Below are 57671 nucleotides of genomic sequence, written 5' to 3' on the forward strand. Positions count from 1 at the left end.
GCCGCGCAGCTCATCCTGCGCGGCGTTTATTCGTTCAAACAACAAAATAACATCAACAAAAAAACAAAAAATAGGCGCAAATTGTATCCAAATGCGAACCGCGGCAACGGCTCCATCTGTGCAGATCTCAGATCCATAGACACGAAACATAACTTCAATCGCCTGCGCTATGCGGCAATCGAACTCAGCATGGGCCACCTTACTTTCCAGCAAGGTAGGGGGAATTAGCCCAACCAATGTTGAATGAGTCCCATGGCCGCGCAGGGATTATGTAATCCAATCCCAGGTCAATGCTTCCTTAAACGTGCCCCCATTTGGTCAATATTACGTCATTCGATGGTACTGATTTAGATTCTATACTCACTAAATGATTGCTGAATTTGTAGAACTTTCTCTCTGGCAATGACCTACGTAACTTGAATGGTGTGAGTACCGACAAATGGCTAATTTCATCAAAAACGGCACATTTGAAATCAACACACCCGGAAGCACCGGACAGATTCCACAGGGTTGGTCCGTCACTTCAGGTTCTCCCGACCATCAGAATGATGATACCTTTGAATGGTCTTCATACTTAGAGCGTTACTTACCTACGGATTTGGATGCCGCGTCTGGCAGAGGCTATTTTGCATTAAGTAGTGGCGAAGAAGGCAGTGGAGCCCCGTACTCTGAGGCAGCAAAAACAACGTTGAACACGCAGATTCAAGCGGGTGAAACCTATACGTTCACATTCGATTTCTTTGTGAACAGCAACGTTGATGGGACAGAACCCCAGCCATCGTCGACTGAGTTGATTGTCACAATCGGGTCGCAACAAATTTCTGTGCCGCTCGACAGTACTGGTGTTGAAGCCCCGTATTGGCAAAGCATCAGTTTTGACTTTGTTGCTAAAGAAACAACAAATACCTTTAGCATCGGGACAGATGGCGTTTTGGACCCGTCAACAGGCCAGCCCTATATGGTTGTTGTGGATAACCTCGTGCTGGATGTTGCGAGTGAGATCGTTGATGGGACCGCGGGAGGGGACAATATCACCCTTGGCTATGTCGATCCGGAAAACGATCAAATCGACAATGCAGACAATGCGGCCGGTACTAATGATGACTCGGTTCGCGCCGGAGATGGTGACGACACAATCCACAGCTTTGAGGGTAACGACACAATTGATGCTGGTGCGGGCAGTGATTGGGCCGCTGGATATGGTGGTGATGATTACATCGATGGCGGTTTTGGTGACGACACACTTTATGGCGGCATTGGTCAGGATACTCTGCTTGGTAGCTATGGCAGCGACGAGCTACATGGCAATGACGGCGACGATTTTGTCGACGGCGGCGCGGGCAACGATTTGATCACGGGTGACTTGGGGCACGATACGCTTCTGGGGAACACGGGAAATGACACGATATACGGCGCGACCGGCAATGACAGTGTCCTTGGCGGTTCTGGCGATGACTTGCTTTATGGCGAAGGCGGTAAAGATACGGTTTCCGCAGGCGAAGGTGCAGACACCGTTTACGGCGGATCGGAAGACGATCTGATAGATGGGGGTGCTGGAAACGACCTTCTGCTGGGTAATGAGGGTAACGATACCATTTATGGGCGCGCAGGTCGCGACACCCTAAATGGGGGAGCCGACAACGATGTCCTTCGGGGCGGCGAAGGAGATGACATCGTTTCGGGCGGTAGCGGTAATGACGTTTTACACGGGGATGATGGTAATGACACTCTAACTGGAGGCAGCGGCGACGACATAATTGTTGGCGGCGCGGATGCGGACACGATCATCACCGGTAATGACTATGGCGACGATACTGTTGATGGTGGCGAAGGCCGTGAGACGGTTGATGGCTCTGATATCCCGTCTGACTATGCGCAGTTAAGTGGCGTTATCATATCTGATCAACTCAACAATAGTATGGGCGTTGTGAACAGCTTTGCAACGGGCGAACTGGGTTATATGACCAGTAATGTGTACGCCGAGTTGTCAGATGTTAATGGTCAAACGCTTGTTCCGGATAGCAATGGTTTGGGGCAGCAAACGGTAGGTATTCTGGAGGTTGGTAACGAAGTCTATGTGAACGGTGTCCGCTACACTGTTACCGACGAAACAGGCTCCTATGCTGACGTAAGCTACAATACCGGAGGTTCTTCACAGGTCGCAACTGGTGCGAGCATATCTGTCTTTACGCTGTCTAACGGTACCAACACGATCTATGCACAGCTCATCAGCCAGATGGGTGATGATGTTCCAACCGGTGCAGAAATTGAAAGTTTTGAGTTCACCGAAACTTTTGACGGCGGTCCCGCTGTCTTGGGCATTGGCTACAATGAAGCAGGGACTGAAGAATTCACTGCGGTCAACATGGACGAAGCCGTGGCTGGATATGGCGGCGACATTCTTGACGCTAGCGAAGAGGATGCCGATCAGGAACTTGTTTTCTCGGGAGATGAAGCAGGCACACTATCCAATGTCAATGATACCATCGACTTTACTAACATGGAAAAATTCACGTTGGGTGATGGGGATGACACCGCTAATGCTGCGGCTACCACTCTTGGCACCGATATTGATGCAGGTGCAGGCAACGACACCCTTTATGGGGGCACTGGTGACGATACTTTAGACGGTGGTGTGGGCGACGATCGCTTTGTCCTCGGCGACGGTTATGGCAATGATGTTATTAATGGCGGCGATGAACGCGAGACCGTTGATGGCTCAACAATTCCGTCTGATTACGTGCAGCTGTCTGGCATCATCATTTCTGATCAGCTGAACAACGGTCTGGAAACAGATTATAGCTTTGCCAACGGCGCGCTGGACTACATGACCGGCAATGTTTTTGCTGAATTGGACACCGATCTGGCCAACGTTCCGGGAAAGGCCGGCGTCGAATTTTCAAGTCTGCCAGGCGTCATAGGTGTGCTGCAGGTCGGCAATGAAGTTTACGTGAACGGCCAACCATTTACTGTTACCGCCCAAGCGGGAAGCTGGGCAAAGGTCACCTTTGATGCGGGCAATGGGCCGATTGTAGATGAGTATGGCATGGTGTCCATCTTCACCTTGTCGAATGGCTCAGACACAATTTATGCACAGATGATTGCACAGACAGGCAATGATATTCCGGCTGGTGCCGAAATTCTGGGTTTTGAGTTTACCACCCTTGACCCGCTGGGCTCTGATGCACCACAAGGCATCGGCTATAATGAAGCTGGCACCGAAGATTTCACCGCCGCGACTGTGAATGAAATCCCCTACAGCGCTCCGCTTTCGACCAGCGATGGCGGTGCCGACTATCTTGATGCTTCGGGTGAAGATGATGACCAAACGCTGACTTTCACGACTAACGGGGCGGGGACACTGAGCAACGGTGCGGATACCGTTACGTTTACTGGCATCGATGAGGTAGAACTTGGCGATGGGGCAGATATTGTAAATGCCTCTGCAACCGACAAGGGCATTCATGTTCAAACGGGCGCGGGCGACGATACCATCACTGGCGGCGCTGGTGCAGATTTCATTTCTTCAGAAGAAGGCAGCGACGTCATAGAAGGCGGCGCAGGGGATGATGTTCTTTTCCTTGGGGCCACAGACGGGGCGGTTGATACTGTTATCTTCTCTGATGGGGATGGTGAGGACCTTGTTCACGAATTCGAAATCCCTACCATTGACGGCGCGACGGGTGACATCACAAGCCACGACCAGATTGATGTATCAGACCTGACAGATACAAATGGCGATCCGGTTAACGTCCATGATGTCACTGTCAGCGAAAATGCTGATGGCAATGCTGTTCTGGGGTTCCCGAATGGAGAAAGCATCACCCTTGTAGGTATCAGTCAAGCGGATGTGGACAGCCACGAAATGCTGATCGCTATGGGTATTCCGGGCTCGGATTTTATCGTAAGCGGGACCAATGGCGATGACACGATAGATGTCGCCTATACAGGCGACCCTGATGGCGACATGGTTGATGCTTTTGATAATATGCCTGAAGATAATAATGACGTTATCGAAGCAGGCGCTGGTGACGATACTATCATCAGCGGTGCTGGCAATGACAGTATTGATGGTGGTGACGATCAAGATGAGATCGTTCTGAAAAACGGATTCGGCGAAGATACCATCAACGGCGGCGAAGGCGGCATCGATTATGACATTCTGGACGCAGGCGATGTGACCGGTAATCTTATAGTCGATCTAAGTGCCAACGGTGCGAATGACCCTGAATCCGGGACAATCTCTTATGAGGGTGCGCCTGCAGGTTTCCACTACATTCGGGTATTTGAGCCGAATGATCCGAGTATAATCGACTCGAGAGGTGTATACCCTAAAGGGAATATCGATTTTAATGATGGCGTTTTCCACATGTTGTTGGTCGAAGACAACGACACTATGCTTGGCGACACTCAAGGCGGATCGCGGATAGTAGACCATACGCAAGCGGCTGCAAGGGATCTTGGTGGGCTTGATATATCAGGATTTAATGTCGGGTCTCCGGGGAAATCGACCTTTGTCGATGCAAATGGTGACAGGTTTGAAGTCGGGTGGCTCCAATCTTATGGTAGTGGGGGAACAACCACAGTACCCAATGGTACCTTCTTAATCGTTACTGACACGTCAGCTGGCGGAGCCCCGGTTGGCACGAGCACGAGCACTGGCTACGAGAACGCAATTGCTGACTTTCGATATAGTAGCTTTACAGGGGGCCAAACAACCAGTGAGTTTACCGAAATCGAGGAAGTGATCCTCGGCAGCGGCGACGATGTGGTCATCGGATCAAGTGGCGGTGATAAGGTTTTGACTGGTGCAGGTGCTGATACCGTTTACGGTGGTGCTGGTGATGATGAAATATACGGCGATGCTGGCGATGACGTCATCAAGGGCGGCACTGGTAATGACACCATTTCAGGCGGTGACGGCAACGATACGTTTGTCTATTCTGCCGGTGATGGCGCGGATACGATTACCGATTTTGGAACGGATGACAGTGGTTCCATCAACGATGGCGACAATTCGAACAACGATTTTGTCGACCTCTCGGGGTTTTATAACACAACTACCCTTGCCGCTGTAAACGGATCAGATTCTGATCCAAGCAATGACATCAAAACGGCACTGCATATGCTGCGTGCGGATGCGGCGGACGGTGCGATTGACGGGATCATTGATGGTGTAGATCACAGCGCCAGCATTGGTGACATCGATCTGACGTTGCTATCTGCTGGATCGGCTGTTGTAGGGGATGATCTGACCTTTGATAACACTGGTGTGCCTTGTTTCGTGTCTGGTACATTGATCACCACGGCGCGTGGCCTTGTACCTGTGGAAGAATTGCAGGCAGGTGACCGCGTTCAAACCCGCGATAACGGCTTTCGCAAAATCGTTTGGGTTGGCTCCAAGAAAGCCGCCGCAACGGGCAAGCTGGCACCGATCCGGATTGAAAAAGGTCTTTTACAGAATGACCGTGCGCTTTGGCTTTCGCCGAACCACCGCATTTTGCATGTAAACTGGCAGGCGGAGTTGATGTTTGGTGAAACCGAAGTGCTGCATTCGGCCAAAACACTGCTGGGCACCTCGGGTGTACGGCAGGTTGAAGGAGGATCGGTCTCGTATTTTCACATCTTGTTTGAGCAGCATGAGATCATTCGCTCTGAGGGGACATGGACAGAAAGCTTCCATCCCGGACAGGTCGGGCTGGGTGCGCTTTCGAACGAAACCCGCGATGAAATTCTGGAACTGTTCCCCGAATTGCAATCTACAACTGCGTCCTACGGGGGGACCGCGCGGGTTTCACTGCATACCTATGAGGCAAAATTGCTTTTGGCGGCTTGATAGCCAGCCTCTAGCGGGGTGCACAGTTTAATCCCGTAGGGCAGGCAGGCCCACGCCGGTGCTTTCAAAACCGCCATCAGCTGCGATGACTTGGCCTGTCACATAGCTGGCTTTGTCAGAGCATAGAAATGTAATGACCTCGGCCAGTTCATTTTCGGTCCCATAGCGGTTCAGCGGAATTGAATCGTGGTAGGCTGCTATGATCTCGGGTGAATGAACCGCCATTGCCAGTTTGGTCCGCACGGGCCCAGGGCAAACGCAATTTGCACGTATGCCGTATTCGCCCAGTTCGGCGGCCTGTTGTTTAGTGAGGTGGATAACCGCAGCCTTGGATGTGCCATAGGCCACCCGCAAAGTTGACGCCCGCAGACCACTGATAGACGCGATGTTGACGAAAGCGCCTTTCGTTTTTTTCAATGCTGGTATTGTCGCTAGCGACACCAAAAACACGCCGTCCAAATTGGTGTCCATGACGCGCCGCCAATCGGCAAAGGTGGTTTCCTCAAGAGGGCGGAAATCAGCAACGCCAGCATTGTTTACAACGGCATCAATACGCCCGAAGGACGCCAAAACCTCTGAAACCATTTCGATGACATCATCGCTGCGCGACACGTCACAAGAAAATGCACGTGCCTCGTTGAACTGTTTGGCGGCTGCATTCAATTCGTCTGTATCACGGTCCACCATGGCAACCTGCCAGCCTTGTTCGATGAATAGCTTCGCTGTCGCCAGTCCAATTCCCCGCGCTGCGCCTGTCACTAATGCTACTTTGTCCGTCATCATCTTCACTCCTGATCCGTCATATTGCGCTACAAAAGGGTTACTTCATCCATATCAGTAAATATGTCGTCAGCTCGGGCCAGAGGGCGATAATGGCAAGGCCGATGGTGCTGGTGATCAGGAAAGGCACAGCGGCAACCGCAATTTTCTCTAGCGATATTTTCGCCACGTTTGCCGCAACAAAAAGATTGATGCCCACGGGTGGTGTGAAAAGACCGATCGCGAGGTTGATCATCAAAAATACACCGAACCACACAGGATCCCATTCAAGGGCGCGCACGACGGGCAAGAAGATGGGCAACGATATAAACATAATCGTTACGGCATCCATAAACATGCCAGTAATCAGCAAGATTACGGCCATGACGACCATAATGGTCCATTCGGACTCGCTCAGCGCAAGTAATCCTTCGGAGTAGCGCCCGACGACGTCATCAACCGTAACAACCCACCCAAACAGGCTGGCGAAGGTAACGACCAACATGACCACTGCCGAAGATGAGGATGCATCACCGAGTGCATCAAAAAGGGTAGAGAGCGTAAGTGTACGGTAGATAAAGAAACCCACGAAAAGAGCGTAAACCACTGCCACGATTGCGGCCTCTGTAGGGGTGAAGATGCCAGTATAAATACCGCCAAGGATGACAACGGGTGTCATGAGCCCCCAAATGGCATCTGTGAAGCTGAGAAACACTCGTTTCGGGAATGCAAATTCGCTATATGGCATCGGAGCAAGCTCGGCGATCTTGGATGCTTTAGCATCTGCGCGTTGGCGGCTCACAAACGGCAATGCGGCCAGCATCAATGCGCCCATCACGGCACCGGGTAAAATCGCAGCGATGAACAGATCACCGATAGAGACTTCTGCAATCACGCCATAGATCACAAGTCCGATGGAGGGCGGGATGACAATAGACAAGGCCGCACCAGTACAGACCATCGCTGCGGCAAATGCCTTTGGGTACCCGTCTTCGACCATGCCGCGGATCACCATCGGGCCAATCGCAGCAACCGAGGCAGGGCCAGACCCTGAAACCGCGCCCCAGAACAGGCTTACCACAACACCCACAAGGCCCATGCCACCGGGTAGGCTGCCCATGAGAACGCGGAAAAAGCGGATCATTCTATCTGCCATGCCTGCGGTGCCCATCAAGATGCCTGCAAGAATGAAAAACGGGATCGCGAGAAGCGAGAACTTTGTAATGCCGCTGGCAAGCAGATCGCCCACTAAATCCAGACCAAAGCCCATCTGCCACATGGCAAACATGGACGACAGTCCCAGTGAAAACGCCACGGGAACGCGAATGATCAAAAGGGCCGCAAACAAGAGCAACATCTGTGTGCCTGTATCAAGATCAAACATAGCTACCCGCCTTTTGTGCGGCGACTGCAGCTTGAACAAGACGCAGGGCGATTAGAAAAAATCCCAAAGGCAATGCCAGTGAATAATACCACGAGGGTATCTGAAGTCCGGCAGAAACAATGCCGCTGGCTCTCTGGTTCATCACCATTTCAATACAAAACCATGCGGATAGCAGTAATAGCACGACGCTAAGCACTACGGCGAGCCAACATACGAAGGGCCGTATGGCTGCGGGTAGTAGGTCGGTGAAAAGCGATACGGCGAGATGCTGGCCTCTGCGCGCTGCAATTGCACCACCAAAAACAGTCAGCAACAAGAAACCGTTCAACAGAATTTCTTGGGTTGCTGCAAAAGAATAGTTAGAAAGGTAACGGACCAACACGTTTGCAAAACCGATAAGCGTCATCACTAAGAAGATGACGCTGCAAATATACTCTTCCAGCCTGTCGGCTACTTTAAGTATCGGATTTTTCACGGGGCATACCTTTGTTAGAAAAATCGCCACACCAACCTTGCACAATCGTCATAGGGCGGGGGCGTAGCGTACCCCGCCTGTGCGGGATACGCTGGTTTAGAGTGGTTTAATTTACAGAATCGATAGACGTCTGGAACAGAGCAACCAATTCGGGGCTAACCTTGGCGGCCCACTTGTCAAACGGCTCTTTGGTGGCGTCACGGAAGGCCTGTAGTTCTTCGGCAGTTGGTTCATAGACTTCCATGCCTTCGGCTCTCAATTTATCCAGACCCGCGGCAGTACCTTCACGGGTTACTTTGATTTGGAATGCCATTGCTTCTGTTGCGGCGGCTTGAACCTTGGCTTGGGTGTCAGCATCCCAGCCTTCCCATTTCTCTTTGCTTACGCCAAGGAAAATGGGGTCGTATGAATAGTGCCATGGCGTGATGTACTTTTGAACTTCGTAAACGCGCTGGGGTACAATAACCGCACCGATAGGGTTTTCCTGCCCGTCGACAACACCTTGCTGAAGTGCGCTGAATGTTTCCGCCCACTGCATTTGCTGCGGGTTTGCGCCCAATGCAGTCATCACATCAATATACATCGGGCCCGCAACGCGCATTTTCAGGCCTTTCAAATCATCAGGTGACTTGATCGGGTGAACGTTGTTGGTGACTTCGCGGAAACCGTTTTCACCCCATGCAAGCACGATAATGCCGTGCTCGGCCATGATTTCGGCCATCTTTGCACCTGGGGCGCCGGATGTTGTTGCGTCTACGGCTTCATAGCTGGAATAAAGATAGGGCAGTGAAAAAACAGCCATTTCAGGAACAATTGGCGTCACGTTGATCGCGGAAGTCACAACAAAATCTAACGCGCCACGGCCAACCATTTCGGCTTGTTTCATTTGGTCACCACCAGCCAGTTGCGCGTTTGCAAAAACACGAACGCTCAGATCACCGCCAGTTGATTCTTTCAACAGCTCCGAGAATTTTTCGGAGCCCTGATGCCAGGACGTTGTATCGCTGGTATTATGCGAAAGGCGCAATGTTTCAGCAACTGCAGCCGTGCCGAATGCCGTGGCCGCCGAAATTGCCGCAGCAAAAACGAATTTCATTTTAGACATATTAATTCCTCCAATTTTCGAACCTCCTGTCAGAAGGCCTCCCTGCGCCAAGGGTCCATATTTTGGATGTCGTTGCAAGTTAAAAGTCGAACCTAGTTTCATATTATTTCAAAATTGCCCTTGAAACATATGATATATTGCTCAACACTTGGGGAAATGGCGTGGTTGCGTGATATCCGCGCTAGATTCCCGCTTTGCATCAAGTCCATATTGTGGACATATAGGACGCCTTGACCAAGTGAATGTTGATACCCCCCCTGTAGAGAGTATTGGCGCGCAAAGCGTTGACCGCGCTCTTGGTCTGTTGTCGCTGATTGGGCGCAATGCTAGCGAAGGTGTGAACCTATCTGTGATTGTCGCGGATACGGGGCTTAGCCGTCCAACAGCGCGCCGCTTGTTACTGGCCTTGATGCGGGCGCGGATGGTTGAGCAGGATGCGAAAAATAGGCGTTATTTTTTGGGTCAGGAAACCTATGTGCTGGGTGTCTTGGCGGCGCAGCGTTTTGATTTGATGGACTTGACCCGCGACAGTTTGCTGAGATTGGCAGAGTTGAGCGGTGATACGGTATTCCTATCCGTGCGCCGAGATGCATATTCCGTATGCTTGCATAAAGAAGAAGGCACATTTCCGATCCGTACCAATGCATTGCAAGTGGGGCATCGGCATCCTTTGGGGGTCGGTGCAGGCTCTCTTGCGATGCTCGCCGCCTTGCCGGCGGCTGAGCGTGCAGAGGTTTTGGGCCGCAATGCCGATGTGCTGGGCGACGGGTTTCCTGATTGTACCCCCGAGGCGCTGGCCCCTCATATTGATGAGGCTGCCGTGCGGGGATACGCGTTGAACCCTGGATTGGTTCTCACGAATTCTTGGGCGGTAGGGGCTGCATTTCGGACGCCGGATGGAAACGTCGCAGGGGCCATTAGTATCGCCGCGATTGACAGCCGCATGGGACCAGATCGACAATTGGAATTGGGCGCGGCACTTCGCCTTGAGATGGAAAAAATCGAAAAACGAATAGAGCAGACCTTTGCCTTGCCTGCATCAGCAGGTCTGGCCCAAGGCCGCCGTCGTAAGACGGGCAAAGGCCCATCAGATAATGAGAAATAGAGAAGGATTTAGAACATGACAAAAGCACAGATCGTTGGATGGGCGCATAGCAAGTTTGGGAAATCCTCTGCTCCTGATACAGAAACCTTGATGGCAGAAGTCGTCGCCCCAGCCTTGGAACATGCAGGTGTTGGAGCAGCAGACATCGACGGCATTTTTGTGGGCGTTATGAACAACGGCTTTTCTAAGCAAGATTTCCAAGGTGCTTTGGTTGGCATGGCCATGCCTGAACTGGGTAAAACACCTGCCGTGCGTATGGAGAACGCCTGCGCAACAGGGTCTGCTGCGCTCTATTCGGCGCTTGATTTCATTGAATCTGGGCGCGGAAAAATTGCTCTGGTTGTCGGTGCAGAGAAAATGTCAGCCCTGCCTACCGCTGAGGTGGGTGATATCCTTTTAGGTGCCAGCTATCGTAGTGAAGAGGCGCAGGTGACGGGGGGGTTTGCGGGCCTGTTCGGGCAAATTGCCCAGCAATATTTTGACAAATATGGCGAATGCTCTGATGCGCTTGCGATGATCGCGTCCAAGAACCACCAGAACGGTGTACACAACCCATATGCCCACATGCAAAAGGCGTTCACCTTTGAACAATGTAACGATGTAAGTGACCGCAATCCCTATGTCGCGCCACCACTGCGCCGTACGGATTGTTCGCTTGTTTCGGATGGTGCGGCTGCCATGATTGTTGCAGCACCCGAAGTGGCCGCTGGTCTACAGCGTGCCATTGCGTTTCGCGCACGCACGCATACCAACGATATTCTGGCCCTATCGCAGCGCGATATCACGCAATTTGACGGGGCGCGGCGTGCGTGGGCAGCCTCGCTTGAGGCCGCAAACCTTGGTCTTTATGATCTGGATTTGGTTGAAACGCATGATTGTTTCACCGTAGCCGAGCTGTTGGAATATGAGGCGATGGGCCTTGCCGAGCCGGGCAAAGGCGCGGATGTGATCCGTGAGGGGATCACACACAAAGACGGGCGTCTTCCTGTAAATCTATCAGGTGGTCTTAAATCAAAAGGCCACCCGATTGGCGCAACAGGTGTTTCCATGCACATCATGGCGGCGATGCAATTGGCGGGTGAAGCGCCTGAAGGCATGCAGGCAAGTAATGCGCAACTGGCAGGTGTTTTCAACATGGGTGGTGCTGCGGTCGCCAATTACATGTCTGTTCTGGAGCGCGTAAAATGAGCAGTTGGGCGTCTTCTTTGGCTGATCCAAAGGGGGGCGTTGCGCCCTCCACCACACGTGTTTCGAACCTTGCTAACCATCTCACGCGCAACGCGCGGCAACTGGGGGATGAGCCTGCGTTGATCTGGGGTGACGCACAGTGGACATGGTCGCAAATGGATGCCCGTGTGAATGCTCTTGCTGCGGGTATGCGTGATCGCTTCGGCGTTGCCAAAGGTGATCGTATTCTGATCCAGTCCCAAAACTGCAATCAGATGTTTGAATCCATGTTGGCGTGTTTCCGTCTGGGGGCTGTCTGGGTGCCTGCCAACTTCCGCCAAACGCCTGAAGAGGTTGCGTGGCTGGCGCAATCGTCGGGGGCGTCGGGTATGATCTGGGGTGCTGAATTTCCTGACCACGCTGCGGCCTGTGACACGCCAGAGCGTAATTTTACCTTGGTGATTGGCGGCACAGCGGGTGACGACAATGATTTTGACACGCTGGTGCAGGCCCATATGGGTCAAACTGTCCCAAATGCTCCGGTAGACCGCGATGACCCTTGCTGGTTTTTCTTTACGTCTGGCACTACGGGACGGCCCAAAGCATCTGTTTTGACACATGGTCAAATGGCTTTTGTCTTGTTGAACCACCTGAATGACCTGATGCCCGGCACGACACATACCGCACGCTCGCTTTGCCTTGCGCCGCTCAGCCATGGGGCGGGTGTGCATCAAATGACCCAAGTTGCAGCAGGCGCGGCAACGGTGCTGTTTCCCTCTGGGCGGTTTGATCCTGCGGTTGCATGGAAAATTGTGCAGGATCACAAAATCAGCAACATGTTTACAGTTCCGACAATCGTAAAGATGCTGGTCGAGCATGAGAGCGTAGGCCAATATGATACATCTTCGCTCAAGCACATGATTTACGCGGGCGCACCGATGTACCGTGCAGACCAGAAATATGCGTTGTCTGTTCTAGGCAAGGTACTGGTGCAGTATTTCGGTCTTGGCGAAGTTACGGGCAACATCACTGTGCTGCCCCCGAATGAGCATTTTGAAGACGATGACGAAATGCGCATTGGCAGCTGTGGGCACCCTCGCACGGGGATTGAAATTTCAATCCAAGGAAATGATGGGACGGAAATGCCAACAGGACAACAAGGCGAGATCTGCGTCATCGGTCCTGCGGTATTTGCTGGCTATTACAACAATCCAGAAGCTAACACTAAATCCTTCCGCGATGGATGGTTCCGCACGGGTGATTTGGGATATGTGGATGAGCAAGGCTATCTGTTCATCACGGGTCGGGAATCCGACATGTATATTTCTGGTGGGTCCAACATTTATCCGCGTGAGATAGAAGAAAAAATCCTGACCCACGATGATGTCAGTGAAACCGCCGTTCTGGGCGTGCCTGATCCAGTCTGGGGGGAGGTTGGCATCGCCGTCTGTGTTCTGCGCGACAATGCTGGTGTCTCGGCCGAGACTTTGCAAACATGGCTTAAACCAAAGATTTCCAGCTATAAAATGCCCAAACGGTTTATCATTCTGGATGAGATGCCCAAATCTGCCTACGGTAAAATCACCAAAAAGATTATCCGCGAAACATTGGAAGAACGCGGGTTGCTGGAGCAGGAAGTCACCTCGTGACGACGTTGGCATCTTCTCGAACGCCCAACCAACCGATGGTTCATCCCGGACCTGTTGCCGCCCGCCGGGTCGATGCGGTGGGGGTTATGGCATCCGATCTCGTTATCACGCTGGAGCCGGGGCAGGAGGTGGAAGCAACTCTTTGTGCGGCGGTGGCTGCTGCAGGGTATGATGGGGCATGGGTGGATGTGTCGGGACTGCACGCAGACCCGTTCGCTTTTGTGATGCCTGCGGCCTCGCCGGATGGCACACGGGTTGCATGGTACAGCGATACCTATGCGCCTGAGGGCGAAACCCATGTTGATGCGGGCGGTATCACTGTCGGACATTACAACGGGGGCAGTTTCACACATTGCCACGGGCTTTGGACTTCGCAAAGCGGGACAACATTGGGTCATATGCTGGCACCGGTCTGCACTGTTTCGCGCGCCGTATCTGTCAAAGCAACAGGGTTTAATGGCGGACGTTTTGAAAGGCTTCCCGATCCTGAAACCTGTTTTGAGTTGTTTCGAGCATGCCCTACGGAAACAGAGGTAGATGCGCCCGACGCTGTTATCATGACGTTACGCCCGAACACGGATCTATGCGGATCAATTGAAGAAGTGGCTGCGTCTTATGGCATATCTAACGGAGAGATTTTCGGGCTTGGCAGTGTGAATGGCGCATTGTTCCGCGATGCGGCGCCGATGAACAGCGCCATTACCGAGTTTATTATCACGACTGGCACGTTGACCGATGGCAAAGCCAGCATCACCCTATCTGCGGTGGACGTCCAGCAAGACATATTCACGGGCAGAATTGAGAAGGGGGACGCGGCGGTCTCCATCACCGCCGAAATCATATTGCGTGGCCACAGCCCTGAGTAATGGTGAAGGGGGCGTTAGATTTCCATCTCGCCCCCGCCGGCCTTAGCGCAATGATATCAGGTAGATCGCAGGGCTGTCGCCTCGACTTCGACCAGAAACTCTTCGCGTGTAAAGCCCGATACAATCATTAATGTCGAGGCTGGCTTAACATCCAAATCTGCGACCATGGCATCGCGGACTTTCATATAATCCGCCATATGTTCGCGTGACGTGACATAGGCGTTAAAGCGAAGGACATGTGAAAAATCCAAGCCCTCACAGGCGAGGATTGCGCGGATGTTCTCAAAACAAATCTCGGCTTGCTCTTTGACGGTATTAGGCACTGTTCCGTCCGCAGATAGCCCCAGTTGGCCAGATGTCACAACTATTTCGCCGCCTGCCAAGCCGTGGGAATAGCCGCCAAAAGGGGCTGCAATGGTTTCAGGGTTGAGCGATTTCATGATGCGTCCTCATATGTATGTTCCGTACTTGGGCTTTTACATTTCTTTGAGGCAAGAGAACCAACGAAATGTTCAAAATCTGAGCAACTATGTTGCGCCGATACTCGCAACTATAGGCAAGGCGGAACTTTGAAGGCTGGTTTAGGCTTCTTTAAAACATCGGGGCATTGTGCGACCCAAACTGGCACATCGCCCCAGTTAACCGGGGCGATGATTCTTGTTTTAGATAGTCGTCTCAATCTCCGTCTGCGACACCTTTCATGCGAAGCCGCGCGCGCCGTGCACGGTAGCTGGGCAGCACAATCAAGGTTGCAGCGATGATCAACAGCCCAAGTGTCATGGGGCGTTCCCAAATGAAGGACACGCCATCATATAGCTGCATGGAACGCGCAAAGTTGTTCTCCAAAATCCCGCCTAAGATGAATCCGATCAGCAGCGGGGCCAAAGGATAGTCGGCAAATTTCAAGGCCGTCGCGCAGACACCAAAGGCAACAAGAATAAGAAGCTCGGTCGCGTTATTCTGGCCGATGTAGGCGCCCATCAACGTAAAGAAGAAGATGAACGGGATCAAGAAATTGCGCGGGATCGACAGAACTTTGGCGATGTAGGGGATCAAGGGTAAATTCAGGATCAGAAGCACCAAGTTGCCAATGAACATGGACATGATCACAGCCCAGAAAATCTGAGGCTCATCAATCATCAAGCGCGGCCCGGGCGAGACGTTCAGAGCAAGCAATGCACCAAGCAAGATCGCGGTGGTTCCCGAACCGGGAATACCCAGTGTCAGCAGCGGTACAAAGGAGCCTGTGCAAGCTGCGTTATTGGCTGTTTCAGGTGCGGCCAGCCCTTTGATTGACCCTTTGCCAAATTCTGCCTGCTCTTCTTTGCTGGCGAGGCTGCGTTCAACGGCATAGCCCAGAAAACTGGCGATTGTTGCACCTGCACCGGGAAGAACGCCAATGAAAAAACCCTGTATGGATTGACGCCCGATCACGGGCGCAATGGCACGTGCCTCAGCCCGCGTGATACGCAAGTCTTTGATTTCACCATCAGCGCTTTGTGCTTCTTTGGGTTTGAGGACAAGAAACAAGGCCTCTGGAAGGGCAAACATCGCCATGGCCAGTGTGATAAAGCCAAAGCCGGTTTGCAAATCCATATAACCGCCCGTGAAACGGGGTAGGCTGAACAACGATCCCTCGCCAACGGTTGCCATGATCAGGCCAAGGACCGTCATAAGCATCGCTTTGGCGACCTGCCCTGTACCTGCAAAGGCGGCAATGGCGGATAGGCCCACAACCATAAGCGCGAAATACTCGGACGAATGGAACAGCAATGCCACCGAGGACAGCATCGGCGCAAAGATCATCAACAAGATCGCACCAATTGTACCGCCCGCAAAACTGCAAACCGCAGCAATGGTCAGCGCTTTGCCTGCTTTGCCTTGCTGGGCCATGGGATAACCATCAAAGCTGGAGGCAACAGTACCCGCCACGCCCGGCGCGTTGAGCAATATTGAAGAGGTAGAGCCGCCAAAAATGGCCCCATAATAGACACCCGCAAGCAGGATCAGGGCGGCGGATGGATCACCCATCGAGATGGCGATGGGGATCATGATTGCGATGATCGACATTGGCCCGAGGCCCGGAAGCATGCCGATAAATGTGCCGATCAGACAGCCTGCGATAACCATCAGCAGGTTTTGTAAGGACATGGCGGTCTGAAGACCGATGAGAAGACCCTCTAGCATATCAACCTCCCAACATGCCGGGCAATGGGCGCATATAGATGCCCAAAACCTCTTGAACCAGAAACCAAACGACAACCGTCGCTATGACGGCAACGCTGATCATCAAAATCCATTTCCGCTCGCCCAATATGAAAGAGCCGAGGAATAGAAACGCGGTTGTGGAAAAAAGAAAGCCTGCTGGACGCAAGCACAGCGCATAAGTGACCATCAAACACAGCAGCATGATGGCTTGGCCCAGCTTGTATTCATGCAGGCGGCGGTAATCGATTTCCGCTGGCTTGATTTCTGATTTCTCAAGTCCAAAAAGGATCACGAGGCAGGCGGTGATGGCAAGAACAGACAGCCCCTTGGGAAAGGTGCTTGGCCAGATCGGGTTTCGCTTCATGAAGGGGGCAAGGCCCGCATCCATCGTGAACCAAGCCGTGTAGCCGTAAGCTAAACAAATGCCGAGTAATATCAGTGCAATCCAGCGATCAAGCGCCATGGTCATCTCCCTGTGGTTCATGGGCAGAGCGGGGGTGCCGCCCTGCCAGATTGGATTTCCTTAGAGGAAGCCCATCTTTTTCATCAAATCGCCGATGGTTTTTTCTTGGTCTTCAAGGAAGGCTTTGAAATCATCGCCAGAGTTGTGGATGTTCACCCAACCATTGCGCGCGCGTACTTCTTCCCACTCGGGCGTGTCGTACATTTTGGCAATTGCTTCTTGGTACTTTGCTGTTTGTTCGGCTGGCATGCCGGGTGCACCGAAAAAGCCACGCCAGTTCACAAAGCCTGCGTCGATGCCTTGCTCTTTCATGGTCATTGCATCAGGCGCCGCTGGCACCCGCGCGTCAGAGGTCACGCCGATGATCTTCACTTCGCCTGCTTCGGCCAGATCGATGGCTTCGGATAGGCCGGTGGACAGGGCCGCAATTTCACCAGACAGCAATGCTGCCATTGCCTTGCCGCCTGCGTCATATGGGATGTATTTCACCTCAAGCGCGTCTTTGCCCGCCGCTTCCATCACCAAGGCCGCGACCAAGTGGTCCATACCACCCGGCACAGACCCGCCACCGATCGCGGTGCCTGACGGGTTCGCATCATAAGCAGCAAGTAGATCGGTCATGTTGTTGACGGGGCTGTCCTTGCCAACGACGATTGCCGCATAGTCACCCACAGTGCCTGCAACCAATGTCAGATCGCGGAAACTGTGCGGGAAAAGACCCGTTAAGGATCGGATGACGATGGGCGTGGAGTTCACCAGCAATGTGCCATAGTTGCTCTCGGCATTTTCAATTAGATATCCGATGGCTTTGCCGCTGCCGCCGCCTGACATGTTTTCATAAGACGCCTTGCCGACGATGCCCGATTTGGTCAGCGCTTCGCCTGTGCCACGTGCCGTGCCATCCCAGCCGCCACCAGCGCCGCCGGGGATCAGAAAGTGGATGCTGTCCAGAATTTGGGTTTCTTGCGCTTGCGCAGCGGAGCCAAAACTCGCTGCTGCCATAGCTGCTGCAATCAGGGCCCTGCGGCCCAGTTTAAAAGTCGTCATAGTATCCTCCCATTTGACAACTGTCCGTTCTACGGCTCAGTTGGGCGCACTTAAGCACGGCAACCTGACACCGACCTGACACCGGTCAAAATGGCTTTTGCGGATCATGAAATTCTTACTCGTCGAAGACAATCTGGAGCTGGCGAATGCGATTACGTCGCGGATGCGGCTGGATGGGCATGTCGTTGAACATGCTGAAAATTTAGCGGATGCGACGGCCTTCACACTGACCAGTGAATTTGACCTGATCTTGCTTGATATTATGTTGCCCGATGGCGATGGACGCACCTTTTTGAAAGAGCATCGTGCCAGCCGATTGGATACTCCGGTGATCATTTTGACCGCGCGTAGTCAGGTATCAGACCGAATCGGTTCTCTTGATTTAGGGGCCGATGACTATATCACGAAACCCTTTGATCACGCGGAACTTGGCGCACGCTGTAGGGCGGTTTTGCGGCGAAAGGCGGGTACCTCCCAATCCGTTATTGAAGTCGGAGGTATCGTGTTTGACGCGGTTGCGGGTAAAATGGCGGTGCGGGGGAAACCCGTGACTTTGCGCAACCGTGAACTGCGCCTTCTGGAACTTTTGCTCAATGCGAGGGGCCAGGTATTCTCCAAACAAAAGCTGTCTGATCGCCTGTTCTCGTACGATGAGGATGTGTCTGAAAATGCCATTGAGGTTTACATCGGGCGGTTGCGCAAACATCTTGAGCCATCAGACCTAAGCATCACAACGCTGCGTGGGCTGGGATATCGGCTTGATCATGACGCATAGCTTGTCCATCTCGGGATCGCTTAGAAACCGGTTGGTGCTGACGTTGACGGGAGGGGCCGCAGTTCTTGCGCTTGTGCTCTTCTTTGCAATCCGAAACTACACTACGCAGATCGCACAACAGGGACAAGACAGCATCTTGAACGCGGCTGTGACCTCGATACTGGATGCGGCGAGCATAAGAGATAACATCATCGAAGTGGATATCCCTTACGCTTCGTTTTCAATGCTCAGCACGCAATCGGATGATCTGGTTTTCTACGCCATTTATCAGGACGACACGTTTTTGTCGGGCTACCCTGAGCTGCCTTTGACAAACGTTACTGGACGCGCGAGCATTTTCCAAACGGCCCTGTATCGAGGTGAAACCGTTCGGTTGGTGACGGCAGGCCGTGTCTTGATCGGGACGCAAAAACGCACCCAAATTCGTGTGGTCCTTGCGCAGAGCCAAGGGGAACTGGCTGATACGCTTCGACAGATTTCGCGTACCGCTGCCCTTTTTGGCGCAGCCTTTTTTGCGCTTCTGGTGGCTTTGTCTTACTGGGCCACATCGACTACCATTGGGCAATTGAAACGGCTGACCACATCTGTCACCCGACGTGGGCCCCAAGACCTGAGACCTTTTGTGAAGCCGGTGCCAACTGAAATGGCGCCGTTGGTCACTTCGTTGAATTCACTGATGGGGCGTTTGGATCATTCCTTGAGCCAGTCAGAGGATTTCATTGCCGAAGCAGCACACCGTGTCCGCACGCCGCTTGCCACTGTCAGGTCCTATGCCGAGGTGACATTGCAGCGCGTAGACAAGGAGGAAAACCGACAATCTCTGAGGGCCATGATCCGCGCCATTGATGAGAGCTCCCGCGCAGCGGGGCAGCTTTTGGATCACGCGATGATCACGCTTCGTTCAGACCATCTTGAACGACAAGACATCGATCTTGTCACATTGGTTCATGAAATAGTGCTCCGCCTCACGCCGATTGCAGAAATGAAAGACCTAGAACTTTGCCTGCATGGCGATAGCAATGTCGCTTATTCCGGTGATCCGGTACTTATTCAAAATGCAGTACGCAACCTTATAGATAACGCCATAAAATACGCGCCCAGCGAGGGCCGCGTGGACATAGCGATCTCTGCCAGCCCCCGCATCGGAATTAGCGTTTGTGACAGTGGTCACGGGTTCCCCAGTGCCGAAGTTGACACGCTGGCGGTGCGTTTCAAACGTGGTACAAATGCTGACGGAACAGTTGGGTCGGGCCTTGGCCTGACCATCGCAATTGACGTGGCCAAGGCACATGGTGGTGATCTGGTGCTATCAAATAGACCGGAGGGCGGGGCATGCGCATTATTGTTGCTTTAGTTTTGTGGTTGTTGCCGCAGGTCTTGGTTGCGCAAGAATGGCAGGAGCAGCAAGTTTTTGGTGCGCCTGAAACGCAACAAAAGCTGAGGATCATTTCTAGCACGGATACGTTTTTGTTCGCGCCTTTTGTCGAGAGCTTTGTTTCTCGATACCCCGAGATCTCGGTTGAATATCTGGTTTCTGAGACCGCTGACATTGATCACATATTCAGGAATGACCCCGGTGTTTTTGACATCGTTATTTCCAGCGCGATGGACTTACAGCTCAAGATCGTTAACGACGGGCTGGCGCAACCTGTTGCAAATGTGGCCATCCCACCGTGGGCACAGTGGCGGCAAAGCCTTTTTGCTTTTACGGCAGAACCTGCGGCTATTTTGATCAATCGAAAGGCATTTGCAGGAGTTTCTAGCCCGCAAACCCGTCAGGAATTGATAGAAGCATTGCGCGCCCGCCCCGAAGTTTTTCAGGGCCGGATAGGCACCTATGACGTGCGTCAGTCCGGCGTGGGGTATTTGTTTGCCACACAAGACGCCCGTGCCTCTGAAACCTATTGGCGTTTGATGGAGGTTATGGGGGCGTTGGATGTGCAATTGTATTGCTGTTCAGGAGAGATGATTGATGATCTGTCCGATGGCACGATTGCTGTCGCCTACAATGTACTGGCAAGTTACGCGGCCGCGCAGGTTGAGGTGAAAGACGCCATAGAAATCATCCTGCCTTCGGATTTTCCAACCACAATAATGCGCACGGCAATGGTATCTATTGATGCGCCCAATCCCGAAGCGGCGGCGACGTTTATTCGCCATTTGGTGAAGGTTCAATCAGACCCGCAACAAAGTGATTATCCTTTGCCGCCTTTGAACGGGCAGGGGAGTACTCGAGATCGGGCAACGATCACAATGGGGCCTGCTCTCATGACCTTTTTGGATACACTGAAACGGCGGCGCTTCCTTTTGGAATGGGAAAACGCCGTCATTCAGAACTAGCTTATCTGGGGGCACTGTGTCGCGGACAAGCGCCTCATAGGGCAAGCTGTTGCACAATCGTGCCGACTTCCCTTTCGAACATCGCTGCGACATCCAATGCAAAATAATCTTGGTGCAGGGGGGCGACAAGTTGAACGCCGATAGGTACGCCGTGATCCAGATGCGTGGGCACCGCGACGGCAGGTAATCCCAAGAGGTTTACCGCACAAAGAAATTTTTGGGCATTGAGGATTTCTGGAATACTCTCGGGCGTGTTGAAGTCGAGGTCGTTAGCAAAGGGGCGTTTGCCAGAGGTGGGCAAAAGCAAAATATCCACATCTGCGAACATTACCGCCCATGCGCGTTGAATCGTGCGACGTTCGGCAAGGCCGTTGAGCAGCCCGCTCACGCCAAGATCTTGGTATATGGATAGATTTGCGTCTAACAGCACATTCATTTCTTTTGAGCCTAAGTCGCGTATCGTTGATAGGGATGTGTGGCTCACTTCCGTGTGAAGCAGGTCGCCCCAGAGCTCTCCGGTTCTATTGGCATGAGGTGGCGTTACCTCAACCAATGTACAGCCCGCGTCTTTTAGCGCCTGTATCGCTATGTTCATTCCGTCTTCGACGGCCTGATCGACACCATCGCCGAACATATCAATGCAATAGCCAATCCGTAGTGCAGCATCGCCCAGCGGTTTCTGGGCGGGGGCAGGCACCCACAAAGGATCGCGGTTATCACCGCGTGCCATGGCGTGAAGGCCCAGCCGCACATCTTCGACACTGCGGGCGATGGGGCCTTGGACAGACATAAGGCCCGAAATCATCGGCCGCTCGGCTGTGGCGCTGGGGTTGAACGCGGGGACGCGGCCTAGCGAAGGGCGAATGGAAACAACGCCACAACACGCAGCAGGATAGCGCAGCGAACCGCCCAGATCATTGCCATGGGCTATCGCCCCGATGCCAGCCGCAATCGCAGCAGCAGCACCGCCTGAGGAGCCACCGGGGGTCACGGCATTATCCCAAGGGTTCAACGTGACACCGTGCAAGGGATTTGAGGTACACCAACGCATAGAAAATTCCGGCGTGTTGGTACGGGCAATGATGACGCCTCCAGCCGCTTTCATATTGGCAACAACAGGGCTGTCTTGATCGCAGATATTATCTTTGAATGCAGGTATGCCGTTTGAATTGACGAATCCCTTTTGATCGACATTGATCTTTGTTGTCATGGGGACGCCAAACAAAGGCGGCAAGATATCTGGGCGCTGGGCATCTAACTGTTTTGCCGTCGCCAATGCTTCTTCCGACAAGGTTTCAGTAAGCGCATTGATCTTAGGGTTCACCGCAGCAGCGCGCGCCAGATGTATCTCAGTCACTTCAACGACGCTGATTTTACGATCTGCGATGTTTTCAGCTGTTTGTTTTGCGGACCAGTTAAAAACCTCGCTCATTTTGTGGTTTCTTTGGTTGTGCCTGCTGGAAGTAGATCAAATGTTTGCTGCGTGGCGGCGTCAACGGCCTCAGTGCTATAGAGCATTGGTACATACTGTCCCTCGGCCCAAAGGGCGGCTAGGTCCTGATAGTGGGGATCAGTGGGAATACCTGACTGGCCCGGCGCATTGATCCAGACGCTGTTGTCCCATGCACCCACATCCACCACCATGCGAACGGAGGCACCGATGCGGACGCGGTAATCGCTGGCGTCATAATAGGCCAGCATCACCGAAGAGTTGCTGCCGCCTTTGTCCAACGGGCCTACGTCAAACCCTGCTTTGACGGGGGTCATTGCATGGTCAAACCAGCCTTTGTGCAAATCACCCCAACGCCAGTTATCGGGGGCGTCGCCATATTGCGCGCGTGTGGCATCCCATGCTTGGGTCAATGTCTGGATCAAAAACATATCCCTCGCGGCATCTTCCGCAAGGCCCGCACGTGCAGAAAGGCCCGCGTGCTCGCCCTCCAGCAGGCGTACTACGGTGGTGATGTTTCCGGGAACCAGATATTTGCGCAACTCAGGATCAGGCGCGATTTTGTTCAGCAGCGCGGGGCGAAGATGGCTGGATAGCCATAGTTCAAACAGCAACGCGGCGCTTGACCCTGTTTCCGCATATCCGTCCCAGTTGCGCAGCAGAGAGACCGCAGGCGTCGAGCCATCATCTGGCAGCAAGGCGATCAGCCTGAGGGCCAGCGCAGAGAAACTGTCGGTCTGCAAGGCGCAGCTTGCTGCGATGTCACCCGCATCTCCTGCGGCGATCACTTGGGCCACGCGGTCCGCCCGTCCGTCCACAAACCATTCATAACCCACTGGAGATTTGTCATGGTCCCATGTGTCGGGGAGGTTCATTTCATTGGCAGAATGCACAAAGCCTTGAGCCGGATTTTCAAGATAAGGAAGGTCAGCCGCTGTCAAATACCCGTCCCATTCAAAATGTCCATCGCCGTTCACGGGGGTTAAACCGCGCCAGCCTGTTCTGCGCGGCACATAAGCTGCCGATTGCCAGCAGATATCACCGTTCACGTCCGCATAGTTTAGGTTAACCGAAGGTGCCCCCCATGTTTCAGCCGCTTTGCGGAAGGTGGAGACACTATTGGTGCGCATGGTTTTGAGCGTCCCCATATAGGGGGCCGAACCTGCATCGGTGAAGACGGTACGCACGGATAGGGCGATGTTACTTGCCTTGTCGCGGTAGATGACGGGGCCGTATTGCGTAAACAGTAACGGCAATGTCTGATCAGATTCACCTTTCACGGCAAAAGTTTCGTCAATTTGCATCATCGGGACAAAGGCGTCGCCGTGACGGTAGGCGGCGGCATCATCAGGCGCGGTTTCATGAACCATCAGGTCTTCTTGGTCCGCGCAAAAGATCGTCAGGCTGAAAGCAGCATGGCCGTTATGGCCTGCCATCACACCGGGCGAACTCGGCTCGCCTGCGCCGATCAGGTCTAAATCGGGGGCGGTTAGATGTACCATATAGCGTAATGAGGGCGCAGCATGGGCGCGGTGGGGATCGCTGGCCATGATAGCACGCCCTGATTTGGTCAGGGCAGGGGCGATAACCCAGTTGTTCGACCCTTCCATGGCTTCTTCGACACGGCGCACAGTTTTTGCGGCGTCTATGCCTGTCCACAAAGGCGCTTCGTCCAATGTGGCCGCCAGACGTTCGGGTGAAAACGTGACGGGCGCGGTGGCCAGCTCATAAACGGCAAGCGCGGATTCAGGCAGATCAACGGGGCTGGTCACATCCCATTCGCTGTCTGGAACGGCAGGCGTCAACGGCCAGCGCAGCAGATCAACTTCGGGGTCTGATAGGTTTTGCACCTTGGTGCGCACAAGCTCGGACGCGGCGTTGCGTGACAGGCAATGTGTACGGATGCGGACAACGTCTTCTGGGTGCCAATGGGAAGGGCTATTGCCCAGCTCTGAGAACTCGGGCGGCAGCGGCATATTGCCTGCAAGAACTTGATCAATGCCAGCGTTGATACCTGCTGCAAAAGCTGTGCAAATCTCTTGGGCATCTTCGCCATAAGCGGCCCATTCTACATCCATCGCTCCACGGTACAAAAACAGCCGCGCGGCGCGGTCTTGCATCAAATACCCCGGACCAAAATCCGCCGCCAAAAGCCCCAAACCCCGTTTGCGCCAAAGGTCGATCTGCCAAAGGCGGTCACGGGCAGCGTTAAACCCCTGCACAAAGAAGGCGTCTTGGGTTGTCTCAGCGCGAATATGGGCCATGCCCCATGTGTCGACAGAGATGCTGGCAGGATGTTTGAGGCCGGAAAGAGTGAATGTAGCCATTTGATTTTCCTTAATAATAGCTGATGGCGCGGGCGGCTTCGAGGCCCAGTGGCACCACATGGTTTATGTAGTCATCCGAACTCCATTCGGACATTGATCCCGCGATGTGAATTGCGCCCACGGGCTCGCCCTGCGCATTTAGAACCGGAAAGCCTGCAACGATCTCACCTGATAGAATCTGGCCCAGCACAAGCGAATATCCTTTCTCTCGTGTTTCTTCGACGTTTTGTAAAATCTCGTCGATGTCTGTCATGGTATGGGGCGTAAAAGGCGCGCGATCTGATCGCTCAAGGATATCGCGGACCTGCTCATCAGGGAGCTTGGACATGATCGCCCAGCCACCTGAACTGCAAAAGGTGGGAACGCTGTGGCCGACAAGAGTAGCGTAAAAATTCTCGCGTTTGGTTTGCAGGCGCAGGGCATACAGGACCCGCAAATCGTCAAACAAAGACAGGTCAACACGTTCACGCACAGATTTGCGAAGTTCAAGCAACACAGGCGTCGCAAAGCGTACCAGTGGGTTCAGCCGGAGCGCGTCAAGCGTGTGGTCAAGGATGCGTATACCGGGGAGAAAGCCGTTTCCCTGTGGGTCGCGCTCGATATACCCTAAGGTGCGCAGGGTATGTACCATCCGCTGCGCCGCGCTGCGATCAGTACCTGTGCGTTGCGCGATTTCGCCCAAAGAAAGCGGACCATCAGCATGATGGAACGCGGCAAGCACCGACATGGCCTTTTCGACGGATCTTACAAACAATGTGTCGGATTTTTGGGCATCCGTTACCTCACGTAATCCTGACTCCGCCCGAGTTGTTGTTCTTAGCATGTGTACCTCTTGACATGAATTGCAGCATCACCTTTAGTGTATTGTAATGCAAGTGTATTGTAATGCAATACGCCGAGGGTGAAAGCTAATATAAAGCTAATATCATGCCTCTGGTGGGGCTTAGGGAGGGATCAGCACGTTATGTCAGTACGAATCGCACTCGCCGGCTTTCTGCACGAGACAAATACATTCGCTCCGACCAAGGCGGCGCTGTGCGATTTTCAGCATGGCGGCGGCTATATGCCGATGGTGCGCGGTGCTGAGTTGATTAAGCGTAGCCGTGGAATCAACTTGGGGATCAGCGGTGCCGTCGGCCATGGTGAGGCCACGGGGTGGGATATGGTGCCAGTGCTCTGGACGGGCGCTATTCCTTCCGCGCATGTCGTGCAAAGTGCTTACGATCAGATCGCAGATGAGATCATCACTGGTATCGTTGCCGCAGGGCCGCTGGACGGAATTTTTTTGGATTTGCACGGGGCTATGGTGGCCGAACAGGTGGAGGATGGCGAAGGCCAGCTTCTGGCGCGGCTGCGTGCGGCTGTTGGTCCTGATGTGCCCATCGCTGTGGCGTTGGACCTGCATGGCAATATCACGCAGACAATGGTTGATGCGGCGGATGTGATGGTCGGTTTTCGTACCTATCCGCATGTGGATATGGCCGAAACAGGCCGTCGTGCGGCGGTGCAGTTGGACAGATTGATTGCGCAAGGCAAACCATTGGCGAAAGCCTTTCGGCGGTTGCCTTTTCTGGTGCCGATTGCGTGGCAATGCACACAAGAGGTTCCCGCAAAGGGTCTATATGAATTGGTCGCTGAGGTAGACGGAGGGGATGTGGCAAGCACATCGTTTTTCTTCGGCTTTCCTGCCGCTGATTTTCTGGGCTGTGGACCCACTGTGATTTGCTATGGCGATACGCAAGTGGCGGCAGATGCTGCCGCTGACCGTATCGAACAAGCGGTGCTGGAGGCGGAGCCAGCCCTTGCGGGCAAAACCTATGATCCTGATGAGGGCGTCATTGAGGCGATGCGTTTGGCGCAGACTGCTAGCCGTCCCGTTGTGATTGCGGATACCCAAGATAACCCCGGGGCCGGGGGCGATTCCAACACCACGGGCATGCTACGCGCACTTGTACGGCAGAACGCGCAGGCTGCGGCTTTTGGCAATATGTGTGATCCAAAGGCAGCTTTGGCGGCGCATGTAGCTGGGGTGGGCGCAGTGATTGATATTGCACTCGGGGGCTACTCCAATGTGGTTGGGGACAGCCCGTTTGAGGGGCAATTTACCGTAGAGGCTCTGAGCGATGGCCAGCTGGTGGCAAACGGCGGTTACTATGGCGGTGCCTCGATTGATCTGGGGCCTTCTGCCTGCTTGCGCATCGGCGATGTGCGGGTTGTTGTGACCAGTCACAAAACTCATATGGCGGATCAAGAGATGTACCGCTTTGTGGGAATTGAACCAACTGAACAGAAAATTCTGGTGAACAAAAGCTCGGTCCATTTCCGCGCAGATTTTGACCCGATTGCCGAAACAATCCTGACCTGCACAGCACCGGGTCCAATGCCTGTCAGCCCCGCCAGCCTGCCGTTCCGTAATCTGGCACCCGGTATCCGTCTGGAACCGATGGGACAGGCGTTTGTGCGACCAGAACGACAAGACACTTAAGCGAAGGGATTGTGCAGCTGTGATGTTGGCTGCGCACCAATGACAACCCGCGTCACGACAAGAGGACGTGTAAATAACCAACTAAGGGAGATATATATGAACTTTACTACCCCCCTGAAATCCAAACCGGCTGGCAAGCGCGGCGCGCTGAAAAGTACCCTTTTGAGTGCTACAATCGCGGGTATGGCTCTGATCGCCGGTCCGGGATTCGCACAAACAGTCACCAGCGTCATGCATTCGTCCTTGCGTGTTCTCGATCCAATCATGACGACAGCTTACATGAGCCGTAACCACGGCTACATGATTTTTGACACGCTGTTCGCGCTGGATGCCGATCTAAAGCCACAGCCGCAGATGGTCGACACTTGGACAGTTTCCGAGGATAAGCTGACGTATAAATTCACCCTGCGCGACGGGTTGAAATTCCACGATGGCGCGGCTGTCACAGGCGAAGACGTCGCCGCATCCATCGCCCGCTGGGGTGAACGTGACGCGATGGGTCAGGTTTTGATGACTTTTGTGGAGAGCTTGTCTGCAGAAGGCGACAACGTTTTTGTCATGACTCTGAAAGAGCCGTATGGCCTTGTGATTGACAGCCTTGCCAAACCGTCTTCGAACGTGGCGTTCATCATGCCCAAGCGTCTGGCCGAAACCCCTTCAACAGATCCTATTCCAGAGCAAATCGGGTCTGGCCCCTTCACATGGGTTGCTGATGAGTTCCAGCCGGGTGTGAAAGCCGTCTACGCCAAAAACGAAGACTATGTGCCGCGTGACGAGCCGCCAAGCTCGGCTTCGGGTGGTAAAGTTGTCAATGTGGACCGTGTTGAATGGGTGGTTATGCCCGATGCTTTGACCACAATGAACGCAATGCAATCCGGCGAGATTGATTATTGGGAAAGCCCTCCCTCCGATCTGTTGCCGATCTTGCAAGCGAACCCTGATCTGGTGGTCAAGAACCTGAATGCGATGGGTATGCAAACGATCTTGCGTCCTAACGCGTTGGTGCCGCCCATGGATGATCCACGCATTCGGCGTGCGGCAATTGCGGCGGTCAATCAGCAAAACGTTCTGGACGCGCTGGTAGGCAACCCCGAATATTATGCGCTCTGTGGTGCGATGTTTGTTTGCGGCACGCCGCTAGCCACTGATGTCGGCTCCGAAACCTTGATCAAAGGCAACGGCATGGAGCAAGCCAAAGCCTTGCTGGCCGAAGCTGGATACGACGGCACGCCTATTGTGATCATGCAGCCGACGGACGTGAGCATTCTGGCACCACAGCCGATTGTTGTTGCACAGGCCATGCGTGACGCAGGCTTTGTTGTCGATCTGCAAGCGATGGATTGGCAGACACTTGTTGGCCGCAGAGCCAACCAAGGTGCCATTGCTGACGGTGGGTGGCACTTGTTTGTGACCAACTGGGTGGGCGCAGATGTGTTTAACCCGTTGGTCAACAACATGGTAAACGGCAAAGGCGCCAATGGCGGCTGGTTTGGCTGGCCTGATGTGCCAAAGCTGGAAGAGCTGCGGATGTCATATGCCACTGCACAGTCTTTGGAAGAACAGCAGGGCTTGGCCGCTGAAATCCAGAAGGTTGCTTACGAAGAAGGCGTCTATGCACCTATTGGTCAGTACTTTGTACCTACGGCTTGGGCCTCCAATCTGGACGGTGTCTTAGAGGGCCCTGTGCCGTTCTTCTGGAACATCACCAAGAACTAAGACCAAACCAGCCTCACGCAGCACTGCGTGGGGCTGGATCAATCTTTTTCCCGCTGCGGCCACGTTTGGCTGCACGCAATTCCGAGAGGCCCGCCTGATGCTTGGCTATATCTTGCAACGCATTCTTTCCGCCATTCCCGTGATGCTCTTTGTCGCATTGTTCGTTTTCTTGCTGCTGCGCCTGACCCCGGGTGACCCTGCGGCGATCATTGCAGGCGATAGCGCCACGCCGGAACAGCTGGAAGCCATTCGCACATCGCTGGGCCTGAATGATCCATTGTTGACGCAGTTCTTTAGCTGGATTGGTAATATGTTCCAAGGCGACTTTGGGACGTCCATCTTGTCTGGCAAGCCTGTGATCGAATTGATTGCAGCGCGGATGGAGCCGACAATCAGTTTGGCCCTCACCACCATCACACTGTCTGTTGTGATTGCCGTGCCTTTGGGTGTCATCGCTGCATGGAAACATGACACGCTGATTGACCGTATCGTTATGCTGATTTCTGTGCTGGGCTTTTCGGTGCCTGTCTTTGTGATCGGCTATATGATGATCTCACTGTTTTCGATGAAATTAGGGTGGTTCCCTGTTCAGGGTTTCAAGCCGATTGGTGATGGCATTGGGCCGTTCCTACACCGCATTGCCTTGCCGACGTTTACATTGACCTTGCTATATATCGCGTTGATTGCGCGGATCACGCGTACTTCAATGCTTGAAATTCTGGGCGATGATTATGTGCGGACGGCCCGCGCCAAAGGATTGCCAGAACGCTATGTGCTGATGCGCCACGCACTGCGCAACTGCTCTGTGCCTATCATTACGGTGATCGGTATTGGCCTTGCCCTCATCATTTCTGGCGTGGTGGTGACTGAAAGCGTGTTCAACCTACCCGGATTGGGGCGTCTGACCGTGGATGCGGTGCTGGCCCGTGATTACCCTGTTATTCAGGCGGTAATCCTGTTGGCGTCTTTGGTTTACGTGGTGATCAACCTGCTTATCGACATTGCTTATGTGCTGCTAGACCCGAGGATCCGTTTGTCATGACCCAACCCACACCAACCGTCGCGCCCCGTGATCATATCTCGGCTTTCAAACGCGCCCGTATGATCGCTACCTCCAGCCCTGTGGTTTTTGTTGCGAGCATCATCCTTATGCTGGTGGTTTTAAGTGCGATTTTCGCGCCGTGGATTGTGCCGCATGATCCCATCCGTCTGTCGCCTGCTGTCCGTCTCAAGCCGCCGTCGGATGTTTATTGGCTTGGCACTGATGCGTATGGCCGTGATCTTTTGTCGCGTATCATCTTGGGTGGACGTGTTTCGCTGGTGGTGGGCGTCGCGTCTGCGATCTTTGCGGTGGCTGTGGGACTGGGCTTGGGGTTGCTGGCGGGCTATATCCGTTGGCTTGATGCCGTGCTGATGCGCATGGTGGATGGGCTGATGGCAATTCCCAGTATCCTTCTGGCGATTGCGATTGTGTCGCTTTGGGGGGCCAGCCTGTGGACAGTTCTGGTTGCCATCACAATCCCTGAAGTACCACGTGTGGTGCGTCTTGTACGGTCGCTGGTTTTGTCAGCGCGTGAAGAACCCTATGTGGAGGCGGCGATTGCGGCAGGTACATCTACGGCGCGGATTATGCGCCGCCACCTCGTGCCAAACACCATCGCACCTTTGATCATCCAAGGCACATACATCTGTGCCTCTGCAATCCTGACCGAAGCGATCCTGTCGTTTCTGGGTGCAGGCATTAACCCGGAGACACCGACATGGGGGAATATCATGGCCGAAGGCCGTGTCTATTTCCAGATCAACCCCGGCATTGTGATGTGGCCCGGATTGGTTGTGTCGGTCACAATTCTGTCGATCAACCTATTGGGAGACGCGGTGCGTGACGCACTTGATCCGCGCATGGCAAAACGAGGTATTGAGAGATGAGCAACAATATTCTGGACATCAATAATCTTCGCATCGCGCTGAACGGGGATGAAGACAAACAGGTTGTCAAAGGGCTGAATCTGTCGATTGAGGTTGGCCAGACGATGTGTCTGGTCGGTGAAAGTGGTTCGGGGAAATCCCTGAGTGCTTTGGCAACGATGGGGCTGTTGCCTTCGGTCTTGTCGCCCATTGCGGGTTCAATCGAATTGAAGGGCGAAGAGTTGCTGGGGGCAGCCCCTGCGCGGATGCGCGCTTTGCGGGCAACTGGCGTGTCGATGATTTTCCAAGAGCCGATGACCGCGCTTAACCCCGTTGTGCGTGTGGGTCAGCAGATTGAAGAAGTGTTGGAATTTCACTCCAACCTGTCAAAGTCCGAACGCCGCAAGCGGGTGTTGGAGATGATGGAGCACGTGCATCTGCCCGATATTGAAAAGATGTACCGCAGCTTCCCGCATCAACTGTCAGGGGGCCAACGCCAGCGGATCATGATCGCGATGGCGCTGGTCATGCGCCCACAACTGTTGATCGCTGACGAACCCACCACCGCGCTGGACGTCACCACGCAGGCGCAAATTCTCAAGCTGATCCGCGAATTGCGCGAAGAGCAGGGGGCCGCGGTATTGTTCATCACCCATGATATGGGCGTAGTTTCCGAGATCGCTGATGATGTGACGGTTCTGAAGCTGGGCGAGGTGATGGAAACCCAAAAGGTCGAGGCGCTGCTGCGCAATCCTCAAACTGAATATACCCGTGGCTTGCTGCGTTCGGTCCCCAGTCAGGTGCCGCGTATGGCGCGTGAATTAGGGTCACAAGAAATCGTGCTGGGCACAGATAATCTGTGCAAGACCTATGGCGGTAAAGGGTTCATCAAAAAATCACGTGAAGTGAAAGCAGCGCAGGACATCAGCATCAAGCTGATGAAAGGGCGCACGCTGGGCATTGTGGGTGAAAGTGGATCGGGCAAATCAACTGTGGCACGCTGCATTATGCGTCTGGTTGATCCCACGTCGGGCAGTATTACGATTGGTGGCAAGGATATTGCCAATCTGAGCCAAAAAGAACTTAAGCCCGAGCGCAAGAACTTTCAGATTGTGTTTCAAGACCCCATGCGCTCGCTCAACCCGCGCATTGAAGTGGGGCAATCCATCATTGAGGGCCCATTGAACTTTGGTGTGCCGTACAATGAAGCCATGGACCGTGCGCGTGAGTTGCTGGAACTGGTCGGCCTTCCCGGCAGTGCGGTAGACCGTTTTCCGCATCAGTTCTCTGGTGGGCAACGCCAGCGGATCGCGATTGCGCGTGCATTGGCCATGGACCCTGATGTCTTGGTCGCGGATGAGGCTGTCTCGGCCTTGGATGTGTCGGTGCAGGCGCAGGTGCTAGAGCTGCTGGCAGAATTGCAAGAACGCTTGGGGCTGGGCATTTTATTCATTACCCATGACCTAGGTGTGGCGGCGCAAATTTGTGATGAAGTCATCGTGATGCAGCGCGGCCAGATTGTTGAGTATGGGCCTGCAGCCCAAGTGTTGGGGGAACCGCAACAAGATTATACCAAAGCACTGATTGCTGCGGCGCCCGGAAAACACTGGGATTTTGCAAATTTCCGCCCCTTTTCCGAAGCGCCCTGACCACGCCACGACCCAACCTAGGAGACACCCCATGGCCGTATTACCCATTATCGAAAATAGTACAGACGAACTCACCGCGATTTTCAAAGACTTGCACACCCACCCCGAGTTGGGCTTTGAGGAGGTGCGGACATCTGGGATCGTCGCTGAAAAGCTAAAGGAATACGGTGTTGATGAAATCCACACGGGCATTGGGAAAACGGGTGTCGTAGGGATCATTAAAGGCAACCGCGAGGGCGCACGCCGTATTGGTCTGCGGGCCGATATGGATGCCCTGCCGATCAACGAAGAAACCAACCTTTCCTATGCTTCTAAAACGCCGGGCGTGATGCATGCCTGCGGGCATGACAGCCACACAACAATGTTGTTGGGCGCAGCAAAACATCTGGCCCAGACGCGCGATTTTGCAGGCACCGCCGTACTGATTTTCCAACCCGCCGAAGAAGGTTTGGGCGGTGCGCGTGAGATGCTCAAGGATGACTTGTTTGGTCGTTTCCCCTGTGACGAAGTTTACGGTATGCATAACTCACCCAATGGCGAACAAGGTTCTGTGGGCATCTGTAAAGGTGCAGCCATGGCGGGGGCATCGTTTTTCGATATCACAGTGCAGGGCAAAGGCAGTCACGCAGCCATGCCGCATCAATCACGTGACCCTCTTGTCATCGCTTCGGCACTGGTAGGCAGTTTGCAAACGATCCTGTCACGTAACTTGCCACCGCTAGAGACCTGCGTTTTGTCTGTCACACAGATTCATGCGGGCTCTGCCTATAATGTGGTTCCCGACACCGCAGCGCTGGCAGGCACTATTCGTTACTTCAAAGATGAAGTGATCGAGCTGGCCGAGCGGCGGATGAGAGAACTCTGCGCAGGGTTTGAGTTGTCCTATGGCGTGACTATCAATGTAGATCTGCGCAATGTGTTTGATGTGCTGATGAACGATGGCGATTTGTCGGACGCCTATATGGAAGCTGCCGCTGACATCGTGGGCAAGGAGAACATCTCTGGCACGGATCAGCCCGCAACGGGTTCGGAAGATTTCGCAGATATGCTTAAGGTTGTTCCCGGGGCTTATTGTCGGGTTGGCCACTCTGGCACGACAGGTTTGCACAATCCCAGCTTTTTCCTTGATCCAGAAATTCTGCCCGTCGGGGCCTCCATCATGGCGCGTATCGTCGAGCGCCGCCTGTCATAACGGCCATCCTTCATAACAGCCACCTTTCATCATAACGGAGCTTCCCATGAACCCTCTTGCTTTACCTTTTGACACGGATGAAATGCTTGCAGGGTTAAAGCCGTGGATTGAATGCGAAAGCCCGACACATGATGCGGCGGCTGTGGATCGGATGATGGATATGGCGGCCTTTGCGCTGGCCGAAGGAGCTACGGTTGAACGTATTCCGGGACGTATGGGGTTTGGGGGCAGCGTACGTGCACGTTTCCCTCATCCTGATATGGGCAAAAAACCGGGTATCCTGATTGTTGGACATATGGACACAGTGCATCCGATTGGCACATTGGACGTTCTGCCTTTCAAGCGGGAGGGGGACATATGTTATGGCCCCGGCATCATGGACATGAAGGGCGGCAATTATGTTAGCGTCGAGGCGATCCGCCAGTTGATCCGCGCAGGGCTTCAGACACCGCTGCCCGTGACGGTGCTGTTTACACCTGATGAAGAGGTCGGTACCCCGTCCACCCGCAGCTTGATCGAGGCAGAAGCCGCCCGTAATAAATATGTGTTGGTCCCCGAACCCGCAGATCAGGATGGCGGTGCAGTTATTGGGCGCTATGCGATTGCGCGGTTCGACTTGCGCACTGTTGGTCAACCCAGTCATGCAGGTGCGCGGCTTGCGGATGGTAAATCCGCCATTGCTGCCATGGCGCGCAAAATCATCGAAATCGAAGACATGACCGGCCCTGATTGCACCTTTAGCGTTGGGGTGATCCATGCGGGGCAATGGGTGAATTGCGTGTCGTCCACCTGCGATGCAGAAGCATTGACAATGGCCAAGACCCAAGAAGATCTGGACAGGGGTGTGGCGCGCATGATGGCGTTGCAAGGTGTGGCGAATGGTGTGGAATTCCAAGTCACCCGTGGCGTGACCCGCCCCGTGTGGGAGCCGAACCAATCGGGCACAATGGCAATATTCGACGTTGCGCGCAGCATCGCTAAAGAGATCGGCTTTGACATGAAAGGCCGCAGTCAGGGCGGGGGGTCTGACGGGAACTTCACGGGCTATATGGGAATTCCGACGCTGGACTCACTGGGGGTGCGCGGCAATGGGTTGCATACATTGACCGAACATATCGAAGTGTCCAGTCTGGTGGAGCGCGCTCAGTTGATGGCAGGGCTGCTGATGCGGTTGGACTAGCCATTTGTTTCAACGGCAAAGACATGATTGAATGTTGTTTGGGCCTTGTATCGACATTTCGCCAGCCAAATTTAGTGCAGAGACCTGATTAGACCTGTCTGACCTCAGCACCTGCGGGACAGATTTGAGGATTTGAATAAGGGAGGATTTCTGGTTCATCTGATGGATCAGGAGTTCGAGGTGACGAAGAAACCCCAGACACCGAAAGATTCTGCCGACAAGGTGGTCAAGAACATCCGCATAGTTTTGGTGGGCCTGCGCGGCGAGGATAGCATTACTGAAAGTCTCTATTGCAGTTGGTCAAAGGAATTCCTTGAAGCTGCAAACGCCGAGTATCGGACGACGCGGCACGTCCGGCAACGTCGCCTGAGGTGAAAAATTGTGCTCTGCTAGAATATTACTACCTATCCGGCGACGTCTACTTCGGATGGGACAAATCTGCCGACAGGGAATAGTGCGTGCCGCTTCCGTGATGAACTTGTCCCTTAATGCCTCCTTCTATTTCTGAGAAAGGATCGCACCATCAAACTGTGAGATAAAACACCTAATCTTTGCGCGCGCAGTAGAGGGCGTGCAGAGTTTCCAGTACGGAGGCAGCCTCATGCCCCTTAACGCTGTAAAAAATCGTTTGTCCGACGCGCCGCCCCTCAACCAGCCCGGCTTCTTTCAGCTTCTTGAGCTGCTGCGACATGGTGGATTGCGAGACCCCGCATACATGGGCGAGATCGCCAACCGATCTTTCGCCGTCCAGCAGACGGCAGAGGATCTGCAGTCTGGCCTCGGACGCCAGCATTGTCATCAGTGCTGCAGCCCCCGCAATGTCGCCTTCGAGAAAGTTGTCCGCGGTTTTCATATTACGCCTATTGAATATTAGGTATTTGTAATATACCTTGGTGAAGGGATGGATGCAAGGCCCGTCCGACTGCAACCGCTGGCGCATTACGGAGATGAAATATGGAAACCGAATTTACCCCATGGTTGTCGCTTGGAGGCGGCATGATGATTGGGGCTTCAGCGGTTCTGCTGATGGCCACTAACGGGCGCATTGCGGGCATCAGTGGTCTGACCTCGAGGGTGTTTGCGCGCAGCAGTGACGCTGAGGCGCGGGGCGTCTCAGCGCTCTTCGTGCTGGGCTTGCTTTTGGCTGCACCGCTGTGGCAGCTGATCTCGGGGGATTGGCCGCAACAATGGGTGCCGTCGAGTCCGGTTCTCATGGCCTTCGCCGGTCTGCTGGTCGGTTTTGGCGCGACCTACGGCAATGGCTGCACCTCGGGCCATGGGGTCTGCGGCATCAGCCGGGGCTCCACGCGCTCAATTGTTGCGACGCTTACCTTCATGGCGACGGCCTTTGCTACCGTTTTCGTCATGCGTCATCTGATCGGAGCGTGATATGAAACAGATTTTTGCACTTCTTTCCGGCCTTGTCTTTGGCTTCGGGTTGATCATCTCCGGCATGGCAAACCCCGCCAAGGTGTTGAACTTCCTTGATGTCTTTGGCATCTGGGACCCAAGCCTTGCCTTTGTGATGGGCGGTGCCATCGCTGTGACCGCGCTGGGTTTCGCTTTAATGTTTCGCAATTGGCGGACCCCCTATTTCGGGAGCACCTTTCATGTGCCCACACGCAATGATCTGGAGCCAAAATTGCTGATCGGTGCAGCGATATTTGGCGTCGGTTGGGGGATGGGCGGCTTCTGCCCTGGCCCCGCGTTGACCGCATTGCCCATTGCAGCCGCCGGAACGCTGATATTTGTCCCCTTTATGCTGATCGGCATGTGGATCGCCCGACACACTCCTGATCTTTCATCAAAACGCACAGAAGGAGCCGCGTGATGAGCGCCCCACTTAACACCTCCCTTGTACGCCATTCCCCATCGAACGGCGCCGGGAGCCCGGATGTCTGGGGCATCTATGAACCTGACACCGGTTCGATCCAATACATCTGCGCTGATCCAGCAACTAAAAAGGCCGCGCTTATTGATGTGGTCTGGAATCTTAACCCCAAGAACTATCGCTTCTCGAATGAAAGCATGGATCAGGTGCTGGGTATCGTGAAGGAGGAAGGATTGAGCGTGGAATGGGTGCTCGATACGCACCCACATGCTGATCACGTTATGGCATCGGCGCATCTGAAGGAACGCACAGGCGCACCTAATGCCATCGGGGTGCTGGTACCTGAGATCGCCAAGATTTGGGCCGTCCTCTACAACTTGCCCGACGCCTTTGATCCGAAACGCGATTTCGACCACTTGTTCGAAGAGGGTGAAACTTTCAAGATCGGCGGGCTGGACGCGAAAGTAATGCTGTCGCCCGGTCACACGCTGGGGTCGATAAGCTACGTCTGTGGCGATGCGGCTTTTGTGCATGACACGCTGATGCAGCCGGATGTTGGCACCTCGCGCTCGGATTTCCCAGGTGGCAATACAATGGAACTCTGGGACTCGATCCAGGATATCCTCGCACTGCCTGGCAGTACGCGGCTTTATGTTGGTCATGACTATGGCACGAAAGAGCGCAAAGAGCCGATGTGGGAAGCCACCGTCGAAGACCACAAGGCCAATAATATCCACGTCAAAGATGGCACCAAGCGACAGGACTACATCGAGCGCCGTCAGACCCGCGACGCGACATTGTCGTTGCCAGATCGCATCCTTGCCGCTCTGCAGATCAACTTGCGCGGCGGACGGATTCCTTCGGCTGAGGATGATGGCAACCATTATCTCAAGCTGCCAGTCAACCGCTTCGACTGAGCCTGACCAGGCGGTTCTTCGGGGCCGTCGCTTTCTCTTGATGGACAACTTACATGACCCTTCCCCCGTTTGCGCGATACCTGCCGATCCTCGACTGGGGCCGACGCTACGACCGTGATCAGCTCACTGGTGACATGGTGGCCGCCGTGATCGTTACGATCATGCTTATCCCGCAGTCGCTGGCCTATGCGCTGCTGGCTGGCATGCCGCCTGAGGCGGGGATCTATGCCTCCATCGCGCCCATCGTGCTTTATGCGATCTTCGGTACCAGTCGGGCGCTGGCGGTGGGGCCTGTGGCAGTGGTGTCGTTGATGACAGCGGCGGCGGTGGGCAATATCGTTGAAGGCGGCACGGCAGACTATGTGACGGCGGCGCTGACGCTGGCTTTCTTGTCGGGGGCCATGTTGTTGGCACTCGGGCTGTTCCGGTTGGGATTTCTGGCCAATTTCCTGTCGCATCCGGTGATCGCGGGGTTCATTACCGCCTCTGGCATCCTGATTGCGGCGAGCCAGTTGCGGCATATTCTGGGGATCGGGGGCGGAGGTCATACGCTTGTAGATATCCTTGGCAGCCTCTGGGCGCATCTGGGGGAAGTTAATTTCGCAACCGTTGTGCTTGGTGTTGCCACAACTGCCTTCTTGTTCTGGGTGCGGGGTGGTCTGAAGCCGATGCTCAGGCGCATGGGAGTCGGGCCACGCATGGCGGACATCGGGGCGAAGATGGGACCGGTGCTGGCCATTGTCGGGACCACGCTGGCGGTCTGGGCCTTTGATCTGGGCGCGAAAGGCGTGGCGGTTGTCGGCGAGGTGCCGCAGAGCCTGCCGTCGCTCACCTTGCCGTCCTTTTCGATTGACCTGATGTCGCAGCTTTTCGTGCCTGCGCTACTGATCTCCATCATTGGTTTCGTTGAAAGCATCTCTGTCGCGCAGACTCTGGCTGCCAAGAAGCGCCAGCGTATCGACCCGGATCAGGAGTTGATCGGGCTGGGCAGCGCCAACCTCGGTGCGGCCTTTACTGGCGGCTTTCCAGTCACGGGGGGCTTCTCGCGCTCGGTCGTGAATTTCGACGCGGGCGCCGAGACACCTGCCGCAGGGGCCTATACTGCCGTCGGGCTGGCCCTAGCCGGACTATTCCTAACGCCGCTGATCTATTTCCTACCCAAAGCTACGCTGGCCGCCACGATCATCGTCGCGGTGCTGAGCCTGGTCGACTTTTCAATACTCAAACGCGCATGGGTTTTCAGTCATGCAGATTTCGCAGCGGTCAGCGTGACGATCTTTATGACGCTGATCTTCGGTGTAGAAATTGGGGTTGGGGCAGGCGTCTTCACTTCTATTCTCGTGCATCTTTACAAGACTTCGCAGCCGCATATGGCTGTGGTGGGCCGGGTCCCGGGGACCGAGCATTTCCGCAATGTGCTGCGCCATGAGGTCGAGACCCAGCCGCATGTGCTGTCGCTACGGGTGGATGAGAGTCTGTATTTTCCCAACGCCCGCTATCTCGAAGATCAACTGGCCGCTTATGCCGCCGACAAGCCCGAACTGACCGATGTGGTGCTGATGTTCTCGGCGGTAAATGAGATCGACCTCTCGGCTCTGGAGTCACTGGAAGCGATCAACTCCCGATTGAAGGATGCCTACATCCGCCTGCACTTGAGTGAGGTGAAAGGTCCGGTGATGGATAGGTTGAAGCGCAGCCACTTCTTGGATGAGTTGACCGGCGAGGTCTTCCTAAGCCAGCACGCAGCAATCTGCCAACTTGCCTCGACCAAGTAAGCCAAAGAAATTGACGGGTCTCTCCCAGCATAGCCAAGCATAACAGATTGAACCGCCCTAGGTTTACCGGAGAGCAAAACTCTCAGTGAATTGCCCATTTTAGAGCAGACACACAGCTAGAAGACCTCGAAGCTGTATTCACCCGTTGCCTCACAGCCTTCGCGTTTGGATCGGGCAGGCCCAGCGTGATGCTGGCAAACGTCTAGGCCTGACCAGTGCGGAGCAGGCAAGAAGCTACAGAACGCGTAGCGCTCTCAGTCTGGTCGACACTCGGACGATTAAAGTTAGGCGAAGAATACGAGTTCGAAAGGGTAAGCCACTTGTCAATTGCAGTGTAAGAAGGGACCAGATCGCGACGAAAGACGCGTATGCTTAATCTCGACTGCCACCAGATTTTTTCCGTTGGAAACCTAACCGCCGGCTGCTTTCGCAGGTCGCAGCGCCTTTATAGCGAAGTTCGTACATTTGTCGGACCAAGCAGTTATGGCAGAGGCCGTGCCATCATAACTGGGGTTGAGCACGGCTTCTCTTTGCGCGCCGTTAATCATGCTGCGCAGCAGGGTTGCTGCCTCGTAAAGATTAACATCATCCGGAAACGTGCAGTCAGTAAGGATCGCAATGAAACGGCGGTCAAATGCCTCGGCCACTGTGTCGATCGAAGACAGGTAGTTATCGCGGAACTCCGGGAATTGCGATTGTTCTGCAAGCACGGCTCGCGCATTCAAAACGCCCCTGTTACCGAGAACGAGGTGGGCATAAGCACGTGCCAGCGCCAAAACAGCGCCTTCAACTGTTTTCACATCAGACGGCGTATCGAGATGCGCAATTCCTGTCTCGATAGCGTCGTCTGCGACCAATCGAAACAAGTTCGCCTTGTTTGAAACTGTTTTGTAGATCGTTCTGGTCGACATGCCCGCCTTACGGGCGACGGCTTCAATACTGGTTCCTGCATATCCTTCGCTAAGGAACACTTCGGTCGCCGCCTGAATCAAGAGCACACGCGTTTCTTGCTCCGTACGCACAGAGGGACGGCCGCGGGGCCGTTTCACTTTGGCGTTTATTTGTTCTGTCATCGCTTCTCCTCTTTCTCTTTATAAAAACGGAAATTTTCATAAATCAAGGGCGAAACATTGTGTTTCCTCTGTACGTGCATCACGGGTTTTTGAGCCGTAGATTTCGCGATTGACATTGGGCTGTCAATAATTTTAGAAAACCGTGATTTTCCTAATAACCTTCACGCCAAGGATTCCCGATGAAACTGAACAAAACCGTGGCGGTCTCAGTGATCGCTGTTGCAGCGGCGGCAGGCTATCTGGTTTGGACATTGAGCCAAGCCGCGACCTACCTTGTGCAAGGCGAAGTAGAAGCGACACGCATAGACTTGTCAGCGATGATTTCGGCGCGTGTTTCTGAAACGCCCGTCAATATCGGGGACCGTGTCGTCGCCGAAGATGTTGTTGTGCGGATGGAAAGTGCGATACTGGATGCGCAGCTTGCCGCAGCACGCGCGGCGCTTGACGTTGCACGGGCTAACCGCGACCTTACTTACTCCACCCGCCCGGAAACGATTGCCGCCGCTGAAGCCCAGTTAGAATCGGCGCGTTCAAGCGTTACGCTGGCGCAAAGCAACTTTGATCGGGTCAACCAACTGCAAGGCGACTCGGTTGTGTCGCAAGCATCACTTGATCAGGCGGCCAATAATTTGACGGCGGCAATTCAAGCTCAAGCAGCCGCGCAGGCCAGCCTTGATCAGGCGCGTAATGGCGCGAGCCCAGAACAAAGAGCTGTGGCTGATGCCCAGGTAAGGCAAGCTGAAGCATCTGTTTTACAGACCACAGCCAGCGTGGATGAAATGATCGTGGCATCCCCCATCGACGGCGAGGTGACGACACGTACTGCAGAATTGGGCAAGCTGTTTAGTGCAGGTGCACCCTTGATTTCCATCGTCGATGTGGACCACGCATGGTTTACATTTAACTTGCGCGAAGACTTTTTGGAGGGACTGGAGATTGGCCAACCCCTGCAAGTCCGTATTCCTGCTTTGGGCGATGATGCTGCCCTGATCGATGCGACGATCACATCGATAAATGTCCAAGGTAGTTATGCCAATTGGCGCGCCACCAAAGCGACGGGGGATTTTGATCTGCGGACTTTTTCTTTGCGAGCTGACCCTGTGGCGGCAGTTGCGGGAATACGCCCCGGGATGAGCGTTTTGGTGGATTGGCCCGCTACAGTGCGTAACGGTCGATAATCCTGTGACTCCCTCGCATCTTCCCCCCGGTTTTCGACGGATTTGGCGTCGCGAGTTGCGCCAGATTGCGACGCGGCCTTCGCTTGCCTTTACGTTGGTGCCGCTGCCACTGATCCTGTTTCTTATGCTGGCTGTGATTTTTGCACCGGGTTTGCCGCGCGATCTTCCCGTGGCTGTTGTTGATCTGGATGGGTCGACGATGTCGCGCCAGATCGTGCGTATGGCTGACGCGGCAGCTGATGTTGAGGTTGTCGAGCAGCTTGCATCGCTTAGCGAGGCGCGGCAGGCGCTTGTGGCGCAACGTGCCTATGCGGTTCTGATGATCCCTGCTGGTCTGGAGCATGATATCTTGTTGGGGCAAAGGCCAGAAGTTGTGGTGTTTTCCAACAGCCAGTTCTTGACGGCGGGTGGTATTGTCGGGCGTAGCCTAAGTACGACAGTTTCTACCTTTTCATCGGGTGTTTCGTTGCGTCTGCTTGAGGCCCAAGGAGTCGGTTCCGATCGGGCGCTGGATTTGATCACGCCAATTCCCGTACAGCAAAGCCCGTTGTTCAACCCCTCACTCGATTACATCCAGTTTCTGCTTTCGGCGATCATGCCGACCGTCATGCAGATATTCATCTGTGCCACTGCGGTTCTGTCGTTTTCACGCGAACACCATTCCCCAAACGGCATGCCACGCCTTCAACGCATTGCGTTATCGCCAACCCGCGCGATATTAGGAAAACTGCTACCCTACACCCTTGTGGGCACCTTCGTTTTGCTGCTTGGGGATGTGTTGTTGTTTAACGTCTTCGATGCCAGCTTTCGTGGCAACGTTTTTGTGTTTTTCCTCAATGGGCTCGTGTTTATCCTGACGTGTCAGGCCATGGGGGCGCTTATCGCGCTGATTGCCAAGGACACCACGGGTGCTCTTGGAATGATGGGGCTAATCGTGGCACCGTCTTTCGGGTTTGCTGGTGTTAGCTTTCCCCGTTTCGGGATGACGCTCTTTTCGCAGATTTGGGGTGCGATCATACCGCTGACGCCATACCTGCAATTGCGGACAGATCAAACGCTGCGTGGGGCGCCCTTAGAGTATTCTCTGCCGACAATGGGCTGGCTTTTCGCCCAACTTTTGATTTTCTCAGCCCTGCTGTGGGTCATGACGCGCAAGACAATGGCGCAAACACCGGTTTCTGAAAACACGATCTCCGACACGCAAGAGAGCACGTCATGAAAAAGCTGCGCCAATTCATTGCCGAGATACTCGGGGTCATTGGTCGTCTCTTTGCCGATGACAGTGCCAAGTCTACGATGATTGTGGGCATTCTGATTTACAGCGTTCTTTACCCGCAACCTTATGTGGGCGAGGTGCTGCGCGATGTGCCTGTGGTGGTCATTGATCAAGACAACTCGACCGCCAGTCGGACCCTCGTGCGTGAAATTGACGTGACGGACTTGGTCGATGTGACCATGTCAGCCCCTGATATGGAAACCGCAAGGGATGCCTTTTACCGGCGCGATGTTTACGGGATCTTCGTTATTCCGGCGGGCTTCGAGGCTGACATTCTTGCCAGTCGTCCCGCGCCCGTGGCCGCCTATAGTGACGGTAGCTATTTATTGATCTACTCGAATGTAATGCGGGCCGTTGCCACGGTTGCAGGGACAATGGGCGCACAGGTCAATTATGCGCGTCTCACCGCATTGGGCGTCGACGATGGCGTCGCGCGTACGATGCTATCGCCTGTGGCTGTAACCAATGTGGCTGTTTTCAATCCACAAGGCGGCTATGCTAGCTATGTGATACCCGCCGCCTTTGTCTTGATCTTACAGCAGACGTTATTGATGGGGATCGGACTGCTGCATGCGGGGCGCAGGCCACCAACAGGCCAGCGTTTGTGGGCCACGATTACTGCCTACTTTACCCTTTATATGGTCTGGGTTGCCTTCACGCAGATGTTGATCCCTTATCTCTACGGTATTCCGCGCACGGGTGATCTGGCAACGCTGCTGTTGATCTCCGTGCCGTTTATCTGTGCCTGTATCGCAATGGGATTTGCCATCGCGATGGCCATTCCTTGGCGCGAAGGGGTTGTGTTTTTACTTGTGGTGATCGGGATGCCACTGTTCTTTCTTTCGGGCATCTCTTGGCCAGTCGAAATGATACCTGACCATCTGCGGAGCTTATCGCTGCTTGTTCCATCATCGACGGCCATTTCCGCTTTTGTCGCGGTCGATCAAATGGGCGCTTCGGCGCGGGATGTGGCCAGCGCGATTGAAACCCAATTAGTTCTTGTGGTTGTCTATTCGGCATTGGCAGTCGCCCTTTCGCGACTGCCCCGCAATAGGCGATAGCCGCTGATTGCCAGACGAAAGAATGAGAGCACAAGTCGATCTAGCTGTCACCGAGCTTTAAAAGCCGCCGATTTCGAGAATATGACGCAGCACCTCGTCAGTTCCGTCATTCCGCCGCAGTGTGCAGAATACATATGGCCGACCATCCCGCATTTTTTCGCAATCCCGTTTCATCACATCCAACGATACACCCACATGGGGCGCCAAGTCCGTTTTGTTTATGACCAGAACGTCTGACTTTGTGAGTGCAGGCCCGCCTTTGCGCGGGATATCCTCGCCTGCCGCGACGTCGATCACGTAGATCGTCACATCTGCTAACTCGGGGCTGAATGTCGCGGAGAGATTGTCGCCACCACTTTCAATCATCACAATATCAAGATCATTATGGCGTGCGCGCATCTGCGCGATAGCGGCCAGATTGATCGAGGCGTCCTCGCGGATTGCAGTATGCGGACATCCTCCGGTCTCAACACCAATAATGCGGTCTTGGGGCAAGATTTGCATCCGCATCAGGGCTTCTGCGTCCTCTTGTGTATAGATGTCGTTAGTTATTACGCCGATTGAGAAGTTCTGCTGCAAAACACGGGCAAGGCAGGCGGTCAGTGTAGTTTTACCCGCGCCTACAGGGCCACCGATGCCAATGCGCAGAGGTCCATTGAGAGATGTCATGAGCGGAATATCCTTGGTTGTAGTGTTTCGTGTTGCATGGCGGCAATGTCCGAGAGGAAAGCCGTGCTGCTTAAATCGTCCAGCGTGGTGCCGACGGTGCGCTGAACAATCTGTTCGCAAACTGGGATAAGAGCGGCAAGGACACGCTGGCCTTCGGTTTGCCCCAAAGGCACGGCGCGCACAGCGGCTGAGACGAGATTACTGGCGAAAGCGTGAAGATACATTGTAGCGGTGAGATCAACGTCGAACTGCGCGCGTGTGGCGGCATATCCGACCGCAACAGGGTAGCAAAGGGCGGCTGAATTTGCGTCCTGCATCTCACCTCCGCCCCAGATCGAAGCGACGGTTTGTGCAAACGCGGTTCCTTGCTGCTGGGTTTCGAAAACCCGCTCGCGGGAGGCCGAAACCGCAATGGCTGTTTGGTTGACCTCTTCGATCTGTGCAGGTGATGTGCAGGCATAAGCGGCACGCAGCAAGATGCTATCGTTGCGCCCGCTACCGTATTCCAGCACATCACATAGCCAGTCTTGTAAGTCGCCAACGCGGCTGATTGTTCCGCCTTGGATGGCTGTTTCCAGCCCATGCGAATAGGCAAACCCGCCCACAGGAAATGCAGGAGAGAGCCATTGCGCAAGGTTGACGATATCGCCGTTAGTGGTCATGTGCCGTTGCGACATGTTCGTGTGAATGGGTGCGTCCGTGGCCGTATGCGCCACCCTCGGGTGTAAACGCTGCAGTGATCGGCTCAACCACAGCGCCTAAATGTTCAAGCATGTGGCCTATGACGGGATCTGCTTGAATTAGCAGGTGGTCCTCTCCGATTTGACAGGGCGTATGGCGGTTACCAATATGCCACGCCAGCCGCACAAGATGCGGTCCCGACACTTTGTACAAGGCCTCAACGCCTGCCGTGATCTGGACCAGCGCACCATTATCAAGCACAAGTGCATCGCCGTCATCCAGCGAAGTAGTCTGTGCCAGATCAACGATAAACGTCTCGCCGGTCGTCGTGGTCAGACGCTTGCGCCGCAAGAAGCGCTCGGTGTAGTCGAGTTCACAGCAGGCTGCGGGGCCGCTCCAGTCCCCTTTGCGGTGCACTGCTTGAGCGATGGGTGTTGTTGTCATAGCGTCCTCTCAGAACATGAAATAGCGCTGTGCCATGGGCAGCACTTCGGCAGGTTGGCACGTCAGCAGGACACCGTCCGCGCGCACCTCATAGGTTTCGGGATGAACTTCGATCATCGGCAATGCGTCATTGAGGATCATGTCCGCTTTGCCGATGGTGCGGGTGTTTTTCACGGCAACCGTTTGCTTGGCGAGACCAAGTGTAACTCCGATGCCCGCATCATGCGCCGCACCCGAAACAAAGCTGACCGAACTGTGGCGCAGCGCACTTCCGTAGGCGCCAAACATCGGACGGCTATAAACGGGCTGGGGCGTGGGGATGGAGGCATTTGGATCCCCCATTTGGGCCACAACAATCGTACCGGCCATCAAAACCATTTCGGGCTTCACACCAAAGAATGCGGGGTTCCAGAGTACCAGATCTGCGCGTTTGCCAACGCTAATATCACCGATGACATGGCTCACCCCTTGGGCAATCGCAGGATTGATCGTATATTTCGCGATGTAACGGCGCACGCGCATATTGTCGTTGTCACCAGTTTCTTCCGCCAGCGGTCCGCGCTGTTTCTTCATCTTGTCAGCGGTTTGCCATGTGCGTATCAAAACTTCGCCCACACGGCCCATGGCCTGACTATCCGAAGCAATGATCGAGAACGCACCCATATCGTGCAAAATATCTTCGGCGGCAATTGTTTCGCGGCGGATGCGGCTCTCGGCAAAGGCGACGTCTTCGGGGATGGATTTATCCAGGTGGTGACAGACCATCAGCATGTCCAGATGCTCTTCGAGCGTGTTCACCGTAAAAGGGCGTGTCGGATTGGTCGAAGAGGGCAGGACGTTTGCATCGCCACAAATTTTGATGATGTCTGGGGCATGGCCCCCGCCAGCGCCTTCCGTATGAAACGCATGAATCGTACGGCCTTTCATAGCGGCAACAGTATGCTCGACAAAACCACTCTCGTTGAGTGTATCAGTGTGGATCATCACTTGTACGTCCATGTCGTCGGCCACGGACAGGCAGCAATCAATCGCAGCAGGTGTCGTCCCCCAATCCTCATGCAGCTTCAGTGCACAGGCTCCGCCTTGGATCATTTCGACCAAAGCGGCAGGTTGACTGGCGTTGCCCTTGCCCGACAGACCGATGTTCATCGGAATGCCGTCAAAGGATTGCAGCATCCGACCGATGTGCCATGGCCCCGGTGTACATGTGGTGGCAAGCGTCCCATGGGCAGGGCCGGTGCCGCCGCCGAAACAGGTGGTCACTCCAGAGTGGAGGGAATCCTCCATCTGCTGGGGACAAATAAAGTGGATATGACTGTCCATACCTCCAGCAGTAAGGATGCGCCCTTCACCCGCGATTACTTCGGTGCCAGGGCCAACGATGATATCGACGCCTGATTGCGTGTCGGGGTTGCCTGCCTTGCCAATGGCATGGATCAATCCATCTTTGAGCGCCACATCCGCTTTGTAGATGCCAGAGTGATCAACGATCAGCGCATTGGTGATTACGGTATCTACCGCGCCTCCAGCACGGGTGACTTGCGATTGCCCCATCCCGTCACGGATGGTCTTACCGCCGCCGAATTTCACTTCTTCTCCGTATGTGGTCAGATCACGCTCAACCTCGATGATGAGATCGGTATCGGCAAGGCGCAAGCGGTCACCAGTGGTCGGGCCAAACATCGCAGCATATTGGGCGCGAGGGATTTGGGTCGGCATTTAGAGGTCTCCCATTACTTGACCGTTAAAGCCGAAGATACGTCGCGCCCCGCCAATGGGTATCAGCTTTACTTCGCGGCGCTGACCCGGCTCGAACCGCACGGCGGTACCAGAGGCAATGTCGAGGCGCAGGCCACGCGCCGCGCTGCGGTCAAACTCGAGCGCGGGATTGGTCTCTGCAAAATGATAGTGGCTTCCTACTTGCACTGGGCGGTCGCCCGTGTTGGCAACCCTCAGTGTAAGGGTCTCGGCCCCTTCGTTGAGGGTCAGTAGACCGTCTGCGGGAAACACTTCACCGGGGATCACTTCCGGCTCCATGCCAAGATTGCAGCGCTGACGATGACCAGCAAACCAGCAGCCAGCGGCATCCAGTTTGAATCGGTCAGGTGATGGTGCGAATGCGGTGCCTCATGTGCCGCTGACGCGCTGGCAATAAGGACAAAAGGTAGACTGCGCAGAATATGGTTCATTTGGAGCTCCTTGGGTTTTCAACGGATTGGATTATGGACAGTGACCAGTTTGGTCCCATCGGGAAATGTGGCTTCGACTTGAACATCAGTGATCATCTCTGCGATGCCTTGCATGCACTGATCGCGGGTAACGACATGGCCGCCAGCCTCCATCATATCCGCGACAGAGCGGCCATCCCGCGCGCCCTCGACCACCGCTTCTGTGATGAGCGCAATCGCTTCGGGGTGGTTAAGCTTGACGCCGCGGGCAAGGCGCTTGCGGGCGACTTCGGCGGCCATAGCGATCAGTAGTTTATCTTTTTCACGGGGGGTCAGTTGCATGGGCTACAGTCTCCAGGACGTGGGTAAGGAGTTGTTTGAAAGATGCTCAAGAGCGGGCACCAGCGTGCGGCGCAACTCAAAGCTATCTGTGGCGAGATGACGGATTACCAACACGCCATCGCTCAGCATGCTGGCACCTGCGGTTGCTGGCAAAAGGGCGCGCAAAGGGGATAGAAACGTTTCCGCATTAGATGCGACCATAATGACGTTCGCCATCGCACCTGCACCGTCGGCGATGGCCGGGCGGGTAAGTTGGCGGGTTGCGTCCCCCCGCAGATCCATGCCGTCAATGTAAACGTGTTTGCCGTTTTGGGTGATCTTGATGCGATCCCTGAAGATGACGTCGTCCAACGTCTCTGGCATCGCGGCGCGTCCAAAAACCACAGGCTCTACCATCAAAAATCGCGCCTGAGGTTCCAGCGTTACATCAAGGCGGCGGCGCAATGCGCAGCGGTCATACAGGATCAACTCTTGCGGGAGCCAGTGCAAACAGCCGCCATCATGGACGCTGAGCCGCGATGTAACGCTGCCTGTTTCGCCGACTTGCGCGCGATACGCCCGCTCGGCGGCTTGTGTGGTAAGAGACAGCTTTGCACCGTTCTGCACCTCGATGTCCAAGTCAAAGCAGTCACCGCCGGTTATCCCGCCAGCCGTATTGACCAAAATCACCTCGGCGTCTTTGCTATGGGTCTGAGGAAAGACCAGCTTAAGCGATCCCGATTGACGCAGGTCCCGCAGCCGTGTTTTGCCCGCCGCGTCGCCATAGACTGATAATCGTGCGGACCCGATAGCACGCGGCTGTAGGGTGCTCGCCGTTGGCACATCTATTGGAATGTTAAGGGTAATGCGACGGCTCCGACTGCTTTGTTGCTTGCGCTCATCTGCATCACATCGTTTGAGCCAACGGCAGTTGTTGGACCGAAAATAACTTTACTCACCTTGGGGGTGATTAAATTATAAGCTGCGAGTGGCCGCATCGCCTAATTGGCGGGCGAACTTGGAAAGTTTGGATATTTAGTAGGCCAAGGAATTATTTCTGCCGCTGCAACGGCGACAAAGTGCGGAGAATTAGAGGGTGTTGGTCGTGCTCTGACCGGATTGCTGCAACAGCAATATCTAAATGATGTGCGCCCCCAAAACACACTACTAGAGGTGATGGTAGGGGGCGCAGCTCTACATTCGGAGCTGCCTTTGAGGGGCTATCTTATGATGATGAAGCTTTGGATGGTGTGCGGGCTTCACACCGTTTTATCGCCATATTAACTGAAGCTTTGATCGGGTCGATGACGTCAATATTTAGCGCCGAAGCCATTTCTTCTGCCAACCCGCCCATGCCTGCGCAACCTAAAACAATGGTTCGGATATCTGGAGCTTCGATTAGTAAATTCTTGGCCGCTTGGGTCAAATTATTGGACGCCGCCGCGCGGTCGGTTTCAAAATCCAGAACGTCGATTTGGCTTGCTCTAACACAGTTTAATTTGGTCAGCAGGCCATAAGTTTCCATGTTCTTTGCTATGACGGGGACAGACAGCTCTGAGGTCGTGAGAATGGCAAACTGGCCAGCGGCTTCGTTTGCTGCACGGGCGGCCGCCTCTCCGAGGCCGATAACCGGCTTGGATAGCGATGCGGCGGCTTCCGCCAATCCTGTATCATCAAAACAACCGACAATCGCTGCGTCAAATTGGGTTTCGAGAAGCAGGCTTAGGGTGCCGGGTAATGCCATGTCACCGTCTATCGCCCCTTGTATCGAGGGAGGGCCAGATAGGTTGGTGCGCAAAATCAATTCAATACCTTCCGGAAGATAGCCGCGGGCTTCTGCTCCGATGCGGTCCGTCATGTCTTGGGTCGAATTAGGGTTGACGATGAGTAAGCGCATATAGGTTAATTTGTCCCTGCATTATTTGCCCGCCATTCCGCCTCGGACGGTGTTGGCAGATCGAACGTTTCGTTTGAGCGGCAATATCCGTGTCCTCCCATGCGGCCTAATGCGTCCAGCGCTTGGGCATCTACATGCAGGCGGTCGTTTACGATTCCGGGCCGACTGTGCATTGCCAGCACTTCGCCCAGAATGATTTCACGTGATTTCCCAATGTTTAGAGTAGTGTGCCGCTTGCACTCAAACCTAACAGGCGCTTGCGCAATTTGAGGACAAGAAACGAACTCGCCCGGGATCATCGTTAGGCCCGCCGCTTCGAATTCGTTCACCTCGGGGGCGAAGGGCACGGCTGTAACATTCATGGCGTGTAGATTGTCAAAGCCAACAATATTCACGGTGAATTCTTCGGTTACACGTATGTTGTGGCCGGTATCTTTGAAGCGCATGTCGGCATAGTTCTCAACGCCCAAGGCAAGAATGGCTGGGTCAGAAGATAGGCAGTTGAAAAAGCTGAAGGGTGCGGCGTTGGGCACGCCGTTTTCGTCAACCGTGGTCACCCAAGCGATAGGGCGCGGTACAACTGCCCCGATCAGGAGCTTATAGCGGTCACGGGCAGATAGTTTAGAAAAGTCAAAACGGTCCGAGTTTGTTGGTTGGCTGTCCATGCGGGGGCTCCATCTATCGGTTGGGGAGAGCGTTATGTGGAAGGCGTGACGTAGCGGGCAAGTATCTCGCTAATGTCGTTCTTTCCTTCTTCGTCAGGGTTAAGCAGGGCGCGGTCTTGCACGCCGTGCAGGTGGTGGTGCATGTGCGAAACGGCCCTTTCGGCATCGCCAGCCTCAATCGCGGCGATGATCTCGGTGTGTTCATCAAGGCCACATTTTGCTGAATGGGCCTGTGCAAATCGTGCAAGGATCAAGGAGCAACGCGAGACGATTTCATTCACGTAGTTGGCGAGGATTTTCGAGCCGGTAAGCTCTGCGAGCAGGATGTGAAACTCACCAGCAAGACGAATGGATCGGGTTGTATCCACGTCGAGGTACTTCCTCTCTTGTGCCAGATGAGCCTTCAGTGACTTGATGATGGGTTTTGTGTCCATCTTGCAAAGGCGCTGCATGACTTCGCGCTCAAGACACTGCCGCATCTCGAAAATATCATATGCTTCTTCGATGGTGGGTACTGCAACAGAGGCGCCTCTGTTTGGCTGCAGGTCGACCAAACCCTCTGCGTCTAGGCGCACAAGGGCATTGCGGACGGTCGTTCTGCTGACACCAAAAGTCTCTCCTATGGAGTCCTCTGGAAGCTTCACGCCAGGTTTGAGCGCTTGTTCGATGATTGCCTGTCTGAGCGAATCGTAGACGGGAAAACTGCGTGTCGAAGATTTGTACATGTGGGACCTAAATGAAGTTGATGCAAAATTAGGCAGTAACTGGGTTGATCTTATTGTATGCACTGATTGAATACAATTTTTAATTATTTTTGTAGACCAAATTGTTTTTCATGCCTAACCTTAGTTAATGATGATGCCCTCTTGCTGGGCATTTCGCATAATAATATGCCGATTCAAGTATCGTTTCAGGCGCTAAAGGGAAATTTGTATACGATTCACCTCATGTTTCGTGCGCATCAACAGGGAGACTAAAATGGAAATGTTAAAGACACTACGTCATGGAGTGATCGGAGGGGTTACTGCGACTCTTTTGGCAACGGCTGCCCATGCTGAGACCGTTCGTTGGGGTGCGCCGCGTGATATCGTATCTTTGGACCCTTATTCATATGGCGACAGCTATACGATTAACTTCTTGAATCACGTTTATGAGGGATTGGTCCGCTACAACCGTGATTTGGAAATTGAGCCAGCATTGGCAACAAGCTGGGAGCTTGTGTCTCCTACGACATGGCGCTTTACCCTGCGTGAGGGCGTCAAGTTTCATGATGGCGCTGACTTCACTGCGGAAGACGTGCTCGCGTCGCTTTTGCGTGTAAGTGATGAAGCGTCGCCGCTAAAGGGTAACCTTCCAGCCTATAAAAGTGCGACGGTTGTCGATGACTATACAATCGATGTTGAGCTGAACGGTGCTTACCCGCTGTTATTGAACGATCTGACCAACATCCATATTTTTGACAAAGGCTGGTTGGTTGCAAATAACGCCGAGAAGCCAACGGATGTCAGCGCAGGTGTCGAGGGTTACGCGACATTTAACACAAATGGCACCGGGCCGTTCATGTTGGAATCCCGCACCCCTGAGGCGCAGACAATTCTAACAGTAAACGAAGCATGGTGGGATGAGCCGTCACATAACCTGACTCGTATTGAGTTTCAGCCTATTTCATCGGCGGCCACACGTGTTGCTGCATTGCTGTCTGGTGAGGTCGATTTTGTCGACAGCGCACCTGTTCAGGATCTCCCGCGGTTAGAGCAGGCAGATAATCTCGAAATTCTTGAGCGCGCCGATTTACGTACCGTAATGTTGGGGTTTAACCGTCGTGACGAACTGGTTGCCGGTGGTACGAACCCTATGAACGATCTGAAGGTGCGTCAGGCGATGCAAATGGCGGTCGATATGGAGTTGATCCGTGACAAGGTGATGCGTGGAAAATCGCGTAACGCAGGTACTTTGGTTGCGCCATCAATCCCGGGCTACTCCGCAGAACTCGACCAGCCGGTCGCTTATGATCCTGAAAAAGCCAAGGCTTTGTTAGTTGAAGCCGGTTATCCTGATGGTTTCGAGTTCGACTTTGTTTGCACGAACGAAAGCTATGTGAACGAAGAGCAATTTTGCCAAGCCATCGCTTCTATGTGGTCGCGTGTCGGATTGTCACCCAAGCTGGATATCGGCCCGACAGCCAAACAGACGCCAAAGCGTGCAAATGGTAAGGCAGATGTCTACACTTTGGGTTGGGCAACGCTCCCGATGTTGGACACTTATTCCATTCTCGTACAGGTGCTTCACTCGAAGGATGGCAATTCGGGCGTCTTTAACTGGGGCGACTGGTCTTATCCTGAACTGGACAAGCTGACGCAATCTGCGGCTGTTGAACTGGACCGTGACACCCGTCTTCAGATGGAAACGGATGCTCTGAAAATTGCACGCGATGAAGTCATCATGATGCCGTTACACCAGCAGCCAATGGCGTGGGCCGTGTCTAAAGAATTCAGTGACTTCCCGCAGTTCCCCGATAACAAACCGCGCATGTGGTACGTAACCAAGTAACCTCCCTGCAACTGGGGCGGCGCTGGCGTCGCCCCGTTTTTTTCATCACCATTGGAGACTATTACAATGTTGGCCTTTATCATCAAACGACTGTCGAACGCCGTCTTTGTCATGATCTCCGTTACATTTCTTGCCTTTGTTATTTTTTCAGCAGTTGGCGATCCTGTAGATCAAATGTTGAACGAGCAAGCGACCCAGCAACAACGCGATGACCTGCGCGAAAAACTGGGGTTGGATAAGCCCTTTTTGATGCAGTTTGGCACCTTTGTTGTACGTGCTGCGCAGGGTGATTTTGGTATCTCCTTTCGCAACCAACGCGATGTATTGGACATGATCTCTGAGCGGTTCCCAGCGACATTTGAATTGGTTTTGGTTGCCACCTTTATTTCGCTTGTTGTGGGCGTGCCGATGGGGGTGATTACTGCGATCAAACGCAAGAGCTGGTATGCCGAGGCGATGCAGTTCACCTCTATCATTGGCATATCCTTACCCAGCTTTGTGGTGGGGATTGGTTTGATACTTGTGTTCTCTGTTTGGCTGGGCTGGTTTCCCTCCTTCGGGCGCGGCGATACTGTTGACTTAGGGTGGTGGACAACTGGCTTGCTGACACGTTCGGGGCAGATGTCGATTGTACTACCCGCACTCTCGCTGTCGCTGTTTCAGGTGACATTGGTGATGCGATTGGTACGTGCCGAGATGCTTGAGGTATTACGGTCCGACTTTATAAAATTCGCACGTGCACGTGGCGTGCCAGCGCGGTCTATCCACTTCCGCCACGCATTGCGCAATTGCCTCATGCCTGTGGTGACCATGACGGCGATGCAAATCGGTGGCTTGATTGCATTTGCGCTGGTGACGGAAACCGTTTTCCAGTGGCCTGGTATGGGGCTGTTGTTCATCCAAGCAGTCACCTTTGTCGATGTGCCAATCATGGCCGCATATCTGTGCATCGTAGCGCTGATATTCGTGGTGCTGAATACCATTGTGGACATGGCATATGCCGTCATTGACCCACGACTACGGGGAGCAGACAAATGAGCAGTAATTTAGAACCAGCAAAAGTGCAGACACGCATGCAGCGGTTTTGGGACAGCGATGTATGGTGGTCCTTCAAGTCGCATAAATCCGCCGTTGGTGCGGCCATCGTTTTGGCTCTTGTGATTATCACGGCTTTTCTTGCGCCTGTTTTATCTCCACAAAACCCATATGATTTGGCCGCGCTTGAGCTGTGGAACGCAGAGCTGCCCCCAATCTGGATCGAAGGGGGGCAGATGCCGTTTCTACTCGGAACGGATGTACAGGGGCGCGATATTCTGTCCGGCATTTTATACGGGACGCGGATTTCAATCATTATTGGCATCGCTTCGGTCGCCGTATCTTTGTTTGTGGGTATCGGGCTTGGCCTTATTGCAGGCTATTATGGGGGATGGATCGATAACGTTTTAATGCGGATCGGGGATGTCCTGCTGTCTATCCCCACCGTGTTGGTCGCGATCCTCGTCAGTTCCGTGGTGCAGCAATTTCTGCCTCCGGCCTTTCGCGAAGCAGGCTTGGCAGCGGTGTTGGTATTTGCGATCGCGATGTATTCGTGGGTTCAATATGCGCGTGTGGTGCGTGCCCAGACGATGGTAGAGCGTCGCAAAGAATATGTGATGGCATCACGCCTTGTCGGTACCCCTGCGCGGCGCATGATGTTCAATCATATTTTGCCCAACACGCTGACCCCAATATTTGTGGCGGCAACGTTAAATTTCGGTTTGGCGATCCTCATCGAGGCAACTCTGTCTTTTCTGGGCGTTGGAATGCCGCCTAATCAACCATCTTTGGGAACCTTGATCCGTGTGGGCAACCAATATCTGTTCTCGGGTTCATGGTGGATTGTACTTTTCCCGTCGATCCAGCTCTGCATTCTGGTTGTGGCCGTGAATATGCTTGGCGATTGGTTGCGCGACGCCCTGAACCCTAAACTCCGTTAAAGGAAAATATCATGAGCGATTTACTGGTCAAAAATGTCCGTGTGCTTGATGGCGATCCAACTGAAATCCTGATCCGCCAAGGCCGCATTGTCGCCATCGGCACTGATTTAGACGGGGCTGGGGCGGTTGTTGAAGACGCAGGGGGGCGCATTGCGATCCCTGGTCTCGCAGAAGCGCATACTCATCTGGATAAATCCTTGTTGGGATACCCCTGGTATCACAATGATGTGGGCGGCGGAAATCTGATGGCGATGATCGACAACGAGAGGCAGATGAAAGAACGCTTGGACCTTGATCCGCATGTTCAATCAATGCGCCATGCCCTCCAGACTGCCGCCTTTGGCGCAACGATGATCCGTAGCCATGTAGATATCGACACAACCGGCGGGTTGCGCGCATTGGAAGGTGTGATGGAGACAGCGGAGAAACTGGCCGATGTCGTCGATATCCAGACCGTCGCCTTCCCGCAATCAGGTCTAATGATCAGCCCCGGCACTGTCGAATTGCTGGATGAGGCGATGAAGATGGGTGCTGACCTGATGGGTGGCCTTGATCCGTGCGGTGTCGATCATGATCCTAAAGGGCATTTGGATGCGATTTTTGCGCTGGCTGACAAACACGGTAAGGGCCTTGATATTCACCTACATGAACGCGGCGAATTGGGCGCGTTTTCAATGGAGCAGATACTGGACCGTGCCGAAGCGCGCGGGATGAAAGGGATGCTGACCATTAGCCACGCATTCTGTCTTGGAATGCCTGACCCTGCACGAGTCAATCCGCTGCTGGAACGTCTGGGCGCGTTGGAGGCAAGTATCATGACCACCGCACCGGCCTCCAGTCCTGCGCCGTTGGTCAAGCAGATGAAGGAATATGGTATCCATTTTGGTGCTGGTAACGACGGTATTCAGGATACATGGGGGCCGTATGGCAACGGTGATATGCTGGAACGGGCCAAGTTTGTCGGGTTGCGCAGTAATCTGCGGTCTGACGCTGAGATGTATATGGCACTTGATGTTTGCGCAGGTGGCGGGGCCGAAGCCATGGGTATGGAACGCCGTGAATTGAAAGTAGGCAGCCCCGGTGATCTGGTGATCGTTGAAGGGGTTGCAGTGGCCCACGCTATTACCCTTCATGCGCCGCGCAAGTTGGTTGTGAAATCTGGTAAGGTGGTTGCACGCGACGGCGCCACGTTGATGGACATGCCATGATGCATTTCACTGATCTCCCCCTTGGAGAGCGTCCAAAAGGGCGCTGGGCACTGAGCGCCGATTGGATTGTCACAGACACGGATCAAGGTCGGCGTCTTGTCCATAAGGGTGAGGTTGTTATTGAAAACGACCGTGTGCTTTTTGTAGGTCAGCGATTTGAAGGGGCCGTGTCTGCTCGGTTTGATATGGGCGCGTCGTTGATTGCACCGGGCTTTGTCGATCTGGATGCGCTTTCTGATTTGGATACGACGTTGTTGGCGCATGACAACTGGCCCAGTGAGCGCAAAGGCCGTGTCTGGCCGCAAAGCTATATAGATCGCGGTCCATATGAGATGTATGATGCCGAAGAACTGGCGTTCCAAAAGCGGTTTGCATTTGGACAGTTGCTGTTGAACGGCATAACATCAGCAGCGCCTATTGCCTCGTTGTTTTACCGTGCATGGGGTGAAACGCAGGCCGAGTTTACTGCGGCTGCGGATGCCGCTGAAGACTTGGGTTTACGGGTATGGCTTGGCCCTGCTTATCGTTCCGGCGGTATGGTTGTTGATGATGACGGCAAGATGCGTGCGACCTTTGACGAGGCGCGTGGGATGCAGGGATTGCAGGAGGCAATCACCTTTGCCGAAAAAATTCAGGGCAGGGAGTTGGTGTCGCCTATACTGGCACCTGACCGTGTCGAAACTTGCACTGAAACCCTTCTGAAACGAACAATGGCTGCCGCCGATGATTTGGATTGCCCTGTGCGATTGCACATGGCGCAAGGGCAGATGGAGCTTCAGACGGTTCAAGGCTTGCACGGGAAAACTGCACCGGAATGGCTATCTGAGATAGGGTGTCTCTCGCCGCGGTTGCTGGCCCCACATGCCACCGTGGCCACCGATGCCGACCTTCAGCG

The 57671-nt window shown here is 54.2% G+C and carries 52 protein-coding genes and 1 pseudogene (1 of these 53 running past the window's edge); 29 read left to right on the plus strand and 24 right to left on the minus strand.

All coding sequences use genetic code 11. The annotated features are described in order from the left end of the window. Both GGR95_RS18830 and GGR95_RS18970 read left to right on the plus strand, forming a co-directional pair. Positions 1-228 (plus strand): hypothetical protein (locus tag GGR95_RS18830; protein ID WP_221384954.1); only part of this gene is annotated, 228 nt, incomplete at its 5' end. Between the two features lie 211 nt (positions 229-439). Beyond that, entirely contained in the window at positions 440-5836 is a 5397-nt protein-coding gene (locus GGR95_RS18970) for a Hint domain-containing protein (protein WP_281395967.1), read from the plus strand. Positions 5837-5863: 27 nt separating this feature from the next. Here GGR95_RS18970 and GGR95_RS16025 read toward each other — a convergent pair whose 3' ends face one another. The 4 genes from GGR95_RS16025 to GGR95_RS16040 all read right to left on the minus strand — a co-directional run bounded on the left by GGR95_RS16025 (position 5864) and on the right by GGR95_RS16040 (position 9559). Beyond that, positions 5864-6616, minus strand: a complete 753-nt coding sequence (locus tag GGR95_RS16025) for an SDR family NAD(P)-dependent oxidoreductase (protein WP_184567657.1) — start codon at positions 6614-6616, stop codon at positions 5864-5866. Positions 6617-6656: 40 nt separating this feature from the next. Further along, positions 6657-7979 carry a TRAP transporter large permease gene (locus GGR95_RS16030; RefSeq protein WP_184567659.1) on the minus strand — a complete coding sequence of 441 codons (1323 nt, stop codon included), beginning with the start codon at positions 7977-7979 and terminating at the stop codon, positions 6657-6659. Further along, positions 7972-8454: a TRAP transporter small permease gene (locus tag GGR95_RS16035; RefSeq protein WP_343042339.1), complete on the minus strand. Its 483-nt coding sequence runs from the start codon at positions 8452-8454 to the stop codon at positions 7972-7974. Before GGR95_RS16035 ends, GGR95_RS16030 begins: the two co-directional genes overlap by 8 nt. Before the next feature lie 106 nt (positions 8455-8560). Next, positions 8561-9559 (minus strand): DctP family TRAP transporter solute-binding subunit, encoded by a 999-nt coding sequence (locus tag GGR95_RS16040; protein ID WP_221384956.1) that lies wholly within the window; start codon positions 9557-9559, stop codon positions 8561-8563. A gap of 238 nt (positions 9560-9797) precedes the next feature. Here GGR95_RS16040 and GGR95_RS16045 point away from each other — a divergent pair, with 238 nt between their 5' ends. From GGR95_RS16045 to GGR95_RS16060, 4 genes are read left to right on the plus strand one after another with little or no spacing between them, the layout of a single operon-like run. After that, a complete protein-coding gene (locus GGR95_RS16045) occupies positions 9798-10664 on the plus strand; it encodes an IclR family transcriptional regulator domain-containing protein (protein ID WP_184567661.1) in 867 nt (288 codons plus the stop codon). A 15-nt stretch (positions 10665-10679) separates the two neighbouring features. Beyond that, positions 10680-11852, plus strand: coding sequence for an acetyl-CoA acetyltransferase (locus GGR95_RS16050; protein WP_184567663.1), 1173 nt, complete (start codon positions 10680-10682; stop codon positions 11850-11852). Further along, entirely contained in the window at positions 11849-13480 is a 1632-nt protein-coding gene (locus GGR95_RS16055; RefSeq protein ID WP_184567665.1) for an acyl-CoA synthetase, read from the plus strand. Before GGR95_RS16050 ends, GGR95_RS16055 begins: the two co-directional genes overlap by 4 nt. Continuing rightward, positions 13477-14346 (plus strand): PPC domain-containing DNA-binding protein, encoded by an 870-nt coding sequence (locus GGR95_RS16060; RefSeq protein ID WP_184567667.1) that lies wholly within the window; start codon positions 13477-13479, stop codon positions 14344-14346. Before GGR95_RS16055 ends, GGR95_RS16060 begins: the two co-directional genes overlap by 4 nt. Positions 14347-14402: 56 nt before the next feature. Here the strand turns inward: GGR95_RS16060 and GGR95_RS16065 are convergent, their stop codons facing one another. The 4 genes from GGR95_RS16065 to GGR95_RS16080 all read right to left on the minus strand — a co-directional run bounded on the left by GGR95_RS16065 (position 14403) and on the right by GGR95_RS16080 (position 18064). Next, positions 14403-14786: a RidA family protein gene (locus GGR95_RS16065; protein ID WP_184567669.1), complete on the minus strand. Its 384-nt coding sequence runs from the start codon at positions 14784-14786 to the stop codon at positions 14403-14405. Positions 14787-15021: 235 nt separating this feature from the next. Then, positions 15022-16533, minus strand: coding sequence for a tripartite tricarboxylate transporter permease (locus tag GGR95_RS16070; RefSeq protein WP_184567671.1), 1512 nt, complete (start codon positions 16531-16533; stop codon positions 15022-15024). A 1-nt stretch (position 16534) separates the two neighbouring features. Continuing rightward, positions 16535-17017 carry a tripartite tricarboxylate transporter TctB family protein gene (locus GGR95_RS16075; protein ID WP_184567672.1) on the minus strand — a complete coding sequence of 161 codons (483 nt, stop codon included), beginning with the start codon at positions 17015-17017 and terminating at the stop codon, positions 16535-16537. Between the two features lie 60 nt (positions 17018-17077). Continuing rightward, on the minus strand, positions 17078-18064 hold the full coding sequence (locus GGR95_RS16080; protein ID WP_184567674.1) for a tripartite tricarboxylate transporter substrate binding protein: 987 nt from the start codon (positions 18062-18064) through the stop codon (positions 17078-17080). Positions 18065-18170: 106 nt separating this feature from the next. Between GGR95_RS16080 and GGR95_RS16085 the strand changes: the two genes are divergently transcribed. The 3 genes from GGR95_RS16085 to GGR95_RS16095 are packed head-to-tail and all read left to right on the plus strand — an operon-like array spanning position 18171 to position 21179. Beyond that, on the plus strand, positions 18171-18839 hold the full coding sequence (locus GGR95_RS16085) for a response regulator transcription factor (protein ID WP_184567676.1): 669 nt from the start codon (positions 18171-18173) through the stop codon (positions 18837-18839). Further along, complete coding sequence (locus tag GGR95_RS16090) at positions 18829-20193, plus strand: sensor histidine kinase (protein ID WP_184567678.1); 1365 nt, start codon at positions 18829-18831, stop codon at positions 20191-20193. The genes GGR95_RS16085 and GGR95_RS16090 overlap by 11 nt, the downstream gene beginning before the upstream one ends. Continuing rightward, positions 20172-21179 carry an ABC transporter substrate-binding protein gene (locus GGR95_RS16095; protein ID WP_184567680.1) on the plus strand — a complete coding sequence of 336 codons (1008 nt, stop codon included), beginning with the start codon at positions 20172-20174 and terminating at the stop codon, positions 21177-21179. The genes GGR95_RS16090 and GGR95_RS16095 overlap by 22 nt, the downstream gene beginning before the upstream one ends. 34 nt (positions 21180-21213) lie before the next feature. Here GGR95_RS16095 and GGR95_RS16100 read toward each other — a convergent pair whose 3' ends face one another. From GGR95_RS16100 to GGR95_RS16110, 3 genes are read right to left on the minus strand one after another with little or no spacing between them, the layout of a single operon-like run. Next, the gene (locus tag GGR95_RS16100; protein ID WP_184567682.1) at positions 21214-22611 is read right to left on the minus strand and encodes an amidase; all 1398 of its coding nucleotides are present in this window, start codon (positions 22609-22611) and stop codon (positions 21214-21216) included. Further along, the gene (locus GGR95_RS16105) at positions 22608-24956 is read right to left on the minus strand and encodes a penicillin acylase family protein (protein ID WP_184567684.1); all 2349 of its coding nucleotides are present in this window, start codon (positions 24954-24956) and stop codon (positions 22608-22610) included. Before GGR95_RS16105 ends, GGR95_RS16100 begins: the two co-directional genes overlap by 4 nt. Positions 24957-24966: 10 nt before the next feature. After that, on the minus strand, positions 24967-25779 hold the full coding sequence (locus tag GGR95_RS16110; protein WP_184567686.1) for an IclR family transcriptional regulator: 813 nt from the start codon (positions 25777-25779) through the stop codon (positions 24967-24969). A gap of 141 nt (positions 25780-25920) precedes the next feature. Here GGR95_RS16110 and GGR95_RS16115 point away from each other — a divergent pair, with 141 nt between their 5' ends. The 8 genes and pseudogenes from GGR95_RS16115 to GGR95_RS16150 form a co-directional block, all read left to right on the plus strand. Then, the gene (locus GGR95_RS16115) at positions 25921-27441 is read left to right on the plus strand and encodes a M81 family metallopeptidase (protein WP_184567687.1); all 1521 of its coding nucleotides are present in this window, start codon (positions 25921-25923) and stop codon (positions 27439-27441) included. A gap of 96 nt (positions 27442-27537) precedes the next feature. Beyond that, entirely contained in the window at positions 27538-29157 is a 1620-nt protein-coding gene (locus GGR95_RS16120; protein ID WP_184567688.1) for an ABC transporter substrate-binding protein, read from the plus strand. A 97-nt stretch (positions 29158-29254) separates the two neighbouring features. Continuing rightward, a complete protein-coding gene (locus tag GGR95_RS16125; RefSeq protein ID WP_184567689.1) occupies positions 29255-30199 on the plus strand; it encodes an ABC transporter permease in 945 nt (314 codons plus the stop codon). Continuing rightward, positions 30196-31086 (plus strand): ABC transporter permease, encoded by an 891-nt coding sequence (locus GGR95_RS16130; RefSeq protein WP_184567690.1) that lies wholly within the window; start codon positions 30196-30198, stop codon positions 31084-31086. The genes GGR95_RS16125 and GGR95_RS16130 overlap by 4 nt, the downstream gene beginning before the upstream one ends. Continuing rightward, on the plus strand, positions 31083-32714 hold the full coding sequence (locus GGR95_RS16135; RefSeq protein WP_184567691.1) for an ABC transporter ATP-binding protein: 1632 nt from the start codon (positions 31083-31085) through the stop codon (positions 32712-32714). The genes GGR95_RS16130 and GGR95_RS16135 overlap by 4 nt, the downstream gene beginning before the upstream one ends. A 31-nt stretch (positions 32715-32745) precedes the next feature. Continuing rightward, positions 32746-33906, plus strand: coding sequence for a M20 aminoacylase family protein (locus tag GGR95_RS16140; RefSeq protein ID WP_184567692.1), 1161 nt, complete (start codon positions 32746-32748; stop codon positions 33904-33906). A 46-nt stretch (positions 33907-33952) separates the two neighbouring features. Next, complete coding sequence (locus GGR95_RS16145) at positions 33953-35086, plus strand: M20/M25/M40 family metallo-hydrolase (RefSeq protein WP_184567694.1); 1134 nt, start codon at positions 33953-33955, stop codon at positions 35084-35086. A 180-nt stretch (positions 35087-35266) separates the two neighbouring features. Further along, positions 35267-35466 (plus strand): annotated as a pseudogene (locus GGR95_RS16150) (IS3 family transposase); the annotation flags it as partial. A gap of 164 nt (positions 35467-35630) precedes the next feature. On the opposite strand, the gene GGR95_RS16155 reads toward GGR95_RS16150, so the two are convergent. Beyond that, entirely contained in the window at positions 35631-35939 is a 309-nt protein-coding gene (locus tag GGR95_RS16155; RefSeq protein WP_184567696.1) for an ArsR/SmtB family transcription factor, read from the minus strand. Between the two features lie 101 nt (positions 35940-36040). Between GGR95_RS16155 and GGR95_RS16160 the strand changes: the two genes are divergently transcribed. Genes GGR95_RS16160 through GGR95_RS16175 form a run of 4 tightly spaced genes read left to right on the plus strand, consistent with a single transcriptional unit; the run spans position 36041 to position 39609 of the window. Then, positions 36041-36475, plus strand: coding sequence for a YeeE/YedE family protein (locus GGR95_RS16160; RefSeq protein ID WP_184567698.1), 435 nt, complete (start codon positions 36041-36043; stop codon positions 36473-36475). Position 36476: 1 nt separating this feature from the next. Further along, a complete protein-coding gene (locus GGR95_RS16165; protein ID WP_184567700.1) occupies positions 36477-36917 on the plus strand; it encodes a DUF6691 family protein in 441 nt (146 codons plus the stop codon). Beyond that, entirely contained in the window at positions 36917-37834 is a 918-nt protein-coding gene (locus GGR95_RS16170; protein ID WP_184567702.1) for an MBL fold metallo-hydrolase, read from the plus strand. Before GGR95_RS16165 ends, GGR95_RS16170 begins: the two co-directional genes overlap by 1 nt. 53 nt (positions 37835-37887) lie before the next feature. After that, complete coding sequence (locus tag GGR95_RS16175) at positions 37888-39609, plus strand: SulP family inorganic anion transporter (protein ID WP_184567704.1); 1722 nt, start codon at positions 37888-37890, stop codon at positions 39607-39609. Positions 39610-40019: 410 nt separating this feature from the next. On the opposite strand, the gene GGR95_RS16180 is transcribed toward GGR95_RS16175, so the two are convergent. After that, on the minus strand, positions 40020-40682 hold the full coding sequence (locus GGR95_RS16180; RefSeq protein ID WP_184567706.1) for a TetR/AcrR family transcriptional regulator: 663 nt from the start codon (positions 40680-40682) through the stop codon (positions 40020-40022). 179 nt (positions 40683-40861) lie between these two features. On the opposite strand from GGR95_RS16180, the gene GGR95_RS16185 reads away from it, so the two are divergent. From GGR95_RS16185 to GGR95_RS16195, 3 genes are read left to right on the plus strand one after another with little or no spacing between them, the layout of a single operon-like run. Then, on the plus strand, positions 40862-41860 hold the full coding sequence (locus tag GGR95_RS16185; RefSeq protein ID WP_184567708.1) for an HlyD family secretion protein: 999 nt from the start codon (positions 40862-40864) through the stop codon (positions 41858-41860). A gap of 4 nt (positions 41861-41864) precedes the next feature. Beyond that, entirely contained in the window at positions 41865-43079 is a 1215-nt protein-coding gene (locus GGR95_RS16190) for an ABC transporter permease (RefSeq protein ID WP_184567710.1), read from the plus strand. Beyond that, positions 43076-44197: an ABC transporter permease gene (locus GGR95_RS16195; protein WP_221384960.1), complete on the plus strand. Its 1122-nt coding sequence runs from the start codon at positions 43076-43078 to the stop codon at positions 44195-44197. The genes GGR95_RS16190 and GGR95_RS16195 overlap by 4 nt, the downstream gene beginning before the upstream one ends. A gap of 57 nt (positions 44198-44254) precedes the next feature. Here GGR95_RS16195 and ureG read toward each other — a convergent pair whose 3' ends face one another. The 11 genes from ureG to GGR95_RS16250 all read right to left on the minus strand — a co-directional run bounded on the left by ureG (position 44255) and on the right by GGR95_RS16250 (position 51767). Then, entirely contained in the window at positions 44255-44866 is a 612-nt protein-coding gene (gene ureG, locus GGR95_RS16200) for an urease accessory protein UreG (RefSeq protein WP_184567712.1), read from the minus strand. Then, complete coding sequence (locus GGR95_RS16205) at positions 44863-45528, minus strand: urease accessory protein UreF (protein WP_184567714.1); 666 nt, start codon at positions 45526-45528, stop codon at positions 44863-44865. The genes ureG and GGR95_RS16205 overlap by 4 nt, the downstream gene beginning before the upstream one ends. Next, on the minus strand, positions 45518-45991 hold the full coding sequence (locus tag GGR95_RS16210) for an urease accessory protein UreE (RefSeq protein WP_184567716.1): 474 nt from the start codon (positions 45989-45991) through the stop codon (positions 45518-45520). Before GGR95_RS16210 ends, GGR95_RS16205 begins: the two co-directional genes overlap by 11 nt. Positions 45992-46000: 9 nt before the next feature. After that, on the minus strand, positions 46001-47710 hold the full coding sequence (gene ureC / locus GGR95_RS16215; protein WP_184567718.1) for an urease subunit alpha: 1710 nt from the start codon (positions 47708-47710) through the stop codon (positions 46001-46003). Beyond that, positions 47711-48016 carry an urease subunit beta gene (locus tag GGR95_RS16220; protein ID WP_184567720.1) on the minus strand — a complete coding sequence of 102 codons (306 nt, stop codon included), beginning with the start codon at positions 48014-48016 and terminating at the stop codon, positions 47711-47713. Continuing rightward, a complete protein-coding gene (locus tag GGR95_RS16225) occupies positions 48013-48180 on the minus strand; it encodes a hypothetical protein (protein ID WP_184567722.1) in 168 nt (55 codons plus the stop codon). Before GGR95_RS16225 ends, GGR95_RS16220 begins: the two co-directional genes overlap by 4 nt. 18 nt (positions 48181-48198) lie before the next feature. Then, positions 48199-48501 (minus strand): urease subunit gamma, encoded by a 303-nt coding sequence (locus tag GGR95_RS16230; protein WP_184567724.1) that lies wholly within the window; start codon positions 48499-48501, stop codon positions 48199-48201. Positions 48502-48504: 3 nt separating this feature from the next. Further along, positions 48505-49323 carry an urease accessory protein UreD gene (locus GGR95_RS16235; RefSeq protein WP_343042342.1) on the minus strand — a complete coding sequence of 273 codons (819 nt, stop codon included), beginning with the start codon at positions 49321-49323 and terminating at the stop codon, positions 48505-48507. Positions 49324-49705: 382 nt separating this feature from the next. Beyond that, the gene (locus tag GGR95_RS16240) at positions 49706-50377 is read right to left on the minus strand and encodes an aspartate/glutamate racemase family protein (RefSeq protein ID WP_184567726.1); all 672 of its coding nucleotides are present in this window, start codon (positions 50375-50377) and stop codon (positions 49706-49708) included. Between the two features lie 5 nt (positions 50378-50382). After that, positions 50383-51042, minus strand: a complete 660-nt coding sequence (locus tag GGR95_RS16245) for a flavin reductase family protein (RefSeq protein ID WP_184567728.1) — start codon at positions 51040-51042, stop codon at positions 50383-50385. A 32-nt stretch (positions 51043-51074) separates the two neighbouring features. Continuing rightward, positions 51075-51767 (minus strand): GntR family transcriptional regulator, encoded by a 693-nt coding sequence (locus tag GGR95_RS16250; protein WP_184567730.1) that lies wholly within the window; start codon positions 51765-51767, stop codon positions 51075-51077. Positions 51768-52020: 253 nt separating this feature from the next. Between GGR95_RS16250 and GGR95_RS16255 the strand changes: the two genes are divergently transcribed. From GGR95_RS16255 to GGR95_RS16275, 5 genes are all read left to right on the plus strand, one after another. Continuing rightward, positions 52021-53592 (plus strand): ABC transporter substrate-binding protein, encoded by a 1572-nt coding sequence (locus GGR95_RS16255; protein WP_246423418.1) that lies wholly within the window; start codon positions 52021-52023, stop codon positions 53590-53592. Between the two features lie 66 nt (positions 53593-53658). Continuing rightward, positions 53659-54630 (plus strand): ABC transporter permease, encoded by a 972-nt coding sequence (locus tag GGR95_RS16260; protein ID WP_184567732.1) that lies wholly within the window; start codon positions 53659-53661, stop codon positions 54628-54630. Next, a complete protein-coding gene (locus GGR95_RS16265; RefSeq protein WP_184567734.1) occupies positions 54627-55568 on the plus strand; it encodes an ABC transporter permease in 942 nt (313 codons plus the stop codon). Before GGR95_RS16260 ends, GGR95_RS16265 begins: the two co-directional genes overlap by 4 nt. A gap of 11 nt (positions 55569-55579) precedes the next feature. Next, positions 55580-56776, plus strand: a complete 1197-nt coding sequence (locus GGR95_RS16270) for an amidohydrolase family protein (protein WP_184567736.1) — start codon at positions 55580-55582, stop codon at positions 56774-56776. Continuing rightward, on the plus strand, positions 56773-57671 hold the 5' portion of the coding sequence (locus GGR95_RS16275) for a chlorohydrolase family protein (RefSeq protein WP_246423419.1). The gene runs 577 nt beyond the window's last position; 899 of the gene's 1476 nt are visible here — the first part of the coding sequence; the start codon lies at positions 56773-56775; the stop codon falls past the right edge of the window. Before GGR95_RS16270 ends, GGR95_RS16275 begins: the two co-directional genes overlap by 4 nt.

It is taken from the genome of Sulfitobacter undariae (assembly GCF_014196805.1).
Classification (GTDB): Bacteria; Pseudomonadota; Alphaproteobacteria; order Rhodobacterales; family Rhodobacteraceae; genus Sulfitobacter; species Sulfitobacter undariae.

Coding starts and splice junctions, on each gene's coding strand:
- GGR95_RS18970 (WP_281395967.1), top strand. CDS start 440: ATGGCTAATTTCATCAAAAACGGCACATTTGAAATCAACACACCCGGA.
- GGR95_RS16025 (WP_184567657.1), bottom strand. CDS start 6,616: ATGACGGACAAAGTAGCATTAGTGACAGGCGCAGCGCGGGGAATTGGA.
- GGR95_RS16030 (WP_184567659.1), bottom strand. CDS start 7,979: ATGTTTGATCTTGATACAGGCACACAGATGTTGCTCTTGTTTGCGGCC.
- GGR95_RS16040 (WP_221384956.1), bottom strand. CDS start 9,559: ATGTCTAAAATGAAATTCGTTTTTGCTGCGGCAATTTCGGCGGCCACG.
- GGR95_RS16050 (WP_184567663.1), top strand. CDS start 10,680: ATGACAAAAGCACAGATCGTTGGATGGGCGCATAGCAAGTTTGGGAAA.
- GGR95_RS16055 (WP_184567665.1), top strand. CDS start 11,849: ATGAGCAGTTGGGCGTCTTCTTTGGCTGATCCAAAGGGGGGCGTTGCG.
- GGR95_RS16065 (WP_184567669.1), bottom strand. CDS start 14,786: ATGAAATCGCTCAACCCTGAAACCATTGCAGCCCCTTTTGGCGGCTAT.
- GGR95_RS16070 (WP_184567671.1), bottom strand. CDS start 16,533: ATGCTAGAGGGTCTTCTCATCGGTCTTCAGACCGCCATGTCCTTACAA.
- GGR95_RS16075 (WP_184567672.1), bottom strand. CDS start 17,017: ATGGCGCTTGATCGCTGGATTGCACTGATATTACTCGGCATTTGTTTA.
- GGR95_RS16080 (WP_184567674.1), bottom strand. CDS start 18,064: ATGACGACTTTTAAACTGGGCCGCAGGGCCCTGATTGCAGCAGCTATG.
- GGR95_RS16085 (WP_184567676.1), top strand. CDS start 18,171: ATGAAATTCTTACTCGTCGAAGACAATCTGGAGCTGGCGAATGCGATT.
- GGR95_RS16090 (WP_184567678.1), top strand. CDS start 18,829: ATGACGCATAGCTTGTCCATCTCGGGATCGCTTAGAAACCGGTTGGTG.
- GGR95_RS16095 (WP_184567680.1), top strand. CDS start 20,172: ATGCGCATTATTGTTGCTTTAGTTTTGTGGTTGTTGCCGCAGGTCTTG.
- GGR95_RS16100 (WP_184567682.1), bottom strand. CDS start 22,611: ATGAGCGAGGTTTTTAACTGGTCCGCAAAACAAACAGCTGAAAACATC.
- GGR95_RS16105 (WP_184567684.1), bottom strand. CDS start 24,956: ATGGCTACATTCACTCTTTCCGGCCTCAAACATCCTGCCAGCATCTCT.
- GGR95_RS16110 (WP_184567686.1), bottom strand. CDS start 25,779: ATGCTAAGAACAACAACTCGGGCGGAGTCAGGATTACGTGAGGTAACG.
- GGR95_RS16115 (WP_184567687.1), top strand. CDS start 25,921: ATGTCAGTACGAATCGCACTCGCCGGCTTTCTGCACGAGACAAATACA.
- GGR95_RS16120 (WP_184567688.1), top strand. CDS start 27,538: ATGAACTTTACTACCCCCCTGAAATCCAAACCGGCTGGCAAGCGCGGC.
- GGR95_RS16125 (WP_184567689.1), top strand. CDS start 29,255: ATGCTTGGCTATATCTTGCAACGCATTCTTTCCGCCATTCCCGTGATG.
- GGR95_RS16130 (WP_184567690.1), top strand. CDS start 30,196: ATGACCCAACCCACACCAACCGTCGCGCCCCGTGATCATATCTCGGCT.
- GGR95_RS16135 (WP_184567691.1), top strand. CDS start 31,083: ATGAGCAACAATATTCTGGACATCAATAATCTTCGCATCGCGCTGAAC.
- GGR95_RS16140 (WP_184567692.1), top strand. CDS start 32,746: ATGGCCGTATTACCCATTATCGAAAATAGTACAGACGAACTCACCGCG.
- GGR95_RS16145 (WP_184567694.1), top strand. CDS start 33,953: ATGAACCCTCTTGCTTTACCTTTTGACACGGATGAAATGCTTGCAGGG.
- GGR95_RS16155 (WP_184567696.1), bottom strand. CDS start 35,939: ATGAAAACCGCGGACAACTTTCTCGAAGGCGACATTGCGGGGGCTGCA.
- GGR95_RS16160 (WP_184567698.1), top strand. CDS start 36,041: ATGGAAACCGAATTTACCCCATGGTTGTCGCTTGGAGGCGGCATGATG.
- GGR95_RS16165 (WP_184567700.1), top strand. CDS start 36,477: ATGAAACAGATTTTTGCACTTCTTTCCGGCCTTGTCTTTGGCTTCGGG.
- GGR95_RS16170 (WP_184567702.1), top strand. CDS start 36,917: ATGAGCGCCCCACTTAACACCTCCCTTGTACGCCATTCCCCATCGAAC.
- GGR95_RS16175 (WP_184567704.1), top strand. CDS start 37,888: ATGACCCTTCCCCCGTTTGCGCGATACCTGCCGATCCTCGACTGGGGC.
- GGR95_RS16180 (WP_184567706.1), bottom strand. CDS start 40,682: ATGACAGAACAAATAAACGCCAAAGTGAAACGGCCCCGCGGCCGTCCC.
- GGR95_RS16185 (WP_184567708.1), top strand. CDS start 40,862: ATGAAACTGAACAAAACCGTGGCGGTCTCAGTGATCGCTGTTGCAGCG.
- GGR95_RS16195 (WP_221384960.1), top strand. CDS start 43,076: ATGAAAAAGCTGCGCCAATTCATTGCCGAGATACTCGGGGTCATTGGT.
- ureG (WP_184567712.1), bottom strand. CDS start 44,866: ATGACATCTCTCAATGGACCTCTGCGCATTGGCATCGGTGGCCCTGTA.
- GGR95_RS16205 (WP_184567714.1), bottom strand. CDS start 45,528: ATGACCACTAACGGCGATATCGTCAACCTTGCGCAATGGCTCTCTCCT.
- GGR95_RS16210 (WP_184567716.1), bottom strand. CDS start 45,991: ATGACAACAACACCCATCGCTCAAGCAGTGCACCGCAAAGGGGACTGG.
- ureC (WP_184567718.1), bottom strand. CDS start 47,710: ATGCCGACCCAAATCCCTCGCGCCCAATATGCTGCGATGTTTGGCCCG.
- GGR95_RS16225 (WP_184567722.1), bottom strand. CDS start 48,180: ATGAACCATATTCTGCGCAGTCTACCTTTTGTCCTTATTGCCAGCGCG.
- GGR95_RS16230 (WP_184567724.1), bottom strand. CDS start 48,501: ATGCAACTGACCCCCCGTGAAAAAGATAAACTACTGATCGCTATGGCC.
- GGR95_RS16240 (WP_184567726.1), bottom strand. CDS start 50,377: ATGCGCTTACTCATCGTCAACCCTAATTCGACCCAAGACATGACGGAC.
- GGR95_RS16245 (WP_184567728.1), bottom strand. CDS start 51,042: ATGGACAGCCAACCAACAAACTCGGACCGTTTTGACTTTTCTAAACTA.
- GGR95_RS16250 (WP_184567730.1), bottom strand. CDS start 51,767: ATGTACAAATCTTCGACACGCAGTTTTCCCGTCTACGATTCGCTCAGA.
- GGR95_RS16255 (WP_246423418.1), top strand. CDS start 52,021: ATGGAAATGTTAAAGACACTACGTCATGGAGTGATCGGAGGGGTTACT.
- GGR95_RS16260 (WP_184567732.1), top strand. CDS start 53,659: ATGTTGGCCTTTATCATCAAACGACTGTCGAACGCCGTCTTTGTCATG.
- GGR95_RS16265 (WP_184567734.1), top strand. CDS start 54,627: ATGAGCAGTAATTTAGAACCAGCAAAAGTGCAGACACGCATGCAGCGG.
- GGR95_RS16270 (WP_184567736.1), top strand. CDS start 55,580: ATGAGCGATTTACTGGTCAAAAATGTCCGTGTGCTTGATGGCGATCCA.